This window comes from Bacteroidota bacterium, from assembly GCA_016183775.1.
GTDB lineage: Bacteria > Bacteroidota > Bacteroidia > JABDFU01 > JABDFU01 > JABDFU01.
In genome coordinates, this window is record JACPDY010000074.1 from 1 (window position 1) to 57671 (window position 57671).

The 57671-nt window shown below is 39.5% G+C and carries 36 protein-coding genes (1 of these 36 running past the window's edge); 14 read left to right on the top strand and 22 right to left on the bottom strand.

What is annotated here, in order from left to right:
* The first annotated feature begins 427 nt into the window (after nucleotides 1-427).
* Nucleotides 428-1876 carry a sigma-54-dependent Fis family transcriptional regulator gene (locus HYU69_09080; GenBank protein ID MBI2270492.1) on the top strand — a complete coding sequence of 483 codons (1449 nt, stop codon included), beginning with the start codon at nucleotides 428-430 and terminating at the stop codon, nucleotides 1874-1876.
* 10 nt (nucleotides 1877-1886) lie between these two features.
* Here the strand turns inward: HYU69_09080 and HYU69_09085 are convergent, their stop codons facing one another.
* The 4 genes from HYU69_09085 to HYU69_09100 form a co-directional block, all read right to left on the bottom strand.
* Entirely contained in the window at nucleotides 1887-2042 is a 156-nt protein-coding gene (locus HYU69_09085; GenBank protein MBI2270493.1) for a lmo0937 family membrane protein, read from the bottom strand.
* A 201-nt stretch (nucleotides 2043-2243) separates the two neighbouring features.
* Entirely contained in the window at nucleotides 2244-3137 is an 894-nt protein-coding gene (locus HYU69_09090; GenBank protein ID MBI2270494.1) for a universal stress protein, read from the bottom strand.
* Nucleotides 3138-3637: 500 nt separating this feature from the next.
* Nucleotides 3638-3976 (bottom strand): hypothetical protein, encoded by a 339-nt coding sequence (locus HYU69_09095; protein MBI2270495.1) that lies wholly within the window; start codon nucleotides 3974-3976, stop codon nucleotides 3638-3640.
* Nucleotides 3964-4206, bottom strand: a complete 243-nt coding sequence (locus HYU69_09100; protein ID MBI2270496.1) for a hypothetical protein — start codon at nucleotides 4204-4206, stop codon at nucleotides 3964-3966. The genes HYU69_09095 and HYU69_09100 overlap by 13 nt, the downstream gene beginning before the upstream one ends.
* A 958-nt stretch (nucleotides 4207-5164) precedes the next feature.
* Between HYU69_09100 and HYU69_09105 the strand changes: the two genes are divergently transcribed.
* The 5 genes from HYU69_09105 to HYU69_09125 all read left to right on the top strand — a co-directional run bounded on the left by HYU69_09105 (nucleotide 5165) and on the right by HYU69_09125 (nucleotide 14006).
* Nucleotides 5165-6976 (top strand): HAMP domain-containing protein, encoded by a 1812-nt coding sequence (locus HYU69_09105; protein ID MBI2270497.1) that lies wholly within the window; start codon nucleotides 5165-5167, stop codon nucleotides 6974-6976.
* 46 nt (nucleotides 6977-7022) lie between these two features.
* Nucleotides 7023-11054, top strand: coding sequence for a gliding motility-associated C-terminal domain-containing protein (locus tag HYU69_09110; GenBank protein MBI2270498.1), 4032 nt, complete (start codon nucleotides 7023-7025; stop codon nucleotides 11052-11054).
* A gap of 1 nt (nucleotide 11055) precedes the next feature.
* The gene (locus HYU69_09115) at nucleotides 11056-12225 is read left to right on the top strand and encodes a PorP/SprF family type IX secretion system membrane protein (GenBank protein ID MBI2270499.1); all 1170 of its coding nucleotides are present in this window, start codon (nucleotides 11056-11058) and stop codon (nucleotides 12223-12225) included.
* Between the two features lie 200 nt (nucleotides 12226-12425).
* Entirely contained in the window at nucleotides 12426-12839 is a 414-nt protein-coding gene (locus HYU69_09120) for a response regulator (protein MBI2270500.1), read from the top strand.
* A gap of 63 nt (nucleotides 12840-12902) precedes the next feature.
* The gene (locus HYU69_09125) at nucleotides 12903-14006 is read left to right on the top strand and encodes a response regulator (GenBank protein ID MBI2270501.1); all 1104 of its coding nucleotides are present in this window, start codon (nucleotides 12903-12905) and stop codon (nucleotides 14004-14006) included.
* 96 nt (nucleotides 14007-14102) lie between these two features.
* Here the strand turns inward: HYU69_09125 and HYU69_09130 are convergent, their stop codons facing one another.
* From HYU69_09130 to HYU69_09140, 3 genes are all read right to left on the bottom strand, one after another.
* On the bottom strand, nucleotides 14103-15014 hold the full coding sequence (locus HYU69_09130) for a universal stress protein (protein MBI2270502.1): 912 nt from the start codon (nucleotides 15012-15014) through the stop codon (nucleotides 14103-14105).
* A gap of 97 nt (nucleotides 15015-15111) precedes the next feature.
* Complete coding sequence (locus HYU69_09135; protein MBI2270503.1) at nucleotides 15112-15573, bottom strand: Hsp20/alpha crystallin family protein; 462 nt, start codon at nucleotides 15571-15573, stop codon at nucleotides 15112-15114.
* A gap of 43 nt (nucleotides 15574-15616) precedes the next feature.
* The gene (locus HYU69_09140) at nucleotides 15617-16096 is read right to left on the bottom strand and encodes a CBS domain-containing protein (protein ID MBI2270504.1); all 480 of its coding nucleotides are present in this window, start codon (nucleotides 16094-16096) and stop codon (nucleotides 15617-15619) included.
* Between the two features lie 768 nt (nucleotides 16097-16864).
* Between HYU69_09140 and HYU69_09145 the strand changes: the two genes are divergently transcribed.
* Entirely contained in the window at nucleotides 16865-17443 is a 579-nt protein-coding gene (locus tag HYU69_09145) for a ferritin-like domain-containing protein (GenBank protein ID MBI2270505.1), read from the top strand.
* A 125-nt stretch (nucleotides 17444-17568) separates the two neighbouring features.
* Nucleotides 17569-17946: a response regulator gene (locus tag HYU69_09150; protein MBI2270506.1), complete on the top strand. Its 378-nt coding sequence runs from the start codon at nucleotides 17569-17571 to the stop codon at nucleotides 17944-17946.
* 211 nt (nucleotides 17947-18157) lie between these two features.
* On the opposite strand, the gene HYU69_09155 is transcribed toward HYU69_09150, so the two are convergent.
* From HYU69_09155 to HYU69_09170, 4 genes are all read right to left on the bottom strand, one after another.
* Nucleotides 18158-18607, bottom strand: a complete 450-nt coding sequence (locus tag HYU69_09155; protein ID MBI2270507.1) for a response regulator — start codon at nucleotides 18605-18607, stop codon at nucleotides 18158-18160.
* Nucleotides 18555-19859, bottom strand: coding sequence for a response regulator (locus tag HYU69_09160; GenBank protein MBI2270508.1), 1305 nt, complete (start codon nucleotides 19857-19859; stop codon nucleotides 18555-18557). The genes HYU69_09155 and HYU69_09160 overlap by 53 nt, the downstream gene beginning before the upstream one ends.
* A gap of 7 nt (nucleotides 19860-19866) precedes the next feature.
* Nucleotides 19867-26172, bottom strand: coding sequence for a HAMP domain-containing protein (locus HYU69_09165; GenBank protein ID MBI2270509.1), 6306 nt, complete (start codon nucleotides 26170-26172; stop codon nucleotides 19867-19869).
* 817 nt (nucleotides 26173-26989) lie between these two features.
* Nucleotides 26990-27250, bottom strand: coding sequence for a hypothetical protein (locus HYU69_09170; protein MBI2270510.1), 261 nt, complete (start codon nucleotides 27248-27250; stop codon nucleotides 26990-26992).
* 864 nt (nucleotides 27251-28114) lie between these two features.
* On the opposite strand from HYU69_09170, the gene HYU69_09175 reads away from it, so the two are divergent.
* The gene (locus HYU69_09175; GenBank protein ID MBI2270511.1) at nucleotides 28115-30259 is read left to right on the top strand and encodes a type IA DNA topoisomerase; all 2145 of its coding nucleotides are present in this window, start codon (nucleotides 28115-28117) and stop codon (nucleotides 30257-30259) included.
* A gap of 183 nt (nucleotides 30260-30442) precedes the next feature.
* Nucleotides 30443-35080 (top strand): gliding motility-associated C-terminal domain-containing protein, encoded by a 4638-nt coding sequence (locus HYU69_09180; protein ID MBI2270512.1) that lies wholly within the window; start codon nucleotides 30443-30445, stop codon nucleotides 35078-35080.
* Between the two features lie 38 nt (nucleotides 35081-35118).
* Here the strand turns inward: HYU69_09180 and HYU69_09185 are convergent, their stop codons facing one another.
* From HYU69_09185 to HYU69_09195, 3 genes are all read right to left on the bottom strand, one after another.
* Nucleotides 35119-35469 carry a hypothetical protein gene (locus tag HYU69_09185; GenBank protein MBI2270513.1) on the bottom strand — a complete coding sequence of 117 codons (351 nt, stop codon included), beginning with the start codon at nucleotides 35467-35469 and terminating at the stop codon, nucleotides 35119-35121.
* A 10-nt stretch (nucleotides 35470-35479) separates the two neighbouring features.
* Nucleotides 35480-35773 carry a type II toxin-antitoxin system HigB family toxin gene (locus tag HYU69_09190; protein ID MBI2270514.1) on the bottom strand — a complete coding sequence of 98 codons (294 nt, stop codon included), beginning with the start codon at nucleotides 35771-35773 and terminating at the stop codon, nucleotides 35480-35482.
* Between the two features lie 71 nt (nucleotides 35774-35844).
* Nucleotides 35845-36756 carry a M20/M25/M40 family metallo-hydrolase gene (locus HYU69_09195; protein ID MBI2270515.1) on the bottom strand — a complete coding sequence of 304 codons (912 nt, stop codon included), beginning with the start codon at nucleotides 36754-36756 and terminating at the stop codon, nucleotides 35845-35847.
* Between the two features lie 231 nt (nucleotides 36757-36987).
* Here HYU69_09195 and HYU69_09200 point away from each other — a divergent pair, with 231 nt between their 5' ends.
* Both HYU69_09200 and HYU69_09205 read left to right on the top strand, forming a co-directional pair.
* On the top strand, nucleotides 36988-37593 hold the full coding sequence (locus HYU69_09200; GenBank protein ID MBI2270516.1) for a sigma-70 family RNA polymerase sigma factor: 606 nt from the start codon (nucleotides 36988-36990) through the stop codon (nucleotides 37591-37593).
* Between the two features lie 71 nt (nucleotides 37594-37664).
* Nucleotides 37665-37856 carry a hypothetical protein gene (locus HYU69_09205; protein MBI2270517.1) on the top strand — a complete coding sequence of 64 codons (192 nt, stop codon included), beginning with the start codon at nucleotides 37665-37667 and terminating at the stop codon, nucleotides 37854-37856.
* Nucleotides 37857-38005: 149 nt separating this feature from the next.
* Here the strand turns inward: HYU69_09205 and HYU69_09210 are convergent, their stop codons facing one another.
* The 4 genes from HYU69_09210 to HYU69_09225 form a co-directional block, all read right to left on the bottom strand.
* The gene (locus tag HYU69_09210; GenBank protein ID MBI2270518.1) at nucleotides 38006-40267 is read right to left on the bottom strand and encodes a hypothetical protein; all 2262 of its coding nucleotides are present in this window, start codon (nucleotides 40265-40267) and stop codon (nucleotides 38006-38008) included.
* 63 nt (nucleotides 40268-40330) lie between these two features.
* Complete coding sequence (gene ftcD / locus HYU69_09215) at nucleotides 40331-42028, bottom strand: glutamate formimidoyltransferase (protein ID MBI2270519.1); 1698 nt, start codon at nucleotides 42026-42028, stop codon at nucleotides 40331-40333.
* On the bottom strand, nucleotides 42025-43275 hold the full coding sequence (locus tag HYU69_09220; GenBank protein MBI2270520.1) for an imidazolonepropionase: 1251 nt from the start codon (nucleotides 43273-43275) through the stop codon (nucleotides 42025-42027). The genes ftcD and HYU69_09220 overlap by 4 nt, the downstream gene beginning before the upstream one ends.
* 63 nt (nucleotides 43276-43338) lie before the next feature.
* Nucleotides 43339-43566, bottom strand: coding sequence for a hypothetical protein (locus HYU69_09225; protein ID MBI2270521.1), 228 nt, complete (start codon nucleotides 43564-43566; stop codon nucleotides 43339-43341).
* Here HYU69_09225 and aroC point away from each other — a divergent pair.
* Nucleotides 43565-44644, top strand: coding sequence for a chorismate synthase (aroC, locus tag HYU69_09230; GenBank protein ID MBI2270522.1), 1080 nt, complete (start codon nucleotides 43565-43567; stop codon nucleotides 44642-44644). The two genes, HYU69_09225 and aroC, sit on opposite strands and share 2 nt — an antisense overlap.
* A 119-nt stretch (nucleotides 44645-44763) precedes the next feature.
* Entirely contained in the window at nucleotides 44764-47424 is a 2661-nt protein-coding gene (locus HYU69_09235; GenBank protein ID MBI2270523.1) for an AsmA family protein, read from the top strand.
* Nucleotides 47425-47522: 98 nt separating this feature from the next.
* On the opposite strand, the gene HYU69_09240 is transcribed toward HYU69_09235, so the two are convergent.
* The 4 genes from HYU69_09240 to HYU69_09255 all read right to left on the bottom strand — a co-directional run.
* Nucleotides 47523-54263 (bottom strand): T9SS type A sorting domain-containing protein, encoded by a 6741-nt coding sequence (locus HYU69_09240; GenBank protein MBI2270524.1) that lies wholly within the window; start codon nucleotides 54261-54263, stop codon nucleotides 47523-47525.
* A 141-nt stretch (nucleotides 54264-54404) separates the two neighbouring features.
* The gene (locus HYU69_09245) at nucleotides 54405-55088 is read right to left on the bottom strand and encodes a T9SS type A sorting domain-containing protein (protein ID MBI2270525.1); all 684 of its coding nucleotides are present in this window, start codon (nucleotides 55086-55088) and stop codon (nucleotides 54405-54407) included.
* 31 nt (nucleotides 55089-55119) lie between these two features.
* Nucleotides 55120-56793, bottom strand: coding sequence for a hypothetical protein (locus HYU69_09250; protein MBI2270526.1), 1674 nt, complete (start codon nucleotides 56791-56793; stop codon nucleotides 55120-55122).
* 291 nt (nucleotides 56794-57084) lie between these two features.
* On the bottom strand, nucleotides 57085-57671 hold the end of the coding sequence (locus HYU69_09255; GenBank protein MBI2270527.1) for a TIGR03862 family flavoprotein. The gene runs 610 nt beyond the window's last position; 587 of the gene's 1197 nt are visible here — the last part of the coding sequence; the start codon falls outside the window, past its right edge — the gene reads right to left on this strand; the stop codon is at nucleotides 57085-57087.

Below are 57671 nucleotides of genomic sequence, written 5' to 3' on the forward strand. Positions count from 1 at the left end.
TGCCTGACCGGCAGGCAGGTTTGGCTTAGAACAGTAAATACCACCTCCGAATTTCCTTAAACTCAAGTAGCAGTGGCATAATTCAAATCATATAATTTCAATTTCAACTATCAGAACATTTGGTTTAACGAAAAAAATGTTAACTGAGGAAAATATTACCGTATTTCAGGAATTATTACAACAAACTAACATAGCTTCCTTAATTGATACCGTTAATATAAAAGATTCAATAGAGATTATACCGAATACGAATATTATATGGAATTTTCAGAAAAACATTTGGTAAATATTTTGAGCTTTCATGCCTGCCTGTCGGTAGACAGGCTTTGGTGGCGAAAATCCATTTGCCACTAAAGCACCAAAACACAAAAGCCCACCAAAAATCCTTATTCGATATAAACTCTAATAACTATTAAAAAAAACAAAAATGGCTAAGATTCTTATTGTAGATGATGACATTATGATATGTCAGGTATTGGATCATTTTTTGAAAAAAAAAGGTCATGATGCCTGTTTTTTTACTACAGGTAAAAAAGCTATTGATAACTTAAAAACCAATATGGTTGATATTGTTTTCTGTGATTATCGTCTTCCGGATACAGATGGGAAAGAGATGCTGCAGAAAATAAAGGAAATTAATTCTGCTATCCAGGTAATTATTATCACAGCCTATTCCGATATAAAAACCGCTGTGGATATTATTAAAATGGGAGCCTTTGAGTATGTAACTAAGCCTCTTTTACCTGAAGAAATTGTGTTGATGATGGATAGGGCACTGGCTCTGAAAAAAAATATTAATGAGCAAAAAATAGATGTTTCAGAAGATGGTAAACATCCGAAATCCGACAAGCTTATACAGCAAAGCAGTGGAATCCTGGTTTCGGCCAATACCAAAAGTTATATTGTTGGAAGGAGTAAGGAAGCTAAAAAGCTGGAGGCCCAGGTTGAGTTAGTTGCTCCAACTAATTATTCCGTGATTATATACGGTGAAAGTGGTACAGGAAAAGAATCTATCGCGGCCAGTATACATAATTCAAGCTTACGTAAGGATAAACCTTTTGTCGCCGTTGATTGCGGTGCATTAACAAAAGAGCTTGCCGGAAGCGATCTGTTCGGGCATGAAAAGGGAGCTTTTACCGGAGCATTACAATTAAAAATAGGGCAATTTGAATTGGCAAATGAGGGCACTATTTTTTTAGATGAGATAGCAAATCTTTCATATGAAATACAAATTTCTTTATTGCGTGTCATCCAGGAACGAAAAATAAAAAGATTGGGTTCATCCCGGGAAACAAATGTAGATGTCAGAATTATTGCGGCTTCCAATGAGAAGCTGAATGTAGCAACAGCAAGCGGAAAGTTCAGGGAAGATCTATATCACAGGCTTAATGAATTTTCAATTGATCTTTCGCCCTTGCGTGAACGGAATGATGATATTTTAATTTTTGCCGATTTCTTTCTTAAAAATGTAAATATTGAACTCGGAAAAAACATTGAAGGCTTTGTCCCTGAAGTTAAAAAAGTTCTGCTAGAATATAATTGGCCCGGTAATTTGCGGGAGTTGAATAATGTTATAAAAAGAGCTGCCTTACTAAGCAATAAGAGCATGATCACTCTTGAAGTGCTTCCACCGGAAATTATATTTCGTACAAAATTTAACCCGGTAGCCGAGGAGAAGAAAAGCGATCAGCAAAATACCACACCAAAAAAATTTCCCGAATTGAAGTCGGCTGCATTAAATGCGGAGTATGAAAAAATACTGGAAGTTTTGCGTAAAGTAAATTACAACAGATCCAAAGCGGCTCTGCTGTTAAATATTGACAGGAAAACCTTATACAACAAGGTCAAAAATTTTAATTTAATAAATAGCGGCTAAAGCAAAGGAATTAAACCGGATCTCTTCCCTTTATTATCCTTAATAGTATCGCAATTAGGGCAATTACTAACAGGAAATTTATTAATCCACCTGCGCCATAAGCAAAAAAACCAATTGCCCACGCAATGATTGCTATTATTGCAACTGAATAAAGTAAGCTATTCATGATTGAATGATTTAAAGGTTAATAGTTATTTATATGGCCAATTATTATGCCAGCCTATTGTTGTTCTATATTGTTTCTGATAATCGGATGTGAATTTATAGCACGGCACCCTTCGCCAGATTCAAGGTACCTTAATATTCGTTGAGCTTGTCGAAACGAGCGTTAAATACAGTAGCGAATTTGTCATGCACCGTTTCTTAATCAATCAATTCCATACCCCGGTGTTGTGATTGCAAAATGACCTTCCGTATGCTTAATACTTAATACCGGCGGCTTCGCATGATTTACGATCTGTTGCGCAAATCCATTGAGAAAAATGCCTGATATTTTTGATTCATGACCGGTATTTATCACGATAAGGTCACATTTATTTCTTTTGGAATAGCTTAATGCTGCTTTGGCAATATTATCTCCATGGGTAATTGTAATTTTTGATGATAACTTTTCAGAATTAATAATTTTTTTTACAGATTCTATTTTAACATTAAACCTATCAAGCGCTTTGGTTTCTTTTGAGTTAGGAAGTCCGAGAAGATGAATTTTAGCATTAAATATATGTGCGATAACCATAGCCATATTTATTTTTTCCCTGCTATGTAATGAATCGTCAATTGGTATAAGGATATTTTTGAAATCTGATGTTTTCCCATTCTTTTGCATTGTGAGTACAGGAATATTGGAAAGCGTAACCACGCGTTGTGCATTACTTCCAATGAACAGTTCTTTATAACCTGACGCACCATGTGTTCCCATTACAATAAGATCAATACCCTTTTTTTTTGAAAAATCAATTATTTCATCACAGATATTGCCGGTACTGACAAATACTTTACATATTACACCGGATTTCTTTTCGATATTATATCTTATCCCGTCCATTTTTTTCTTTACTTCTACTTCAATAGTTTTAATGGGTGGGACGATAGTTTTCATTTCCGGGACCACGGAAAAATAATATCCGTTAAATTCTACTACATGCAGCAGAAAAATATCTGCTTTTATATGTTTTGCTATTTCTATTGCTTTTGAAGAAGCGATATCAGATGTTTCCGTAAAATCAACCGGAACAAGAATTTTTTTGATAGTTGAGTTCATGAGTATATGTTTTAAGATTTAATCGTTAACCGCTTATCCTTGTGTTTAAATATGTTGTCAAGACTTCCAGTTTCTAAAAACATTTTTTTTCTCTGTAACTCTCTGTGAAACTTCCTTTTTTTCTATGTAATTTTTTTGTTACCCAGGGCTTCACATCTGTGAATCAAAACACTTCGGTGTGCAGGTATGCCGATCGAAAGGAGAATACAGTTTCTAATTGGATTAAATTATATATAGCATCTGTATTACACGAGAACAACAGCGCATTTTTAAGTATTTCATTCTTTCTTTATCACAACCTATGGACTTCCAGTGGTTTAGTTTGTATAGATTCTTATAATGGAATTATTCAGGTTCAGTCTGTCACGCCTTTTGGCGCGATGACTATTTCATCTGGTGCCGGTTTCCGTATCATGATTTCTGTTTTTTTTGGCAATTTGAGCCAGGTTATCAAATGTTGCCGGCACCGATTTTCCGGATAACTTAAAAGTGATCTCACATCAGTAAAATGCGGAGGCTGCATCCCCGGCAAATGCACCTTCTGGATAAGGTTTCAACTGACCATTCAGAGTGACGCTGTCAGCAAAAAACAACTTAACTTCTCCCACGATAGTACTATCATGAATAACCTTTAGTTTTTCATCAAGCAGGCAGGCATATAAATCTTTGTCTGAATTATTCATTTTTGTATAATAATTATCTGCTTTTTTTACTATTCCTTCATACGGTCCCTGCGATCGGGATTTATCCGTTGAAATCAAAAATATTGTGACAAAAATAAATACTGCCAAAAATGCTTTTACCTGCGCAAATTTTAGAATTGTAGTTATAACTTCCATTTTAATTTTATTTTTTTGAGTTTGAGTTTGGATTTAGGTTTAGCTAATACTTTGTCACCCGGCAATGGTTCATCAATACGGGTGGGGTCAATTTTTTCGGGTTCGTTACCTCCCGGCAACGGCCTTGTTGGATCGGGGTTTGGATAGGGCTTTGCCGGAATATATTTTTCAGGGTCGTTGGGAGCCGGGTTATTTGATTTTTTTTGTGAATTTCTTTTCTTTTTTTTCATTTGGAGCTCTTTGCCTGATTGAAAATTTATTTTATACCAAATTGATTTATATATAGTCCAATCAGTATTTGGTATAATACCGATCGGATAGCTGTTTGGGCCAATGCAATTGGATCATTACAGATATCACATCGGTATTACTGCTTTTCTCATTGCTCTTTAAAACCAAAGCCTCCTTTTGACAGGAGGCTGGGTTTGATTTCCTGTTTTCCCTGGGTCGGCTGGCTAAGAGCCCATATTAACCGATCCATGTTGTGAGGGCTTATTTCTAATTTTTTCAGATTTCTATTGATTTTGAAATCTTCATGATTTTGAAATCTTCCCTAAACAGTTAATCGTAGAAGTATATGTAATTATTATGCCAATAGTTATATTATTAATTACTAATGGATTGAGAATAATGGAATCAAATGAATGAGGAATTAATTAAAATATGTGAGAAATATTTTTCCCATTAGAGATTCGAATTAGATTATTATATACAATTTCAAAAAATATATGGGGGAAAATTTAGAGCTTTCGTGCTTTGGTGGCTAAAATTCAATTGCCACTAAAGCACAAAAACACTAAAACCCACAAAAAAGCTTATTCGATATAAACTCTATTAAAGAATAATGACCCAAAATGTAATATGTGTATATTTTTTTCCTGATTAAAGAAGAACAAAATATTTTGTTTCACTTTAAAATAAAGTATACCAGAGGGCTACATGAGTTTGCGAAAAACCAGCCTGTTATCACTTGGTATCACGAGAACTTGTGCATCGGCAGACAGGATGCCTGACAAATTTACCTTTTGCACCTCATCCTACTTTCTCCAAAGAGAAGGTAGCCTGGATGCGAAATTTGTAGTGCTACGTATTACTGCCATTTCAACTAAGAATTTATATGGTTTATCGAAAATCAGCCTTTCGTTAAAACCTCTTTTTATATTTTAAAGGTGTTTTGCTTTAACCCAAATGAAAAAAAGTATCAGTATTAAATTGGCATTTGTAATTGGAATTTTGCTGATACTCACGCTCGTAGTGGGATTAATGGCTTTTTTTCAAACCAGGTATGTAAATGATAAAATAAAACAGATTGCTGATATAGATCATAATACAAGTGTTACGGCATACCAAATGGAGATAAATATAGTTGGGACCAGTTTTGCAGTACTCAGGTATTTGCATGAGCACGACACAACACTTTTAGTAACTATAGAAAAAGAAGAAAAGGATTTTAATATTTTTCAAAATAATTACCGGGAAATATTGCAAACTCCCAAGATCAAAAAACTGGGTCAGGAAGTAGAAAAGTCGCATTCGGAATTTATCCATCTTTCGAAAGTGCTTATAAGTATGGAAAATCAGCAAAGCGAAAAAATAGAAATGCTCCAGGGAAATCTCGCGGAATTAAACAGATTCCTGGAAGAAAAAATACAGGATTCTATAAAAAAACTGGATCTTAATAAATACAGGAAGCTGAAAGCTGCCCTTAAAATGCAGGTAAATGCTAATCATATAAACCGGAACCTTGAAAACTATTTAAGGACTCACCAGGAGAGATTCAAAGATGGAATTATTCAAAATCAGAAGGATTTCAGAACTAATTTTGGTTCATACATGCGTTATACTCATTCGGACAGAAAGCAGCAATTGCTTGCCACTGCCCGAAATAAATTTAATGAAACCGTTGAGTTATCAAAGGCAATAATGAATGTTGAATTGATTAAAGAAGAAAGTCTTTTACAGTTTGAGTTGACTCAAAAACAACTGGTGGTATTATTAGAAAGACAAATTCTAATTCTTGCTCAAAGAAACCTTATAAAGGCGAAGGAAGATGCATTAGATGCTTCGCGTAATTCCATGAGCGTTATAACAATAATACTTATTGCAGGACTTCTGTTTGGAAGTATTATGTCGGTCATTTTTGCCCGCCATATCAGCAGGCCTTTAAAACAACTTGTACAGATTACTAACCTGGTTGCCAAGGGAGATTTTTCACAAAAAGTACGTGTTGCATCTGAAGATGAATTGGGGATTCTTGGCCGCTCATTTAATCTGATGATCGATGAACTGGATCGTATTAAACAACAACAGGCAAAGCTGCTTCTGAAACTTGAGAAGTCTAATAATGAATTAAATGATTTCGCATATGTCGTTTCCCATGATCTCAAGGCCCCGCTCAGGGCCATCAGCACTATTTCTGATTGGGTGGTAACTGATTATATAGACAAGCTGGATCAAAACGGAATTGACCAGCTGCATCTTTTAAAGGACCGGGTAAAACGCATGCAGGATTTGATCGATGGGATTCTTAAATATTCCCGGATTGGAAGACAAGAGGAGGAAAAGGAGATAATTGACATCCGGCAGCTTTTAATTGATACACTGCAATTGATAAACAAGCCGGATAATATTGAAATAAATATACTTGACGGGTTCCCGACACTTTCCTGCCAGAGAGTTCGCATTCAGCAGGTATTTCTGAACCTGATAGAAAATGCTGTAAAGTATATGGACAAGCCTAAAGGAATCATTAATGTTAAATGCAAAGAAGAAAGGGATCAGTATGTTTTCAGTGTGTCTGATAACGGGCCTGGAATAGAAGAAAAATATTTTGAGAAAATATTTCAGATGTTTCAAACATTGAGACCAATTGATGAAAAAGAAAGTACGGGTATTGGGTTGACAATTGTAAAAAAGATTATTGAAAATGCCGGCGGGAAAATATGGGTGGAATCGGAAATAGGCAAGGGTAGCACTTTCTATTTTACAATTGTCAAATAAAATTAACAATCTGTAAGCCGTTTCAATAAATAAAAATTATTCCGTTATGCTCATAAAAATAAATTTTAAGAATTTCTTCCAAATTAAAAGGGCAATTGCACTTTTTAATATTTTACTGATTCTCAATATTGTTTCTGCACAACCGGATGTGGGAATTACCGGGAGTACGTCTCCTATTTCAGGGTGTATGTTGACAGCAAGTGAAACTGTTTCTGTTAAAATATGTAATTATGGTGATTCACTTAAAGTACCCTTTAATGTATCATATATGATCAATAACGGTTCCCCGGTTACAGAAAATGTACCTGCGAACACTATAATGCCCGGCGACACGCTTACCTATTCTTTTTCTACAAAAGCAAATCTTTCATCACCGGGGTCATTTAGCATAAAGGCATATACATCGCTCACCGCTGATGTAAATTCTCTAAATGATACACTTACAATTATCGTCATTTCATATGCTGCTTCCATCGGGGGGAGTGTTTGGGTGGATTCAACGGTTTGCAGTCCTTCTAACAAAGGAATGCTAACATTAAAAGGACATAATGGCAATGTGATACGATGGGAGTCTTCAACAGACGGAGGAACGTCATGGACCGGTATTGCTAATACAGATAGTACTCAGAATTATAACAACCTTACTGTTAAAACCCAGTACCGGGCCGTAGTACAAAATGGTATCTGCCCTATCGCCTTTTCGTCTGATGCCACGATCAAAATTGATGTACCTCCCGTTGGTGGAAGTATAGGCGGAAGTACAGTTGTTTGCAGTTCTGCTAATAATGGAACACTAACCTTGTCTGGTTTTACGGGAACTGTATCCATGTGGAGTTTTTCTTCCGATGGAGGTATAACCTGGAGTACGATTGCTAACACCGGAACTACTCAAACATATTCCAACCTGACCCAAACCCGGCGATATAAGGCTATTATACAAAATGGAGTATGCCCTCCAAAAAGCTCAAGTATTGCCGTTATAAACGTTGATTCGGCAACTGTGGGAGGAACTGTTTCCGGGAGTACCATGGTTTGCAGTGGCATTAATGGTGGAACACTGGAGCTCACTGGTCATGTTGGAGCTATTTTAAGTTGGGAATTTTCAACTGATGGAGGATCAACATGGATGTCTGTTTCTAACACTACGGTTACCCAGAATTATTCTAATCTTACAAATACAACCAGTTACAGAGCTCTTGTTCAAAGTGGAATCTGCCCTTCAGCCTATTCCTCTATTGCCACAGTTACCGTGAATCCATCTCCTTCCTCGGTAGGAGGAAATATATCAGGAAGCACGACCGTATGCAGTAATTCCAACAATGGCACTCTTTTATTAAACGGTTACACCGGAAATATCGTAAAATGGCAATCTGCAGCTGACACAGGGGCCAGCTGGACAGATATTATATATACAAATCCAACGCTGAGTTATACGAATATACCTGCAACAAGATACTACAGGGTTATTGTAAAAAGTGGCACCTGTTTTTCCGACACATCGGATATTGCAATTCTGACCGTTGATTCTGTAAAAGCGGGCGTTGTCAGCTCAAACCAGGTTGTTTGTTCGGGTTCCAATGGTGGAACACTTACTCTTAGTGGATACTTAGGCAGTATTTCCGGATGGCAATTTTCGACTGATTCCGGAAAAACATGGAGTAATTTAGGGAATACTTCCGCTGCTTACCAATATGCAAACCTAATCACTACTACGCAATATCGTGCTCTGGTTAAAAATGGGGTGTGTCCTGTGGTAAGCTCTTCCGCCGCTGTAATTGCAGTTGATCCAGCTACTGTTAAAGGAACGATTTCGGGAGCTGCGACTTTTTGTGGTACCCCGAATAATGGAGTCCTTCAATTAAACGGGCATGTTGGTAATGTATTAAAGTGGCAATATTCATCCAATTCGGGTTCAACATGGATTGATACGAATAAAGCCAATACATCCTGCATGTATAATAATTTGCTCAAAACTTCATGGTACAGGGTAATTGTTCAAAGCGGAGTTTGCAAATCGGATACAACAGCGGTGGCAATTATTTCAATTGATTCCGTGACAGTAGCGGGAACAGTTTCGAAAAGTGATTCGGTTTGTGCTTCATTAAGTAGCGATAGTTTGAGATTAAGCGGTTATACAGGAAACATTTTGAATTGGGAGTATTCCATTGATGGCGGGGGAAGCTGGGTGGCAATACCCAATACTACTCCGGTACAAAAATATAATAATCTTACTGTCACAACAATGTACAGAGCTATTGTCAAAAGCGGGATGTGCAGTGTTAAAACTTCAAATGGAGTTACAATTAAAGTACTTCCCGCTACTGTTGGTGGTATTGTTGAAAATAATACAATTGTTTGCAGCGGTTCCAATTCTGGCACATTGAGGCTATCCAGTTTTGTCGGTAAAATATTAAAATGGGAGTCGTCAACTAATGGCGGAGCAACATGGGAAACTATCGCTAACACTTCCGACACGCTGCATTATTCTAATCTTGTAAATACCACCTGGTACCGGGCGGTTGTTAAAAATGGAATTTGCTCTGAGGAAAATTCGGCGGAAGCCCGTATCGGCGTTGATGCCAGTCCTTATTCTGTAGGAGGAACAGCCTCATCGGACACCACTGTTTGCAGTAATTCAAACAGTGGGCTGATAAAATTAAGCGGGCAAACCGGAAGTGTAATCCGCTGGGAATATTCAATTGATGGCGGAGGCAGTTGGGTCAGACTCTCTAATACAACCGGTACGCAAAGTTATTTTAACCTCAGCGCTACCACTTTGTTTCATGCTGTTGTACAGAGTGGTGTATGCAACGCGGTCAACTCATCGGATGTGGTAATCACTGTTAATCCTAAATCGACTGCCGGAAATATTATTAACAGCGCGTCTGTCTGTAGCGATATAAACAATGGTATGCTCCAGGTTGTAAATTATACAGGGATGCTTGATTGGCAGTCTTCGTCTGATGGAGGGGCCAGCTGGAATGCTATAAGCAATTCCGGCCCCAATCAAAACTATAGCAATTTGACTGCAACTACTTTTTATCGTGTGATCGCGAAGAGCGGTATTTGTCCGGCAGATACTTCCTCGAACGCGGTAATAGTTGTGGACCCACGGCCGACAGCAAGCTTTAATGCATCTGTCACATGCCTGGGCCAGAATACTTTATTTACAAATACTTCAAATGCCAATGGAAGTGTTGTTCAAAGTTACCAATGGGATTTTGGAGATAATACGACTTCCATCGTGGCAAATCCAACACATGAGTATATTAATGGAGGGATTTATAAAGTAATATTAACTATCAACAGTGATAAAGGATGCAGAGATACCTCCGCTGTAAATGTTAAAGTTAATACACCTCCTGCTGCTAACATAGGCACTTCGGGACCTAAACAATTTTGTTCCGGCGGCCAGGTTATTTTATCGGCCCCTTCCGGTTTGACTTACAGTTGGAATACAGGATCTTCTAATCAAACGATAAGTGCTGTTTCTTCAGGCACCTATGCGGTAAAAGTTACGCAGCCTTTAACAGGTTGTTCAAATTCTGATTCTGTAAGTATTAATGTATTTCCGCTGCCTGCAATAGATGCCGGAAAAAATATGACCATAAGTTTAGGAAGCACTATTAATTTGAATGGTACAGGCGGACTATACTATTCATGGAGCCCGCCTGAAGGGATTGACGACCATACGGTTGCCAATCCATCTGTTTTGCCTCTTTCAACAACAACATACTCACTCACGGCTATTGATAATAATGGCTGCGCAAATACAGATTCAGTTACTATATATGTAGTTGCGGATTACAAAATAATTGCGTCAAACATGGTAACGCCAAATGGAGATGGTAAAAATGATACATGGTATATTGAAAACATTGAAAATTATACAAACAATGAGGTGACTATATTTAACAGGTATGGTCAGCAGGTATACCATTCATTTAACTATATAAATAATTGGGATGGCAGATATAACGGGAGTTATCTTCCTGACGGGGCCTATTATTATGTTTTGAATTTTGTTGGTCACGACCAGCTTTTTAAAGGAACAATTACAATTTTAAAAGAACAATAAAATGAAAAAAACATTATTTGTATTGTTTTTTGTTTTGATTAACAAACTATATGGTCAGCAGGTTCCATTGTATAACTTTTATTATCTTAATCCCTATTTGTATAATCCTTCCATGGCCGGGTCGGATAATCATGTAAATGCCTTCCTCTCGCATTGTATCCAATGGAACGACATACAGGGCGCACCTGTTACAAGTATTTTGACAATTGAAGGCCCGGTAAAACACAAAAATGCGGGGCTGGGGCTTAATTTATTCAGCGATGTTACAGATATTTCAAATAAAATTGGCGCATACATTTCATATTCTTATAAATTAAATATTAATGAAAATAATAAGCTGTTAATGGGAATATCATTGGGTGTTCTCAACAGCCGGATTGATTTTTCGAAAGTGATCGTGAAAGATTATACAGATCCTTATCTGCTGAATCAAAATCAGCAAAAATATGCGGCGGATGGCAATATCGGATTTACTTATTTATTGAAAAAACTTCAGGTGGGATTAACAATTCCTCAACTGATGGGAAATTCAATAGAATACTCCGACAATAACGCACGCAGCTATTACAATCTTTCGCGGCATTTTTTAACAAGTGTAAAATATGTTTTTAACATAGGTGACGATAAAAGTGTTCGGTTTGCACCCCTGATAATGGTTCGCGCTACTCCTGGCGCGCCTGTTCAATATGATATAAATGCCGGTATAAGCTGGAAGGAAATGCTGTGGTTTAATTTAAATTACAAGAGTAGTTATGCAATTGGAGTAAGTGCCGCTATTCGAATTCACAATAATTTCAGGTTTGGGTATGCTTATGATATTATTACAAATCCATTGAGTTCATGTGCCGGGATATCTAATCAGGTTATGTTAAGTTATATTATTGGAGGCGTAGAAAAGGATTCAGCTGATGCAAAAATTAAAAAGCAGGAAGCAGCAATTTCAGCGTTTGAAATCAAGCTAAAACAGAGTGAAGAAGAAAACAAACAACTTAAAATGCAAATAGATAACTTAAAATCGGATATTGAAAAAACGACACAGGAAATTGAAATGATGCAATTGGGGTCAGATAAACTGAAAACAGATACGAATGATACTATTACTGCACTTAAGGTACGCCTCCAGTTACTTGAAGATAAATTAAAGCTTATTATATCAATGATGGGAGAATAACATGTTCTGATTATTACTTACCAATTTTACCGAGTATTATTACCCGTTTATCGAAATATGAACCTTAATCCATTATATTCTTGTAAACTTCGTAAACTTACTTATTTGATCAAGTTGTATAGGAATTTGTCAGCCTTATTGAATTAAAATTGGGGTAAAAATAGCTAAAAGATTGTTTAGGAGACGAAAAACCGACAAAGATGAGACCCGGTAAAACAATTCTTCTGATAGAAGATGATCAAGTGGATGCCATGACTGTCGAAAGGGCATTTAGTGAGATAAAAGTTGAAAATTCTATTAAAAAAGTAACTGAGGGAGAGGAGGCGCTTGAATACCTGCAATTAAATAAATCTCAGAGACCAGGAATTATTTTCTTAGATCTGAATATGCCAAGAATGAATGGGATTGAGTTTCTGAATGTTTTAAAAAAAGATAAAGACTTAAAAACTATTCCTGTGGTAATATTTACCACCTCGAATGAAGAAAAGGACAAGCTCGAATGTTTTAGATTGGGAGTAGCCGGATATATGGTAAAACCACTTAATTACAAGGATTTTTTGAAAATAATAGCAGCTATTGATACCTATTGGACGTTTAGCGAAATGTTAAATTAATTTTTCAGGAAACTCCGAAACAGAAGCCGAAATAAGTTTAATTGCTCTTTATACAACCTGATAATGATTAATAGTGAATATAAAATATTGTTAGTGGAAGACGATCCCATTGACCGTATGGCTTTTAAAAGGTTCGTACAAAACGAAAACCTGCAATATGAATATAGAATTGTGGAATCTATAACGGAAGCGAAAAGGCTGATATCTGACTTTAAGTTTGAAGCTATTATTACGGATTACCTTCTTGGGGATGGAACCGGATTTGATATTTTAAATCTCGTAAAAGATATTCCTATAATTTTTGTTACAGGGGCCGGAAATGAACAAATAGCTGTCAGAGCCATTAAAACAGGTGCTTATGACTATCTTATTAAAGACATTGACAGGAATTATCTTCGTTTTTTGCCTGTAACACTGGACAATGCTATTAAGCATAAAAAAGCGGAGGAAGAATTAAAATTGGCAGAACAAAAAATAGATAAACTTTCATGGATAGCGAGCAAAACAGACAATGCCATTATTATTGCCAATCCCGGTGGCCGGATCGAATGGGTAAATGAAGGTTTTACAAGACTCTCACATTATACACTTGAAGAGGTAAAAGGAACGTATGGTGAAATATTAAGAAAGGGCGAGTCTACAGGCCTTACTCCCGGAAATATCCAATATGAAACGCTTCAAAAAGATAAAACATCAGTAACATATGAGGCTCAAAATTATACTAAGGAAGGAACACCTTATTGGATAGTAAGTACACTTACACCTGCATTGAATCAAAATGGCGAAATAGAAAGAATTATTGTTATCGATTCTGATATCACAGTGAGGAAGCAAATGGAAAAAGAATTGGTTATTGCAAAGTATGTGGCGGAAGATTCCTTCCAAAAAGTAAATGAAACACTTCGTAAATTAATGAGTATGCAAAAGCAACTGGAAGAAACTGTAAGAATGAAGGAGAAATTTATAGCTGATATGAGTCATGAAATACAAACTTCTATGAATAGCATTATCAATCTTGCAGATACATTACTCAAAACCAATTTAAATGAAGATCAGGTAGCCTATATTGATGTTATTAAGAAATCAGGAGTTAAATTGCTTCTTGAAATAAAGGATATCATTGATCTTTCTAAAAGAGACGCTCATAAAATGATTCCTGAAAAATAATCCTCTCTTTTAAAATTTCCGGATAAGCATCTAATTAAAGACTTTGCGGTCCTGGTGTCCTTGCGAAAAAAATAAATGGAAACTTGACGTATGTCCTTAATTATTCTCCGCTATTTCTTCATAGATTTTTTCTGCATTTTTTGCGTTATCTGCCAGGGGAATTGCAAGCAGGGGAAGACGGGTATGAAAACTCATTTTTCGGGTAGTGTTTGCAATAGGATCGAATGCTTTTTTAATCAATGGTTTTTTTCCAACCGGCATGGCGAGCCAACTCGCATTGCTCCGTATGCAAAAATCATTGAGTCCTTCAATAATATTGTCGTAATGCGCCATTTGCATATTTGATTTTTTATATGACATCCTTTTTTTTAATGTCTCTGAAAATTTTTCAAACAGGACTTTTTCAAATTTTCCGGATAACACATAATTGGTAATATTAAGAACGATAATGTTTGCATTAAATTCTTTTGTAAATTCAACAAGGAAATCAAGTGCGGTGATATCTTCTTCATGACATTCAGTAGCGAAAATAACCGTTTGTATTTCATTAAACAGGGTGCCTTTTGGCACCACAAGCACCGGCACGTTTGACCTTTTTATCATGTCCCAGGTGTGGCTGCCCAACAATAATTCTCTGAAACTATTACTGTTGCGTGTGCCAATTATAATAAGATCAGCCTTTATTTCGCTTATTTCCCCGCGGATCTGATTTATTATTTTTCCTTCACGAACAACACAGCTGTATTGCAGTTCATCCGGCGTTATATTTAAAGTGGCAAGAAGTCCATCAACATGATCAATAAGTTTTGTCAACTCATATTCCACCGGGTTAGCATCAGTTTTTTCGAAGTTGAATGAATCTATGATTGATGAAAAGGAGGGAGGATATACATGAAGCACCTCTAACTGTGAGCTGGTAAATTTTGCAAAAAGCACCGCATAATATTCAGCATCGATTGCTTCATTTGAATAGTCGGTTGCGAGCAGGATCTTAAAATTCTCATCCATCTTTAGTTAAAGCATATGTTTTGTAGTTTGTTGATAATAATAAAAAATTATGGGTAAAAAGCAAGAGCAGCCTTACGGGGCTGCTCTCTATCCCTAATCAGGAAATCGGAATTTCCTTTTTAGGTTTTGAAACAGTTATCTCCTTTTTGGGGATTTCAATTTTTAAAATGCCGTCTTCATATTTAGCTTCAATTTTCTCAGCTTTACTGTTTTCCGGTAACCGGAATGAACGTGAAAAGTTTTCGTATGAAAATTCCCGGCACCTGTAACCTGTATCCTTTTTCTCCTTGTTCTCCTTGTTTTCGGTGCTGATGCAAATTGTATTGTCATCCAGTTCCACTTTAAAATCTCCCTTGCTCAATCCCGGAGCTGCAAGTTCAATCAGATAATCCTTTTCTCTTTCAATGATGTTTGCATATGGAGTTTTATAAAAGAAGTCCCCGGCAATAGGTCCTGCGCTTGTGTCAAGAAATCCTGGCCCCAAAAACCTATCTGTTTCGAAAATATCGGTGAGTAATGATGGAAAGGGTATTCCGTTCTTTTTAATTATGAGTGTCATTATAAATAAATTTTTTGTTAAAATATTATTTAGGATGTAAACTTCAAAAAATGGCTTCTGTTTTACGATCAGAAATGGCGTGCAATGTTTTAATGATGTTCTCTTCTCCGGCATATTGTATCTGGGCTTCTTCATTGCTTCCGCGCGTTTCATTTAAAATATGACCGAGGGTAACAATGCCTTTCAGGTTCCGGTCTTTGTCTACAACCGGAACTCTGCCTACTTGCTTGGTTCTCATTATTTTTAAAGCGGTTTGTATGTTGTCATCGGGCAGGCAGGTATGTACTTCTTTATTCTTTATAATATCCTGGATTTTAATTTCGGAAGCACTCTTTTTACTATCTTTTCCAAGCGACAGGCAAATATCACGATCGGTGACCATGCCAACAACCTTCTTATTTTCATCCAACACCGGTAATGAGCCAATATTAGCATTCGACAACCGTTCTATTGCGGACTGCACTGTTTCGTTTTTATCGCAATACTTTGGTGATTTAACCATAATTTCTTGAATTGTTTTCATGTTTTTTTATTTTTTATTGTTTATACTTTCTCGGTATTTTATCCGGAACTGGTTTGCTGTTTTTGTTTTTCAGCTTTTGTATCTGCTGTCTTCTGTAACTTTTGTTTCTGTCTTGTTATTGTACTTCTGACCTAAGTTGCAATAGTTGTTCCTATTAAAAAAGCCAGTACCGAGATTAGATTTTTTGTTTTCATGTTGTCGATTATTAAGAGACTGTTTAAATTTCATATAAAATAAATGTTATGTCGCCCCGATGGGGCTTCGCATCATTGGGTTTTAATTTTCTACCAAGATTTCGCTCCTAACGGAGCTATTAAAATCCCGTAGGGATGGAATCTTGGTAGAAAAATTATACTATGATCATTCAAGAACAATACCAAAATGAAAACCTCTCTTAATTTCCCCGCCTATATGGATAACCGGTTCTTTTTCCGATTATAGTTGAGCAAGGGCGGCCTCACTATAGGGAATAAAATACTTATTGTACATCAGGATTGTTGTGGCTTCTACTTATTTGTTTGGTCGGCTGGAGCAAATGTTAAAATCTGCCGTTAGGATACATCTCTGAATTATTTATAATGGTTATTTGCTGTTTCCTGAAGGATAATTACTTCCCGGTTTTGGCACATTGTTCCACATAATGGGATAATTTTTACACAAAGTGATTCAGTATTGGCTATGTAACGATGATTGTTATCGGAATAAGGCTTTGGTATCTTTCTTGAATAACTGTGATGTGAATTTATTAACCATATAAAAAAGCTAAAAATGAAAACAAACACAAATTCCAGAGCAACAAATCGTTTGGCTAAAAAAAGCAAAAAGGAAGAGTCCTTAGAAGAAAGCGAGGTTATAGATTCGGCCTTAGGTGAGTTATTTATTAATGAATTAAAGGATATTTACTGGGCTGAAAAGGCCTTATCGAATGCTATACCTGGAATGATCAACGAAACGACTTCCGATGAATTAGCAAAGGCCCTTGCGGAGCGTTTATCCTTAACAAAAGACCATATAACGCGGGTAGAAGAAGTTTTCGCATTGATTGGTGTGAGTGCCCAGCTAAAAAAATGTGAAGCGATGATCGCTTTGATTAAAGAGGCCAGGGAAATTGTGGAAAGTACCCAAAGGGGATATGTACGTGATGCTGGAATTATTTCAGCCATTCAGAAGGCAGGACACTATAGTATAGCAACTTATGGAACGTTATGTGCATTCGCAAATATATTAGGTGAAGAAAAGGCTTCTACATTACTTACTGAAATATTGAATGAAGAGATTGAGAGTGATAAAAAATTATCCCGGGTAGCTGAATTCTCAATTTATTTTGAAGTCGCTGATCAAGACTAAAAAAGATTTGTATAACAATCCGGAATTCATGAATATTTTTTTTTGGGTACCCAATAGTTAATTTAAGTACCCATACATTATGTGAAATATATTTGAAACTATCCTCTGATTCGAAAACGTTGAAAATGAAAGAAACGATTCTTATTATAGAAGATAACACAGATTTACGTGAAAATACCGCTGAACTTTTGGAAATAGCAGGTTACAATACCATTATAGCCAATAATGGCAAGCAGGGTTTGGAATCGGCCAGTAAATATAAGCCCAACCTGATACTGTGCGATATTGTTATGCGGGAAGTGGATGGTTATGATGTATTACGCACATTAGAAAATACGCCGGAGGGAAGTAGAATTCCCTTCGTTTTTATAACTGCCAAGTCCGAGAAATCAGATTTGAGAAAAGGAATAGATTTAGGAGCAGATGATTACATTACAAAACCATTTACCGAGGAAGATTTGTTAAAAACTGTTGCTGAAAGATTGAAAAAAACCATTGCTTAATAGAGTTTATATCGAATAAATTTTTTTGTGGGTTTTAGTGCTTTTGTGCTTTAGTGGCAATCGGATTTTGGCCATCAAAGCCTGTCTGCCGGGCAGGTTTTTCCCATATATATTTTTTGAAATTGTATATAATAATCTAATTCGGTATGATCTAATGAAATAGTTGAAAATGTCATTAAGGGATTGGATTAGATCCCGTAAAGGAATTGTTTCAAATTTTATTTTCAGAAATTATGGGATTAATTTGCCTGCAAATATTTTTTACTATTTCTACCAATTCATTAAATCCACAAGGTTTGGTAATACAATTTAATACTCCCAGGCGGTATACAAATAAATAATCCTCCTTAGAAATGGAGGTGGAGAAAATAATAATATTCAATTTGTTGAGATATGGGTTTGATCTTATTTCCCCCAAAGCAGCTCTGCCATCTTTCTTGGGCATATTAAGATCTAATAAAATCAGATCCGGAACCTGATCTCTTTTTTCATTCATTGCCAATGGCATGAGATATTCCATTAACTGTTCTCCATTTGTAACAAAATCAACTCGGTGCATCAATTTTGCCTCTTTAAAAGCAAGTGCAAGCAATTGTCTGTCGTCAGGATCATCTTCTGCTATAAGAATTTTCAGTATTTGACTTTTGAGCATTGATTTCATATGGAGTTTGATTTATTGGAAGAGAGATCGTAAATATTGATCCTTCATTGAGCTTTCCTTTTGCACTAATAAATCCTTTGTGTTGCTCAACAATTTTTTTGCAGATAGCCAGTCCGATTCCTGTCCCTTCGAATACGGCACTATCATTCAGTCGTTTAAACAAAGTAAATATTTGTTCTGAATAGGAATCGTCAAACCCAATACCATTATCCTTTATATAGATATTACAATATAATTGAGGGACAACATTGGCTTTATCTTCAGTCTGGACCATTTTACTGCTAATATCATACGTAATGTTTATTTCAGGATCGGTATTGGGGCGTAAAAATTTTAATGCATTTCCAATAATATTCTGGAATAATTGCCTGATCTGTCCCGGGTTTACATATAAATCAGGTAATTCACAAATGTTAATTTTCGCATTAGTTTCTTCTATTATCATTTCAAGATCGACCAGTATCTCCTGAATAATAATGTTCAGATCAGATTTAACAAGAGAAGCGCTGTCGATTGTTAGTCTGGAGTAAGACAGAATATCCTTGATAAGGTTTTGCAAACGTTCTGCTCCCTTTTGTATTCTATTTATATAATATTGTCCTTCCTCATCTATAACAGAGGTGTATTTATTCTTCAGTAGGTCTCCATACGTCCGGATTTTCCGAAGAGGTTCTTGCAGATCATGTGAAGCCACGTATGCAAATCGTGCAAGTTCTGTATTGGCATTTTCAAGGTTTTCTATGTTTTCAATCAATTGTATGTTTAGCTGGTTAACCTGGTTTTCTGAAAACTTCCGCACACGTATCTCATCAGCAAGGTCTTTATTTATAGACTTTAAACTTTGCTCCTGAATCATAAGCTGATGAGTCTTTTTATAGAGGTCAATAAAAACAGCCACTTTGGCTTTTAACAATTGTGGATTGATCGGTTTATAAATATAATCCACAGCTCCTGTTTTATATCCTTCGTAAACCTTGTCGTCACTATAACTATACGCAGTAATAAATATAATTGGAATATGTTTGAGTTTATCTCTTTCATATATTAAAGAAGCGGTCTCAAACCCGGAAAGGCCGGGCATCTTAACGTCCATCAACACTAAGTTAAAATTCTGGTCCTTGAGCAGGATCTTTAAAGCCTGCCGGCCTGAATTTGCCTTGATAAACTCATACCCATCCGATGCCAAGATAGTTTCTATTGAAAGTAAATTATCTTCCCGGTCATCTACCAATAAAATTTTTATGCCAGACATGTGTTATTTATTTTCTGTAAAGCCATAAGCGCATTAGGGATAAAAGCTGGTCAACCTTTACCGGTTTGGTAATGTAATCAGAAGCTCCGGCTTCAATACATTTTTGCCTGTCACCTTTCATCGCTTTTGCGGTCACTGCTATGATAGGCAGACTATTATTTTTAGCTTCTCTTCTTATTTTCTGAGTGGTTTCATAGCCATCCATTTCGGGCATCATTATATCCATCAGGATTATATCAATGTTATCCTGTCCATTCAAAAAACTTATTGCTTCCTGGCCGCTCTCGGCAGTTATTACATTCATTTTATATCTTTCGAAAGCAGTAGTCAGCGCAAAAAGATTTCTTACATCATCATCAACCACCAGGACATTTTTATTTGTAAGAACATCTTCTTTCAGTTTAATATTTTCAATGATCTTACGTTTGGCCGGTTGCAACTCCTTATGTTCCATATGCAGGTGCATCATGGATTCTTCAAGTAAACGCTCAAGTGAGTTGACGTCTTTTAACATGATGCTGTTTGCCATTTGTTTCAGCTGAGCATTTTCCTGTTCGGTAAATTCCTTGGCGGAATAAACTATAACCGGGGTGATCTCTTCAGAATGCTTCTGGTCAATTATTCTAAGCAATTCCATTGCTGTAGTATCCGGAAGTGTATAATCAAGTATCACACAATCGAACGTTTTTTTCTTTAAAAGCTTCATTGCCGCATTTCCTGTGCGCGATAATGTTATTTTAATATTATTGTTCTCAAGCATCTTGATTATATTGGACGAATCAAGCTCATTATCTTCAACCAATAGCAGACTTTTTACTTTCTTGCTATTGTAATCAATAATTTTTTTAAATAAGTGGTCAATAATTTTATTATCAAGTGGTTTTAATAAAAAACCTTTTGCTCCCCGTTTTATAGCTAACGACCGGTTTTCTTCACCTGAAATTAAATGAATGGGTATATGACGTAAGTTGAGATCATTTTTAAACAGATCAAGTATCTTCCACCCGCTTGTATCCGGCAGTTTTATATCTAGTGTTACAGCCAAAGGTTTGTGTTTGGTGGCAAATTCAAAAACTTCACCGTAATTTGTCGCTACCAGGGCTTTTAATCCTCTCGTGTGAGCTTTCTCGATCATAATCCTGGAAAACCTGATGTCATCTTCAACTATCAGGATAACCTTGTCGCTTGCCTGGATGTTACTTCTATCATCACCGCTTTCATTGATCATTTCGTTTATAAACTCCAGGTCTTTTATTTCACCTTTTGCTGTTACAGTGGTTCCGGATAATTGATCGAGCTTAAATTCCTCGGAATTATTAGACTTTGTTATTGTATTTGCTTTTTGTTCGGGAACATAGTCGATCGGCAGAAAGAGCGTGAATGTACTTCCCTGCTCCAGGTGACTTTCCAATTCAATTGCTCCGCCCAATAAATCTGCAAGGCCGCGACTAATTGATAAACCAAGCCCTGTTCCGCCGTATTTACGGCTGGTAGAACCTTCCGCCTGTTGAAATGCCTCGAAAATAATATTTTGTTTGTCTTTTGAGATGCCGATTCCCGTATCAGTAATGGCAAAGGCAATTACTGAGGATGCGGCATCAAGATTAGGATTTCTTGTCTTCCAGTTTTTATTCGCTTTGTATATTCTGAGTTTAACTTCTCCTTTTTCCGTGAATTTAAATGCATTCGACAATAAGTTTTTCAGGATCTGGTTCAAACGCTGAACGTCGGTTTCAATCCTTTCAGGCATATTCTTATCTATTTCGATGGCAAATTTCAGATTCTTGGCCTCGGATATATGTTTGAATGTAGATTCGACAAATCCACTGATCTCTGTAAAACGAATGGGAGCGAAATCAGTTGAAATAAATCCGGATTCGATCTTTGATAGGTCGAGAATGTCGTTGATCAGCTGGATAAGGTCATCGCCACAAGAATGGATCGTTTTAGCAAACCCGATTTGTTTTTCAGTTAAATTACCCTCGTGATTCTCAAATAGTTGTTGTGCCAGGATCAACAAGCTATTAAGCGGTGTTCTTAACTCATGCGACATATTTGCAAGGAATTCAGATTTATATTTGGACGTTAATTGCAATTGTTCCGCCTTTTCCTCTAGTGATTTACTTGTATCCTCAATTTCTTTATTTTTTTGCTCCAGCTCGTCCTTTTGTTTAACCAACAGGAGAGCCTTGTCTTCAAGTTCTTCATTGGTTCTTCTTAACTCTTCTTGCTGTGTTTTCAATTCACCGGCAAGCGACTGGGATTGTGCGAGAAGTTCCTGGGTCTTTGTATTTGTTTCGATAGTGTTCAATACAATACCAATACTTTCTGTCAATTGCTCAAGGAAGTCCAGGTGGGTTTCACTGAAATGTTCGAAGGAAGCCAGCTCAATTACGGCTTTTACTTTTGTTTCAAACAATACGGGAAGAACAATCAGGTTGGAAGGCTTGGATTCACCAAGGCTTGAACTGATCTTGATATAATCTTCAGGCGCATGGGAAATGAGAATTCTTTCTTTTTCCAATGCACATTGGCCTACAAGGCCCTCTCCTAATGCAAATTCTGTTGGAATATCTTTACTTGATTTGTATGCATAAGCAGTAAATAATTTCAGTTTTGAATCCTCCTGAAATATATAAAAGGCCCCGAAATTAATTGATACCACCTGGGCAAGTTCAGAAAGTATACGTTTTGTAACCGTATTCAGATCTTTTTGCCCCTGAAGCATTTGGGTGAATTTTGCAAGGTTGGATTTCAGCCAATCCTGTTCCTGGTTACGAAGTGTGGTTTGCTTTAAGTTCGCGATCATCTGGTTGATTGTGTCTTTCAGGGCCTCCACCTCGCCCTTCGCATCTACGCTTATAGTTCGTGTTAAATCTCCTTTTGTTACCGCGGAAGCCACCTCGGAGATCGCTCTCACCTGTGTTGTTAAGTTTTCGGCTAATTGGTTTACGTTCTCCGTTAAATTTTTCCAGATACCGGATGTTCCGGGTACGTTTGCCTGTCCGCCTAATTTTCCGTCAACACCTACCTCACGTGCCACCGTAGTTACCTGGTCAGCAAATACCGCGAGCGTATCAATCATTTCATTTATCGTTTCTGTTAACTGGGCAACTTCACCCTTTGCATTAATAGATAGTTTTTGCTTTAAGTTTCCTGTCGCCACCGATGTCACAACTTTAGCAATACCACGAACCTGGCTCGTCAGGTTCGAGGCCATCATATTTACGGAGTCAGTCAGATCCTTCCAGGTTCCGGCAACACCCTGTACGGTTGATTGTCCGCCAAGTATTCCTTCCGTACCTACCTCACGTGCAACCCGGGTTACCTCGGATGTGAATGAGTTCAGCTGATCCACCATTGTATTGATCGTATTTTTCAGATCCAATATCTCTCCTTTAACATCAATGGTTACTTTTTTGGATAAGTCGCCGCTGGCTACTGCTTTTGTTACCTCAGCAATGTTACGTACCTGGGATGTTAAGTTCCCTGTCATCTGGTTCACCGAGTCGGTTAAATCTTTCCAGGTTCCCGCAACACCCGGTACAAATGCCTGTCCGCCGAGTTTGCCGTCTGTTCCCACTTCACGGGCTACACGCGTTACTTCTGACGCGAAAGCACGTAACTGATCCACCATCGTGTTAAGTGTTTCTTTTAATTGGAGGATCTCCCCGCGTACATCCACTGTAATTTTTTTTGACATGTCACCGTTTGCAACCGCGATCGCAACATCCGCGATATTTCGCACCTGCGCTGTAAGGTTACCGGCCATTTGGTTCACGGAGTCTGTTAAATCCTTCCAGGTACCGGCAACACCCGGTACGTTTGCTTGTCCTCCCAGCTTTCCTTCAGTTCCAACCTCACGCGCAACACGCGTTACTTCGGAAACAAACCCCCGCAGCTGATCCACCATCGAATTGATGGTGTTTTTTAATTCAAGAATTTCACCCTTTACGTCGACCTCAATTTTTCTTGACAAATCACCGTTTGCCACGGCTGTTGTTACTTCCGCAATGTTACGTACCTGGCCGGTGAGGTTACTTGCCATTTTATTTACAGATTCTGTTAAATCTTTCCAGGTTCCGCCTACACCCGGCACATCGGCCTGTCCGCCGAGCTTGCCTTCAGAACCCACTTCACGCGCCACACGTGTTACCTCGGATCCGAATGAGTTCAGCTGATCCACCATTGTATTGATCGTGTTTTTTAACTCAAGAATTTCTCCTTTAACGTCAACAGTAATTTTGCGTGATAAGTCTCCTCTCGCCACCGCTGTTGTTACTTCAGCCACATTACGCACCTGGGCTGTAAGATTACCCGCCATTTGGTTCACCGAGTCTGTTAAATCTTTCCATGTACCCGCAACGCCGGTTACCTGTGCCTGACCGCCGAGCTTACCTTCGGAACCGACCTCACGGGCTACACGTGTTACTTCCGAACCGAAGGAGTTCAGCTGGTCAACCATGGTATTAATTGTATCTTTTAATTCAAGTATTTCTCCCTTTACATCCACAGTGATTTTACGGGACAAGTCGCCTTTCGCCACCGCTGTTGTTACCTCGGCAATGTTACGCACTTGCCCGGTAAGGTTACTTGCCATCTGGTTCACCGAATCCGTTAAATCTTTCCATGTACCTCCAACACCTTTTACTTTGGCTTGCCCGCCAAGCATCCCTTCAGTACCCACTTCCAACGCAACACGTGTTACTTCGGAAGAGAATGAGTTGAGCTGATCCACCATCGTGTTAATGGTTTTTTTCAACTCGAGAATTTCACCCTGTACGTCTACCGTTATTTTTTTCGATAAGTCACCATTCGCAACCGCTGTTGTTACCTCGGCGATGTTACGTACCTGTGAAGTGAGGTTACTCGCCATTTGGTTCACCGAGTCTGTTAAATCTTTCCACACACCACCAACGCCCTTTACTGTCGCCTGTCCGCCCAACTTTCCTTCCGAACCTACTTCGCGTGCCACACGCGTTACTTCCGAGCCAAAGGAATTCAACTGATCCACCATTGTATTGATTGCATTCTTTAACTCCAGGATTTCTCCTTTAACGTCAACTGTTATTTTTCTTGACAGGTCGCCATTTGCCACGGCCGTTGTTACTTCGGCAATGTTACGTACCTGACCGGTGAGGTTACTCGCCATTTGGTTTACTGAATCCGTTAAATCTTTCCAGGTGCCGGCCACTCCTTTTACCTGGGCTTGTCCACCCAGCTGACCCTCCGAACCGACCTCACGCGCTACGCGGGTTACCTCCGAACCAAATGAATTCAGCTGATCCACCATCGTGTTGATAGTATCTTTTAACTCGATAATTTCCCCTTTTACATCTACCGTAATTTTTTTTGATAAATCTCCTTTCGCCACAGCTGTTGTTACTTCGGCAATGTTACGTACCTGACCTGTTAAATTTCCGGCCATCTGGTTCACCGAGTCCGTCAAATCTTTCCATGTGCCGGCCACACCCTTTACCTGTGCCTGTCCGCCAAGTTTTCCTTCTGTACCTACCTCAAGTGCCACACGTGTTACTTCTGATGAGAAGGAGTTTAACTGGTCCACCATTGTGTTAATAGTATTCTTTAATTCAAGAATCTCTCCTTTAACGTCAACTGTTATTTTTTTTGATAAATCACCTTTAGCCAATGCCGTTGTTACCTCGGCAATGTTACGCACTTGTCCTGTAAGGTTACTTCCCATAAGATTCACTGAGTCCGTCAGGTCTTTCCATACACCGGATACGCCTTTTACTTTAGCCTGTCCGCCCAATTTGCCTTCAGAGCCGACTTCCCTTGCCACCCGTGTAACTTCCATGGAAAACAGATTCAGCTGTTTTACCATGTCATTCACTTCTTTCGCTATACGGAGGAATTCGCCCTGCAACATTTGTCCTCCGATTTCAAGAGGCATTTGTTCAGATAAATTTCCTTTTGCCACTGAACTAATAACGTTGGCAATTTCTATGGTGGGATGTACGAGATCGGAAATCAGCGTATTCAGGGAATCAACCCCGCTGGCCCAGCCTCCCCGTGCATTCGGAATTGCCAGGCGCTCTGTAAGTTTTCCCTGTTTACCAATAATACTGCCGGCTTTTGTAAATTCTGCTATCATCCTTTCGTTTAGCCGGATAATATCGTTTAATATATCGTATATTTTACCGGAAAGGCCAACCTGGTGAATAGGCATGCGTACTGAAAAATTGCCGTTTTTAACTTCAGAAAGAATTTGAAATAGCAATTTATTGTCGACCAAGTCCTGTTCCTGAGGCTCAACCTTCTTGTTTTTATTTTTTACTGCTGCTGTTTCCATAAATTTATAGGGAGTTTAATTTCTCAATTCAGCTATTTATATCTCAACTCTCAATATATCTCAATCCTCAATATATCTCAATCCTCAATATATCTCAATCCAACTATTCATAATTATTAACGGAAATTCAGCTAGCAGAATTATTAAAGGAACCAAATACTGTTTACAGAAAGAAAGTTTTTTCGATAAACCATGCTTTATTATCGGTTAAGCACTATCACTCTTTCGGTAAAAAATGGGCTAACGATTACAATACTTATGTTATTTCGTACGTATCAATTCATTATATGTTTATATATCCTTTTCTTTTATTTTTTGACTGTGGCAATATCAGGTTCATCGAAAAAAATAAATTTATTGGAATAAGAACACGTAAAATTGTAACCTATATAAAAAGTGTTGTAGTGAAAGATATTCTAATGTCTGCTGATTTTTCAGGCATTTCGGCCCTTCGCAATCGATTTTACCGATGATTATTTGCTGAACAACAAATCACGGATTTACCTGCTGATATTGATCACAAGAAAACTTTTTTCGTTGCTGATGATAATGTAGATGTTACCTGAATGAACAGCCGTTGATTTATTAGTAATGGTTAAGCGAAAACGGGTTAGCATTGGCCAGTTTCCTGCCTGCCCGATGTATAAACTCTCGTAATGGCAGGCAGGCTTTCCGCAGACTTATGTAGGGTATATTAAATGATCCTCTATCTACTTATCGCACAGGGTATTTACAGTAATATAATCCGGTGAATCTTGCTATCCATTTCCTGAACCTGCTCAGGTTCCTGTGATTTGATTATTATAACTTCTGCGATTTAACTCTTGTAAATGAATGAACTGGGGTGGTCAAATTTTACAACAATTGAATCAGGCAGATTTAATTGTTTCTCTAGTTTTTTTTGAATATTTAAAGGCGCCTTCCTGATAGCCATTTGTTTTGCCTCTTTTATATTTTTTGCTACAGCGTAGATAGTATAATTTCCTTCTTTCAAAGGTAAATCATGCCAAACAAACAATTGTAATCTCTTTTGATTAATTTGTTTTTTGATAAAAAAATCTCCATTGTCCATATTCATTTTTTTACATTTTATTTTTTTACGTTTTACTTTTTACCCTGGTAATTTAAAACGGAAGCAAAAGTAGTGTCCGGTAAGAAATAGAAATTTATTATTCGATTAACAATGGAAAATAAAAGCTAAACGTGTCAATACTCGAGTTAATACTAATGTCATCAGTTCAAAATACTATATGTGCTATAAACCGCTGTTTAATTTTGTTCAAAAATTCTGGAAATAGTATTTGCAATAGCATTGCTGGCATTCATGCAGCAAACCGATTCTCTGTTTGGATGAGATTCTATTTGCTTTGTTTCACCATTGTAATTTATATAGACCATTTCAATAAGCAGCTTGTTGCAATGACGGCATCTTTTATCCGCAAAAGCTGAATGTAGTTCAACTACAACTTTATGAGTATTGTTTCTTTTATAAAACATATTGAAATGGTGCCGAAAGTACAATTTATTCATACCCCAAACATCCGTATATATACGTGTTTTACTATTCGCATAAATGCGTTTTTAATCTACGTATTTAAGCCTATTAATCCCGGTATTTAAACGTACATGATTGCGTTGTTTCACGCTTTACAGAATCTGATCAGAATCCATCTCATTTGTAAATAAAACCAATGCGGCTGGGCAGTTGGCAGGCTTTTTCACTGGTTTTTAACGGAGATCAATGGCATTAACTTACATCTGCTCAAAACAGGTTTTGCCTGACTTTTTTATTTCCTCAGGGACGATATAAAATCCGGAAAATTGTTCCCGGGAATTTTTATATTTTTTCAAAAGCTACTTATTGCATTGTTCATAAATTACCTTCTCGCTATGTATAATTCCGGATTTCTATTCCGTAATTTGGAATTATTTAGGCAAATCAATGAAGCTTATTATCACCGAAAAGCCAAGTGTGGCCCAGGATATTGCCAAAGCATTCTCTGATCCGCAGAGAAAAGACGGGTATATTGAATCCGGTGATTATTCCATTACATGGGCTTTTGGCCATCTCATTGAAATTTCTAAGCTGAATGCTCCGCCAAGATGGGATTTGAATAACCTGCCCATACTTCCCGGTGATTTTACGTATGATGTGGTGAAGGATAAGCATAAGCAATTCAACACAATCAAACACCTGTTAAGCAGATCTCAGGAAGTCATAATAGCGACGGATTCCGGAAGGGAAGGGGAATTGATCGCCAGATTAATTTTGAAACAATCCTTTTGGAAGAACTGGGACAATACCTTTCGATTTTGGTCAAGCCAGGCACTCAGCGAGCAGGTGGTAAAAGCTGAAATGAAAAATTTAAAACCTGCACGTAATTACGATAGTCTTTATTTTTCAGCTCTTGCGAGGCAGCAAAGTGATTGGCTTTGCGGGATCAATTTAACACAACTCATCAGTCTGCGAAGCGGTAAAGGACAAGTTTGGAGTGTGGGGAGGGTTCAAACTCCAACTTTGGCGCTTATTGTGCAAAGAGATAGGCTCCGGAAAGAATTTGTTAAGGAAGAATATTATCTGATAAAGGCTCAGTTTCTTGCCAAAGGCCAACAGTATACGGGTATTTACAAATTCGGAGAACTTCCCGATGAACAACCAGCGCCTGATAAGGAAGAGGTTGTTAATCCGAAAAAAATATTGAAGAAGGAGCCGGCTGAAAAGGTATTTGCCGATGTACAAGGCTCAGAAAGCGGCACCATCAGGCTGATCAAAAAGGAGGATAAACAAGAAGTTCCGCCGCTGCTGCATTCACTTACCTCATTGCAGCAGGAGGCCAACCGGGTTCATGGATTTTCTGCAAGCCGAACACTTGATCTGGCACAGGCTTTATATGAAACTCATAAAGTAATTTCATATCCGCGTACAGAAAGTCAACACCTGGGAGAGTCCGGTAAAGAAATGGCCAAAAATGTATTAGTTCTGTTGTCAAAAAATGATCTTGTGCAGGAAGTAGATAAAGTTGGCAAGCGGGTGTTTGACGACAGTAAGCTGACCGATCACCATGCGTTAATACCTTTGCAAGCTCTTAACAACAGGCTTTCCGAAGAGGAACGGAAAATTTACATTCTTATAGCCCGGAAGTTCACAGGTGCATTTATGTCATTGTATAAATTTCAGAAAACAACCCTGATCACCGGAATAAAAGAACATGAATTTGTGAGTACAGGAACCACTGTTTCACAATGGGGCTGGAAGGCACTTTACAGGGAAGATAAAGCAGCAGAGGAGTTGTTGCCCAATGTGATTGAAGGGGAAACGGTTAAAAAGGAGCATGTGGAGATGGAACAAAAATTTACACAGCCTCCTTCGGCCTTCAATGAAAGTTCGCTTTTAAAACGTATGGAATCTCTTTCACTTGGAACGCCCGCAACAAGGGCTTCTATTATTGAAACCCTCATAAACAGGCAATATATTGTAAGAGAAAAGAAAAGCCTGGTCCCGACAGGTAAGGGCATCGAACTTATCAGTATATTAAAAGAAAGCCAGATCGCTTCACCGGAAATGACAGGCGCCTGGGAACAAAAACTCGAAGAAATTTACAAGGGTAAAAAGGGTCGTAACGGATACAATTTATTTCTTTCAGAGATCAGGAATTTTGTTTCAGGGCAGGTTAGTAAGTATAAAAATATTCAGATCAACACCCTGAATAAAGCAACGGCGGCTATGCTTACCCTTGCCAAAAAGCTCGCGAAGGAAAGAAAGCTTAGTCTTGAATCGGATAATTTCGAATACATAAAGAAATTTATTGATGCCACAATTAAAATTCAGGTGATTATCGGAAAATGCCTTTGCGGAAAAGATGTTATAGCAAAGCAAAGTACATATTCCTGCGAATGCGGTAAGTCGGTAAGTAAAGAGTTCAGCGGCAAAAAATTAAATGCAAAGCAGGCTCTTGAATTGATCCAGGGGAAGATAATACCGGTTAAAGGTTTAAAAGGGGCCAATGGAAAGTTTGATGCAAAACTTAAATTGAAATCAGATAATGTGATCGGGATTATAGCTGATAGCCAACTTGCCTTTGGATAGCAATGGTCCGGTTTTTAATCTAATGATCATCCGTTTTATTTTCATAATAAGAGTAACTCTCATGAAGACTTGTATGTTTAACAAAAGAGTAGTAAATTGAACGTCAATCCACAGTGAAAATTTGTGAAAGCGAATCGGATTATATTTTTCGGCAGGAGTTTAATGAATTGGATATGCCTTTTTTTGATCTTCTTTTCTACCCATTTTGTAATTGCAGGCAGAAATGCCAATGCCAAATTCGGCGATAAACACCCCAAACTAAGCAAATATATTGCCTCTGAAAAGGGGCAGTCCTCATTAAGTCAGAATCTGAGGGGTAGTGGTATGTGCTTTACAGAAAATAAAGGACAAATTGCGGATATGAATGGTAAACTTTGCTCCGATATATTATACAGAAGTGAAAGCGCCGGTGCTGATATTTATATACGTAAAACGGGAATGAGTTATGTGTTGAATAATTCAGCCGAATTGTTACACAGATTGGAGGAGCAAGAGGCAGAATTTGAAAGAGAGGGGAAAGTAAATTCTGAAAATGTGAAAGAGAAGAGGGAGGAGTTGAAGAGCCGGCAGATGCTTAAGCTTCACCGTGTAGATGTAGATTTTGTAAACTGTAATTTGAATAGCAATATAGAAGTTGATGATAGGGTTGAGGGGTATTCGAACTATTACTATTCACATTGTCCGAAAGGAATTACGCATTTAAACTCTTATAACAAAGTCACCGTAAAAAATATATATGATAATATAGATGTAAAATATTATGCCTGCACTGAGCGAAGTCGAAGTGGAGGTAAAGTACAAGGTTTAAAATACGATATAGTAGTGAATCCGGGAGCAGACCCAAATCAAATAAAGCTTCGCTGGACGGGCGTGGAAAATTTACATATTAACAGCGGAGGGCATCTTGTTATCAAAACGAGTATAAATGAATTTTTTGAGTCGATGCCCAAAGTGTACCAGGTAATTAATGGAAAAATAGTTGATGTGCGTGCACGGTATATTCTGAACGGAATAACCGTGAACTTTGAACTTGGAACGTGGAACCCTGAACTTCCTTTAGTGATCGATCCCTGGGCTACCTATTACGGAGGAGGGAGTTCTGATTATTGTTATTCGTTGAGTGCAGATAATTCAGGGAATGTTGTATTTGTCGGACAAACCTCTTCAATAAATTTTCCCGTTTCTATCGGCGCTTTTCAGACAATAAACAATGGAAATTCAGATGCCTTTATTGTGAAAATGGACGTAGGAGGGAATCGTCTTTGGGCAACTTATTTCGGCGGCACAGCTGCAGAAACCGGTTATGATGTATCTGTTGATCCGACGGGTAACATTCTTGCAGTGGGATCTACAGCCTCCGGTGATCTGCCGGTAGGCGCAGCACCGACTAATACTGTTTATCAGAATACCAGTGGTGGAGGTACAGATGCTTTTGTTTTAAAGTCCGATGCCGCGGGAATATTGCAATGGTCCAGTTATTATGGTGATACAGGTACTGATGCGGGATTTAGTGTATGTTCCGATGGAAGTAACATTTATGTTTACGGAGAAACAAATTCAACAGGTGCTATTTCCAGTACAGGCGCTTACCAGACTGCTCTCAAAGGGAGTGTGGATCTCTTTTTGGTCAGTTTCAAATTTGATGGAAGCAGGAATTGGGCAACTTATCTCGGGGGTGCATCAAAGGAGAATGCGGGAGGTATTACCTGGGACTTTGCATCAGGCAATTTGTATTTAACCGGAATTACAGACTCATCAGATCTTCCGGTTTCTGCAGGAGCATACCAGACCTTATATGGGGGTGTGAGCGATGCATTTGTTTTTAAGTTTGATCAAAGCGGCGCTTTGCAATGGGGCAGTTATTTTGGAGGTTCATCTTCTGAGAAATCTTTATGGGGAACATACCCGGAAACGGTTTGCGATGGATTGGGGAATGTTATAATTGCCGGTGGCGGAACAGGTTCTACGGCTAACATCGCAACAGCAGGAGCATACCAGACACTATTTGGCGGAGGTGAGGATGGGTACATTGCTAAGTTTAATACGAATGGTGTAATTCAATGGGCCACTTACCTTGGAGGCAACATGAACGAAAGTATTGTTGATATTGCAGTTGATGTGTATGATAATATTTATGTATTCGGAACCTGGGAAGATACCGATGCCGGAAATTACCCAATAAGCCAGTGCGCTTACCAGACTCAATTTGGCGGAGTTGAAGATCAGTTTGTCGCAAAATACAATTCAAATGGAATTCAAACCTGTATGACGTATTTGGGAGGTACAGGGCATGATGAGATAGATACTTACTCCCGTTCGGGAGGTATGGCATTAAGTGGAAGTACTGTTTATTGCGGAGGCATGACGGATGGTGGATACCCAATTACTACTGGTGCATTTCAAACCACAGCCAACAGTACATTAACAATTTTTATTACCCAATTGAATTCCAATATATGCAGTCCCAATTTAAAATTTATTGCCGACAAATCAGAAGTCTGTCCCAATACCTCCATTGCATTTACATCATCCATGGATTCATCTTGTGATACAACAGGATTAAAATTCGCCTGGAGTTTTCCCGGAGCAACTCCCTCGGCTTCATCGTTACCAAATCCGTCTGCCGTCTATATATCCCCCGGTTTTTATAGTGTTAAATTAGTTTACACCAATAATGGACAGATCGATTCTGTTGATAAGGTAAATTCAGTTTTTGTCAAACCCTGTAACAGCACAATAACTGTTGCTGCAACAGGAGCTACGGCTTGCCCTGGTCATTGTAATACAATCAGTGCTTTAGGTTCGGGTGGAACAGGGCCGTATACATACAGCTGGAATACCGGGGACACTGCTCAGGCAATTAATGTTTGTCCTACTGCTAACGCTACTTACACAGTTCTTGTGAAAGACGCAGTGGGAGGGATTGGTTATGACACGGTATCAGTAAATCTTATTCAGAATATAAATGTACAAGTGTCGATTGATACAATTTCCTGTGCAGGGAATAATGCAACAGCTATGGTGATCGCCAATGACGGAACATCACCGTATGTTTATTCCTGGAGCAGCGGGCAAATCTCCCAGACTTCTTCAGGTCTTGGTACCGGAACCTACACAATAACGGTTACCGATGCGATAGGTTGTGCAGGTACCGGCACTTTGCAGGTACAAGCTATGGCTATTAATTTGTCTGTAGTAAGCATTCCAAGCTGTTATGCAGATAGTAATGGAGCGATTACAGGTAGCGTTTCGGGTGGTTCAGGTTCTTTTAGCTATAGCTGGAGCAATGGAGCGACGGGGTCAACAACTATCTCGGGCTTATCTGCCGGCACTTATTCCGTTGTTGTGACAGATGCAGCGGGATGTGTCGCAGTAAGCACTGTAACTATCACACAACCTTCCGCGATCAGCAATCCCGTGTTCACAAAAACAAATGAAACTTGTGGTGCTGGTAATGGTTCTGTGGTCGTAACAAGCGGAGGTGGAACCGGAATATTAAACTATAGTTGGAGCAACGGAGTTTCCGGTTCAACGGTTTCGGGTTTAAGCGCGGGGTCTTATACTGTTACTCTGGCCGACGCAAACAGTTGTTCTAAAACCGCTTCGGTCACGATCAGTAATGTTGCAGGTCCCTCCATAGATTTTGTTTCTGCAATTCATGTTTTATGTTCGGGCGGATCAGGCCAGGCAGTCGCTTCGGCAAGCGGAGGTTCGGGCGCATTAATATATTCATGGAGTACAGGTACAACCGGACAAATAGCAAATAATCTTTCTGCAGGAACCTATTCGGTTACAGTTACTGATGTAAATGCCTGTACTGCGATAAGTACTGTCAGTATTACATCGCCGCCTGTGATGGTTGTTTCCGCTTCACAAACCACACCTGAAAAATGCAGTAAGAGTAACGGAGTTGCTACATCCACAGTCAGCGGTGGAATAGGTTCGTTCACTTTTTCATGGAGTAACGGACAAACAACGAATACCGCGACCGCATTAAGCGCAAATACATATACCGTAACAATAACTGATAATAATGGCTGTTCAAAAACAGCTTTCACAACTATTGACAGTATTGGCGCCCCGGTTTTTAGTTCCGCGTTTACCAATGCAACATGCGGACAAAACATTGGAACGGCATCAGTAGCAGCTTCCGGTGGAACAGTGCCTTTTTCTTATACCTGGGCACCGGGAGGAGGAACCGGTTCATATATAACAAACCTTTCTGCCGGAATATATACGGTAACAGTTATGGATGCAAACAGTTGCAGTCGTTCTGCTGTACTGAATGTCGGAAACAGTCCTGTTGCGGTTGCTGATTTCACCACTATACCGCTAAAAGGTGTAGTACCTGCAAAGATCGATTTTGTAAATACAAGTTCAGGAACAACTGCGTGGTTGTGGAATTATGGCGACGGTCAAACGGATTCGATCCAAAATCCAAATCATACATATACCGGCGAAGGAACTTACAAAGTCTGCCTGATCGCAAAGAGTTCGGCGGTATGTATAGATTCTATATGCAGGGATATTGTAGTATTTGGTAAACCTGTGATTGTTATTCCCAATGTTTTTAGCCCTAACTCAGATGGCAGGAACGATAATTTTGATATAACAACGGTGGGCATATCAAAAATTGAAATAACCATTTGGGATCGGTGGGGATTAATAATGTGGGATAATGAAGGAGTTCCTGTGAACTGGGATGGCAGAACTATGGCCGGAAAAGAGGTTCCGGACGGAACATATTATTACCTCGTGAAGGCGTATGGTTATGATAATAAAGTATATGGCTATAAAGGATTTTTGACTCTTGTAAGGTAGTATGTGATTTTTACAATTGCCTTTTCGATTTTCTTTTTTTAACCCAGCAAAACTTCATAAGGTAACTTTAATCCAATATGTAGTGCTTTTATCATTTTTAATGATAAATTTCTTTGTCTTTTTAGAACCTGTGAGACAAGACTTTTACTTCCAAAATATGAAACAACGTCCTTATTGCTGAGACCTTTTTCTTCCATAGTGGATTTTATCGCTTCGATCGGGTCAGGTGCGTCAATAGGATAATGTTTCTTTTCATAATCTTCTATCAATAGAACAAGCACTTGTCCTTTATCACCATCAGGAGTGTTAGGTTTGGCATCAAATACTTTTTCAAGCTCTTGTAATGCTTTTTGATAGTCCCTTTCGTTTTTAATCGGAGCGATCTTCATTTTATTTTTTTTAAATTGTTTCTGCATTAATCTTATCATATTGAGCATGTGTACCTATAAACCGTATCCATGCCCATCCATATTTATAATTAAACTTTACTATTAACCTGTATTCATTTCCCTTTATATTAAAAACAACCCTGTTATCTGCTATAATACTTGCCGAAGGATAGTCTGCTTTGATTTCCTTTGGTGATTTCCAATTATCTGAAACAGCTTTTTTATACCATGTTTTTAATTGCGTTTCACAGTCCTCATGCTTTTCATAGAAAGCCCTTAATGTTCTGAATGCAACAATATTCATTTACAAGGTAAATATACAAAAGAAAGTTCGCATTATGCGAACCAACATTGAAAATATTTAATTTACTCATTTTATAACTCTTTCATCAACACCCCATAAAGGTTCACCATACTTTCAATATCTTTTTTATGCACCTTTTCATCCGGGGAATGCACATGATCCTCGGGTGCGCCTACAAAGCACCAGTCAATAGGGTAGGGTGAACGCTGAACTGAATTTCCATCGCTGCCTCCGCTGGCTTCCACTTCAAGCTGGTATGCAAGTTTGTGTTTTTTTGCAATGGAAATAATTTTGTTCACATAACTTCTGCGCGGCAGTCCTGAATCACGTAAAGAAATCGCGACACCTTTTCCATGCTGTACACCTTCTGTAACCCAGGTAATATCACTGATCAGCGTTTGCTGAACTTTATATTTTTTATAAATGAATTTTGTGAGGTATTCAACGCTTCCTCCGCCATGTTCCTCCCAGCAGGAGAACACGATGATTCCGTCCTTCAATGTTTCAGCAACTTTTAATGCATTCCATACGCCGAGCCGGTTGTCCATATAACAGCATTGTACAAAATCTTTTGTTTCCCTGAAATCCGGTTTGAAAGTTAACATAGTTCCGCGGTCTATATCGCGCTTAAATGCGTATGAAAGACTTTTATCGTTGTGAACTTTCAAGGTACATTCAATTCTTCCCTGGCTATCCGCCCCAACCAGTTTGTAACCGTTTTTGGTTTGTGGGCCACCAATTTTTATTAATTGTTTATTATATCGTACGGTAAAACCAATGGAATCCATATGGGCAAAAATGGCGGTTCGGGGTTTTCCAAATACCAATACAATACAATCCTGGAAAGCCTTTCCATGAAATATTTTTGGTTTAAAGGCCCATTTTGACTTGTTTTTTTCAATATAGTTGAGTAAAAAATCTTTCATGGCCACTTCATTTCCGGAAGGAGCCTCGATCTGGCACATTTTCTTAAGTAATTCCATGTTAATAATTTGTTGAAAAGTTTGATTTTAAGCCAAAATAGCCATACATTTGTTGCGTTGTAAAAATAATAACTATTTTATGCAACATTTTAAAATTAGCTGCGTTAAAGTTAATTAAACAAGTTTTGTTTCACCCGTTTTCTTTAAACAAAGGAAACCTAAAAAAGGAAAGCCATAAGATAAAACTGCTACTTTTTAGTTAGTGTTAACTAAGTTAAAAAGGAGGTACCTATGCGTACGCAGCAGCAACTTATGGACGACCAGAAACTCGTAAGCCTTTATATACAAGGTAACGAAACAGCCCTCGAAACACTTATTCTTCGTCACAAGAGACGTTTATTCTCTTACATCATGACCATTGCCAATGATCGTGACCTGGCTGAAGATGTATTCCAGGAAACTTTTTTCAAAGTAATTAATACACTTCGTAAGGGTCAATATAACGAAGAAGGTAAATTTTTGCCCTGGGTGGAGCGTATTGCGCATAACCTGTTAATTGATCATTTCCGGAAGGATAACCGTATGTCCACTGTCAGCGGAGGATCGAATGAGGATGGTGAGGAATTTGACATTTTTGACCTGATCAGTAATGGTGAGTTGAATGCTGAACAGGAAATATCAAAACGTCAGTTAAATAAGGATATCCGTAAAATGGTAGTCAAACTACCTGAGGATCAGCGGGAAGTACTTATGATGCGTCATTATTACGATATGAGTTTTAAAGAAATTGCCGATAGTACGAACGTGAGTATAAATACCGCGCTTGGCCGCATGCGGTATGCCCTCATCAACCTTCGTAAAATGATCGAAGAGCATGGTTTGGTAATGTCGGCCTGATTTTTTAGAGGAACACAATATGTAAAAATTTGTTGCGTTATATAGTTGTAATAATCAAAACCTACAACTGAATGCACAAAACCATTACTCTAAAAAACGTAGTTAAATTAAACATTAAAAGTTCGGAACCAATTCATGAGGCATTTGCCGGCAGAGAGTATGAGCCATCAGCCATGGTTATTAATAACATACTTAATTACTCAAAGGTGCTGAGTGTACATAAAACAAATTTGTTAGGTGCAGTTGATATGGTATTGAACTGAAGATTTTATTTAACTTACAGGAACGCCTCCGATTAAATCGGGGGCGTTTGTGTTGAGAGCCTGTTTAAGTTTCACTCTCTAAATTATACCCATATTGATTGGACCCAAATAAAATCAATATTAAGCTAACCTGTTTTTCAGGTTAAAGATCACTTCAATAATTCTTTCAACTTTTTAAAGGCTTCCTGATTCTCGGGCAGGTCAATTGATCCGAGTACCTGACGTTTTTCTTTGTTGGTAAGGTGCCAACTTAAAGAAATATTCTCTTTTTGGTTACGTTTCATTTCAAAATTGATAATATCCACTTTTTGATCGAACCACAGGCTGGCGTATTGTAGCAATTGATCCTGGTTGAAATCCTGAATGTTAAACAGGTTGCTGTATAATAAGCCTAATGGCAACAGAACATTCTGAAGAATATTCCGGGTAGGATTCTCATCGATCGGCCATTCTTTCTTTTTGTCACGGATTTGTATAATTATAACTCCGCTTGTATTGCTGGTTATCCAGTTCCGTAAAGCATACATGTACTTAAGGGATATTTCAAGTCCGAAGTTGTCCCGCATACCCGCGTCAAGAACTTCAATGCGGGGTTCACTGGGTAGTGATACGATCGGGGAAATATAGGGGAATGTAGCGCTCATGCGTAGCACACTGGTGAAGTGTACGTTCTGTGCGCCTTGCTTTTCAAAGAGGCGGCCAAAATCCATCGCATCATAAATAGGTTGAATGTCCAGGTTCTTGGTATATGAATTTTGTGTTAGATAGGAGATCGGTTGTGCCGATATAAGCATCTTCCGTCCGTCATTCGCAACGGTCGGTGAAAAGATCATCATCGGTATAATAGCTTCCGATTCTGCCTGCTTATAGTCATGTAGTCTTTTATCAAGTATACCATTTGTGTTCTGGTTAAGCCTCCATTCAAAAGCGTAGGCACGGTCCTTATTGTATTTATAGTATCCCTTTTCAACTTTTTGAAGCGGAAAAAAGAAATCATTTACGGCAAGACTGAAAGCAATGGGGTTGAGGATATCTTTTCCCATATTGTTTTTATATTCGGGAAGATACATGTTGTCTATTTTTCCAGACTGCTGCTGCCAGTATAATTCCCGCAGGTAAGCGGCGCCGATCATTCCGCCGGAAGAACCTGTAATGAGTTGTGTATGCTTCAACAATTCTCCGCCTGATATACTGTCGGCATATTGCAGTGAATAAAATGTCCACAGCGAAGCCCTTAATCCGCCGCCGGTAGTGTTTACAAGAACAAGTTTAGGTTTGGCCGACTTCTCACTGATATTTTTTAACCGCCAGCGATTCAGTATCTCAACAGCGTATTTAATATCGATCTGGTCACAAACACTGTCGCAGGACATTTTGTTGAGCGCTTCATTTGTAAAGGGCGCTTTTTCAATTCCATAATTCAATCCATACGCTTTATTATAATTGCTGAAAACATCGAGTTTGTAAAGCGAATTGACGATCAGAAAAATAGCTATAAGAAGTAAACTTGCCCAGCCTCGTATCCACACATAAAGCGCGCTGCTTAGCATAAGGAACATCGTGAACAAAAGAAAGATACTTGCCCCGGCGGGTATTATGAAAAAGGGAACATTTTGAAAAAAACTTAAAACGAACAATGTAATAGCGGCCAATAAAACGAAGATAAAGGCGTTGCGATGATTTTGTTTGAATACATTACGGAGCATTTCCTTCTTGTAGTGCCGCACAGGGCGTACCAGCTTATTTACAAAGGGCATGGTCCAATAAGTTTCCACATACCAGTCGCGCGATTCCTTGATAAGGTTCAGATTTTTCCATTCTATTCTTTGCCTGTTAGGACGCAGTGTTTCTTTGGCAGTATCCTGACCGCGGACGCCGAACATTTTGTAGATGTCTTTGTTGATCGTGAAGAAATAAGAGGTAGAAAGGATTATAAAGGTAACAATGCCGGCGATGAGTCCCGCAATGAGGATGATGATCTGGAAAGTACTGTACACCTGCTCACTTAGCTGGAACCTGAAAATATTGTAAATATATGTGGCAATAAATAAAGCAGGAATAACAGAATTGTTCGTACAGTATTTAAAGAACGGATTATATAAAGTAGCTATGAATGGAAACCTATAGCCATTCATGATATAACTCGAAATGTTGAAAGCCATAATAAAACCACCACAGGCAAAACCAACAATAAAATAGGATAGAAAATTTATTCTGTCAAAGTATTCAGGACTGAGGAAAAGGTAAGGTACACCATACCGTGGAGCGACGTGTTCGGTTACAAAACCAAACATGATGGCCCAAAAGATCATTAAAGTCAGGTTCTTCTTGATGTGAACCATTAACAGTTGAATGGAGAAAGAGAATATAAATCTCCTTAACCAGTCGTACTTGAGCAATATTCTGTTCATCCAGATCATCTTTTTCCTGCTTTCGTTATACGTGAAAAGCCCTTAAAAGGTTGTATTTACAAGCTACTTGAGCTTATCGGATACAATTTTTAAAATTACTTCTTCCAATTGCCGGGCCTTTGTCTGTAATTCTTCACCTTTTTTTAGTATATCATCGGCAAAAGACTTGTCCTGCAAGCCCTGTGCGTTCACCCGAACATTCAGGTAGGCACCCATCACTGCGCTGCGTGCGCAAAGGGCTCCGACGCCGGCATCTGTGACCGAATTAGGATTGCCCGTTTCCGCCATCGCTTTAATGATATCCATTGATCGCAATGTTACCTGCATCACTTTAAACGGTATTTCAGTGGCGTATTTAGTAGCTTCCTGTATGGCCGCGGTGCGCGCCTTTTTTTCCTCATCGTTTGTTTTAGGCAAACCAAAGGCTGTCATTATTTTATTGAAAGCATTGGTGTCTTCGTCAACAAGGTTCACTAATTCCGATTTAATATGCTGGCCTTTTTCGGCCCATTGGGAAAACTCTTCCCAACGCTCGTCCCAACCCGGTTTGTGTGAAGATAGGTTGGCCACCATTGTTCCTAAAGCTGCTCCCAGCGCGCCCATATAGGCCGATATTGATCCGCCGCCAGGTGCGGGACTTTCACTCGCCGTTTCGTCGGCAAAACCGGTGAGCGACATATTTATTAACCGGCTTTTTGATGCGTCCTTCAGTAAATATTCAATGATACGTTCTTCGGGTTTGAAAGGTCCGAGTTCATCAAGTCCCAATGATTTAATAGCAATTTTGATCAGCTCTTTTTCTGAAACACCCGTTGAACGTTTTTGTTTTTTCAGAAAATAAATTCCGGCGTCAAGCAAAGACTGAAGGGGTATTAACCCTACCAATTCGGAACCCGTAACACGCACACCCCGTTCGGCAGCCTTTTTAGAGACCTCGTCAAACGCGATGTGTACAGGTGTTATATTGATGTTTGTTAAATTCATTGAAATCTGCGCGACACCATACTCCTCAATGTACCAGCCAATAGCCTTCACGCTTTTTAAAGTGCCGGGGATGTAAACAGGGTTACCTTTAGCATCGTTCACCACTTTTCCGGTAACCGGGTTTCCTTCACGCTTTACGCGTCCTGTTTCACGTACATCAAAGGCTATGGCGTTAGCTCTGCGTACAGAAGTTGTATTCAGGTTAATGTTGTAGGCCACAAGAAAATCACGCGCGCCAATGACCGTGGCACCGGTTCCCGCAGGAAACTCAGCCGGACCGAAATCAGGTTTCCATTCCGGCAGTTTTATTTTTTTGAAAAAGCCTTCATATTCACCGGCACGTATTACCGAAAGATTTTTGCGTGCAGGATTGCTTTGAGCGGACTCGTATAAGTAAACAGGTATGTTTAATTCCTTGCCGACACGGGCTCCAAGCTTTTTAGCATACTCCGCCGTTTCCTCCATACTTATTCCCGATATGGGTATCAGCGGACAAACATCAGTGGCTCCCATGCGCGGGTGTTCGCCCTTATGTTTACTCATGTCGATCATTTCAGCGGCTTTTTTAATGGCATTGAAAGCCGCTTCACAAACGGCTTCAGGTGAACCTACAAAAGTCACAACAGTGCGGTTGGTGGCTTTGCCGGGATCCACATTCAAAAGACGTATGCCGTCTGTTCTTTCGATCACGTCTGTGATCTGTTTGATAACTTGCATGTCGCGTCCTTCACTGAAGTTGGGAACGCATTCGATCAGTTGGTTGTTTACAGAGCTCATTGCTTTATAATAGTTCCGTTAATAATTACTGTTTCAATTAAATTACTTCCGAAAGAGTAGGGTAAAAAAGAATAACCCGGAATTTCTGTAGTGATGAATATATTCGCCTTTTTGCCGATAGCGATACTCCCATGTGTCGCGCTTATGTCCATCGCGTAAGCTGTATTTAGTGTTGCCGCGTTAATGGCCTCTTCCGGAGTCATTTTGTATTGGATGCAGCTCAAAGCTACCATTAAATTCATATTTCCGCTTGGGCTGCTGCCCGGGTTGTAATCGCTGGCAATTGCTACGGGCAATCCGGCATCTATCATTTTACGCACGGGCGGATAGGGAAGCTGTAAAAAAAACTGGGCGCCGGGCAATAGAGTGGGCATGGTCTTCGAATTTTTAAGCAGGTTGATTTCTTTTTCACCTGCATATTCCAAATGATCAACACTTATGGCTTTGCAATGTACCCCCGCTTCAACACCGCCTGAGTTGCTGAGTTGCTCGGCGTGAACTTTTGGTTTTAAACCATGTTTCAGACCGGCTTCTAAAATTTTTATTGATTCGTCCTTTGTGAAATAGTTATTCTCACAAAATACATCGCAGTATTCTGCTAATTTCTCTTCAGCGATTGCCGGAAGCATTTTATCAATGATCAGGCTGATGTATTTGTCTTTATCTCCTTTATATTCTGCTGGTACAGCGTGCGCGCCCAGGAAGGTTGCCTTGATAGTGAGCGGTGACAGCTCTTTCAGTCTTTTTATCACGCGAAGCATTTTTAATTCGCTTTCAAGGCTCAGTCCGTAACCGCTTTTAATTTCAACCGCGCAAGTACCCTGTTTCATGATCTCATCGAGACGAATTAACGCGCTTTGGATAAGTTCTTCCTCTGAAGCATTTCTTAATCGTTGCGCCGAATTTAAAATACCGCCACCCCTTTGTGCAATTTGTTCGTAACTAAGGCCATTCAAACGATCAACAAACTCGCCTTCGCGGCTGCCGGCATAAACAATGTGGGTATGCGAATCGCACCAGCCGGGGAGAACCAATTTATCGCTAGCATCGATCACAGTAAGGTTTGTCCAGTCCGATATACCCGGGAAATCTTCCATTGTACCATGATCAGCGATCAAACCATCGTCAATAGCCAGCCAGGCATTATTAATACAAGGAAGGTTTGTCATTTCCGCGCCACAAACCCTGGAACGGTCATTTGCATCAACCTGAACCAGTGTTTTTATATTCTTAATGAGAATGCGCATAAGCCGGATAGAAGACGATAAAGATAAGCATTAAAGGAAGAAGGTTCTATTCTTTGTGGTTGATTAGCTGAGACTTGGAAAACTTTGTCCTTCTTCATTTGGAAAGCCCCGCGTGCATTCCTTATTTTTCCATTCTGTAATAATGAATATCATCAGAGATGCGATCAAAGAAAGCGGTAGCATTGATGGACCAGAACATTCCGTCGTTTGAAAGCGCTTGCCATCTGGATGGCTTAATATTAATAAACGAATACCCTGTTTAATCTTCAAAATCCGTACTTTTGTTTGCATGGCAGGTAATACTTTCGGAATACTTTTTAAGTTGACCACTTTTGGTGAATCGCATGGCGAAGCTTTGGGTGGAATTATTGATGGCTGTCCTTCGGGATTGGCCCTTGATCTTGATTTTATTCAGCACGAACTGGACAGGAGAAGGCCAGGCCAATCTCATATTGTTACCCAGCGCAAAGAAGGCGATAAGGTGGAGTTCCTTTCAGGTAATTTTGAGGGTAAAACCACCGGTACACCAATAGGTTTTATCATCCGGAATGAAAATCAGCGTTCTAAAGATTATGACCATAATGTGGATTCCTATCGTCCATCGCATGCCGACTATACTTATGATGTAAAATACGGGATTCGTGATCATAGAGGCGGAGGACGCTCCTCGGCCCGCGAAACGGTGAGCAGGGTAGTGGCAGGCGCCATCGCGAAATTAATTTTAAAGCAATACGGGATCGCCATAAACGCTTACACTTCGCAGGTAGGCGAAATAAAGCTGATGAAGGATTACCGTAAACTCGATCTGACAAAAACGGACAGCAATATTGTGCGTTGTCCCGATGCGCTGATCGCAGAGACAATGATCAATCGTATTGAACAGGTGCGCAAGGATGGCGATACCATTGGAGGCGTTATTTCATGCGTAGCTACCGGAGTTCCACCCGGACTGGGTGAACCTGTTTTCGATAAGCTGCATGCCGATCTTGGCAAAGCCATGTTAAGTATAAACGCGGTAAAAGGTTTTGAATACGGTTCGGGTTTTGATGGTGTAACTATGAAAGGCTCTGAGCACAACGATCAGTTTGTCGTTTCAAATAAAGAAGTACATACGAAAACAAATCATTCCGGCGGCATACAAGGCGGGATAAGCAATGGCGAGGATATTTATTTCCGTGTCGCTTTTAAACCTGTTGCCACCATTATGAAAAAGCAAACTACCATCAATTCAAAGAAAGAAGAAGTTGAAATGGCAGGCAAGGGTCGCCACGATCCTTGTGTATTGCCCCGCGCGGTACCTATTGTTGAGGCGATGGCGGCTTTGGTATTGGTCGATCATATTTTAAGAAATAAAACGACAAATTTTTAATTACATATTAAGTCATTTTAAAATAAAGGTAGTGCGGTTGCTTACAGGCAAAGCTTCCCACATATTTCGACGGAGTTCAACATGACCCGGCACACAAAAAAACTATAAAATAAATAATCATGAAAAAAGTTCTCAAGTGGACTGGTATCGTCCTTTTAATTTTAATAGTACTGATCATTTCAGCTCCGTTTATTTTTAAGGATAAGATCATCGCGAAGGTGAAAGAGGAGGCCAACAAAAGTCTCAATGCCAAAGTTGATTTCGGTAAGTTCGACCTTACACTCATCAGCAGTTTCCCGAAATTCACATTGTCGATCAATGATGTAAGTATCGCGAATGTCGGGTTGTTTGAAGGTGATACCTTGTTCAGCACAAAAAATCTGACTGTGTCGCTCGACCTGATGAGTGTTATTAAAGGTGAGCAATACAGCATCCGATCAATTGTATTTGATCATCCCCGCATTAACGCACAGGTATTAAAGGATGGTAAGGCGAACTGGGATATAACTAAAGCTGACAGCGCCGCGAAACCGGAAGCAGCTTCTGAACCCGCAAAGTTTAAAATGAAACTAAGCAAGTTTGAAATTAAGGAGGGTTATCTCGTTTATAACGATGCCTCCATGAATTTTAATACTACAATTAAAGGGCTCAATCATACGTTGAGCGGAGATTTTACACAAGACCTGTTTGATCTTCAAACACTCACTTCTATGGAGCAGTTTACCACCACGTATGAAGGAGTTACCTATTTAAACAAAGTGAAAACAAATTTGAAAGCTGATTTGGCTGCCGATATGCCGAATTTTAAGTTCACATTTAAGCAGAACGAAATTGCCCTGAATGAATTATCATTTGGTGTTGACGGTTATTTCGCCATGCCCAAAGACGACATGGACATGGATATTAAATTCAAAGCCAATCAGAGTGAATTCAAAAGTTTTTTGTCGCTCATCCCCGCTGTTTATTCAAAAGATTTCGCCACAGTTAAAACCTCAGGAAAACTTGCATTCGATGGTTTTGTAAAAGGTATTTACAATGATAAGCTAATGCCGGCTTTCGGTGTTCATGTAATGATCAACGATGCTATGTTCCAGTACCCATCATTACCTAAAGCGGTAAAAGATATTACGGTTGATATTAAAGTAGACAACAAAGACGGCAAACCCGACAACACCATTATCGACATACATAAATTCCATGTGGAGATGGCCGGAAACCCTGTTGATGTGAAGATGCATGTTACCACGCCTGTTTCGGATGCTAATATTGATGGATCGATAATTGGTCGTGTTAACCTGGCCAGCCTGAAAGATGTTGTGCCGATGGATAAAGGTGATGAATTGAATGGAAACATCACAGCCGACCTGAAACTGAAAGGCCGTGTTTCAAAACTTGAACAGGGAAAATATGAAGAGTTTGATGCCAAAGGCCAGCTTATTGTGATGGATGTAAATTACAAGAGTGAAAAAGATAATTACGATGTATTGTTGAAATCAATGACACTCAACTTCTCACCAAAGTTTGTTGAATTGGCCGGCTTTGACGCGAAGATGGGCAAGAGTGATATTAAGGCCGATGGCCGCATTGATAACCTTCTGCAATATGTATTTAAAGAACAATTGTTAACGGGTACATTTAACATGAAATCGAGCCTGATGGACCTGAACCAGTTCATGACCGGTTCAACCGAGGGGCAAACACCAACTCCGGCGGATACCGCTTCAATGTCGGTTATACCGGTTCCGGCCAATATTGATTTTACTTTAACTACCAGTATCGGCAAATTGCTTTATACCAACCTCGAGTTATCCGACATTGAGGGAAAAGTGGTTATCAAAGATTCAAGGATCGATCTGCAAAATCTGAAAATGAATACTACAACCATTGAGGGATCAATGGCACTCAGCGGTTATTACGATACAAAGGATGTGAACAAACCCAACATTAATTTTAAGATCGACGCGAAAGATCTGAATGTAGAGAAAACCTTCAAAACATTTAATACCGTTCAAAAGCTGGCACCTGTTGGTAAATATGCCAATGGTAAATTCTCCACCCAGCTTGATTTTATTGCCGCCCTCGATAAAAAAATGATGCCGGTAATGAACACACTTACAGGCGGAGGCAAATTGCAAACCAAAGCTGTTAAAGTGGAAGGCTTCGGGCCGATGAATAAACTGGCCGATGCCCTGAAGATGGAAAAATTTAAAAAGGCCGATTTCAGTGATCTCGATCTGAGTTTCCGTTTTGAGGATGGCCGTGTAAAAGTTGATCCCTTTGATTTTAAACTGGGTGATGTAAAAGGAAAGATAGGAGGGTCGAACGGGTTCGACCAGACTATTGATTATATCTGGGATCTGCAAATGCCGCGTTCGGCTTTAGGTTCACAGGCTAATAGCGTAATAAGCGGTTTGGTTTCGCAGGCCAACAGCAAAGGAGCTGACTTAAGTGTGGGCGACAACATCAGTCTGAAAGCCTTGTTTGGCGGCACTGTAATGAACCCTACTGTTAAAACCAGCTTGAAGGATGCCGCAGGCAATGTAAAGGAAGATCTGAAAGCCAAAGTCACAGAAGAAATTGACAAGAAAAAGAAAGAGCTGGAAGACAAAGCCAAAGCCGAAGCCGACCGTTTGAAAAAGGAAGCCGAAGATAAAGCCAAAGCCGAAGCCGACCGTCTGAAAAAGGAAGCGGAAGATGCCGCAAACAAGGCTGCCGATGAGGCGAAAAAAAAGGCCGCTGATGAAGCGAAGAAAAAGTTGAAGGGTTTGTTTGGGAAGTAGAGGGGTGACCATTTCTCCTTCATGCTTATGATTTAAACACGTTTACGAAACAGTAATGAGTAAAAATTGGTTTATGAATCAGATTAATGCAGATACTTCTATCTGATAATTAATTTTTGCTTATAAATAGAATTATCCGATGTCGCAGATATAATATACACTCCCGGAGAAAGCGTATTTGAAGGATCGATAGCCGTGACCTGTCCGCTGTTATTGTTGTCCACTACAATAACTTTGGATAAGACCTGTCTTCCCATTGCGTCATTCACTACCACCAGAATGGGGTGGCCATCCTCAATAACTCCTGCTAAATTCAGATAAACGCTTGTGTTTGGATAAACTGGGTTAGGGAACAAGCTAAAATAAAACGTGTCTTTAAAATTTACGGCAACCGATACCGAATATTGATATGCACCATCATAATCAGTTTGTTTTAATCTGTAATATTGAATGCCAATAACTGGTTCCATATCAAATTTTTCATAGTTCAGTATTTGTGATGAATTTCCGGCACCTTTAGTTGTTCCGATAATTTTCCAGTCGATGCCATCTATTGATCTTTCAATTGTAAAATAGTCGTTGTTTGTTTCCGTTGAGGTTGTCCAGTTTAATTGTGTATACCTGTTATCAACAGCTTTGGCTGTAAAGTTGATCAGTTCTACCGGCAAAGGATTGTCGCTTGCATCACCTGATTCATCTGTAGCTAAAGTAAACGGACTGAACGAAGTCACAGTACTACTTGTTTGCAGGGTTCCTGCGGTTGTATTGCCGCTCACGTTAAGTGCACCCAGGTTTATCCACTTTGTTCCATCCCATTTTGCTACTCTTAGTAAAGACAGCGTTGCAACTCCACCGCTTCGCGGTGAATCCCAATAAAGCTTTGGGGTGATATTTGAAGCGCCGTTTGTCCGGTCCAATATCCAATATTCAGCACTGCTTACGTGATTTATTGTAACTTCTTTAAGCGTTCTGGTATAAGGAACATTAGGACTTTTATTGAAGTATTGAGCTGTAAAATGATCAGTAGTAAGAGATGGCATGGAAATTTCGATTGGTCCATATTTGGTAGTAGTAATGTAATCTCCTGTAGGGTATACAAATATATCATCACCTATCTTTCTCACCTTACCATCAACGAATGAATTGTCACTGGCCCCGCTTGTTGTGGCATCATCATTAAATATTGTAAGTTTTGTTGTTGGGTTGGCGGTAACTACACCATCTGTAAACGTGCCTGAGTGAGTAATGACCATATCCGATGCTATTGTAACAGAACCATTTGCTACAGTTGGCGTAACTGTATTATTAAAAGTAATATCATAATAGGTTTCGGTTCCTGCACCTGCTGCACCCGCGCTCATAGTTTGAAGGGCCGATCCATTATATGTGACCATGCCGAGCCGCTCGGTAAAGCTACCAAGGTCGGTCCAGTTACCCGCCAGCGTAATTGAATAATTAAAAGCAGTTACATCCATTACATTACTCGGATCGATCAATAAATTTCCACGTATTACAGTATTTGCATTTAATACTTTGGTTGCAGCTGCTGCCGGAGAATTGCTACATGTTAAATGAGAATAACTGGCGGTACCTGCACCAAAGAGGCCTTGTATGGTTTGGTTCAAGCCGGCATTATAAACGACCGTTGAAGGATGAGTGAAGTCGACCAATGCGGCAGTGTAATTTACAGGAAACAAAGTAGCAGTACCCGCAGAACCCAGCGTAAACTGGCTATTGGCTTCCATTATGGTAGCATTCGGACCGGCAGCATCGTAACTGATCTGGAAACCAGCGTCATAAAAGTTTACATAAGATGCCATATATATGGAAGTATTGACAGTAACAATTTCAGTAAGTGTTTTCGTTCTTAAAGTTGTTCCTGAAACAGTTACTCCGGGTAAAAATCTAACGAGGTAGAGGTTTCCGTAATCGGGTACACCCGAAACTGTTTGATTGGCTTCTGCACCAAAGTAAACGGTACTTGTCGGATCGAGAGAAATATTTGCTACAACATAACTGGTTGGAAACAGTGTTGCCGATGAACCACTTCCAAGGAACAGCCTCGATCCGGAGGACATAATAAACGTGTTGGCCGCATTGCCCGTGATCTGATATCCTCCATCATAATGGAACCCCGACGTATTTAAATAATTATGAGTAATAGTGATGGTCGTATTATCAAGCACCCAACTGCTTTGTGTAGTGCCGTTTGCCCTGAGTATGATAAGGTCATAGAAAGATGATTGTGTGTCGATGTTTTGATCCAGTGGATTTTGTGCCGCGGCACCGTCGAAAACTACTTTTCCTGTACCACATAAAAAGTTGGTTTTAACATTAAAGTCACCCTCAAGGTTTATAGTTGTCGCATTTGCATGAACAGTTCCGTTAAGCATTATAAAATCTGCGTAATATCCGTATCCTGCCTGGCAATTAATGTTTGTATTATCAGCAAGCGTCCAATCTCCTGAGGAATTATCAAAAACCATAGGGCCGTAGAACTGTTGTGTATTACTTGTTATTGTTTTAGCGGTGCCGGCATTAAAATAGAATACACCCTCGTAATTATTTGTCATGTTTGCCACTAAAGTAACATTACCCGAAACAAAGAATGTTCTTCTGAATGAACTGGAAATACCATTATCAAAAAAACTTCCGGCAGTAGCTCCGGTGCAATTAAGATCGTTTATATAAGTATATACCTGATCAATGTCACAGGTTTTGTTAGTTACAGATGTAAATGAATTCACGTCAAATAATGCGTTATCCTGGGGACTTGGAACGCATTGGTTTGTGCCCGTATAACTGCCAGAAACTAACGACCAGTTATCCGGATTTGACCAGTTATTATTATTTCCGGTGGAGTAGGTTCCTGTTTTGGTGTTGCCTGCAGTTCCTCCAACCCAATAATACGATACCGCTCCAGGCGAGGCATTAAATGTTATTCCGGTATTATTACCCTGATTTATACCGGAATTAACTGTAAAGTTTGCACTTGTAATATTCAGGTCCTTACACTGTACATAGTTTATACTTGGTGCATTTGTGAAAGCTATCTTAGCAGCAGTTCCCGGCGTGTAACTGCGAATTATGCTCCATCCGTTACAACTGCCAACATAAGTAAGTCTTCCAATGGTATGTGTGCTGGTTCCGCTCGCGCCAAACTGGATTGTGCTTTTGGTGTTCATAATAAATTCATTGATACTGCTTGTTCCTGCAGTGGTAGCCGGTAAAATCGAAACAAAAGAGTTGGTTCCGGCAACAAGGCTGTCAAGAGCAAGGGTGCATGCCTGTTCATTACCTATTGTTAAGGTCGAACCCGTTCCTGTTGTTATAGTTCCGGAGCATGTAACTGTATTCGCAGTTGCAGTTGTTGCGAAAGTGGCAATGGTATTAGCCGAGGTAATTATGTTACCGGAAAATGTAGCTGTTTTGTAAAGCGTAAAAGTGTAATTATCTTTTAATCCATACGTAATACCGGTTGCATTATTAATATATATATTTCCCAGAATTCGTATCTCATCCATTGCCCTTGTAACAACACTACCCGATGGAAGCCCGAATACAGGCTCGGGGCCAAGACCTACTGTAAAACTACTCATCAACCGGACTTTTGAATAAAAGATTGAAGTTTTACCCCCAGGTGATTTGTATGATGTAGGTGTGGCAGCAGTTGCTGATCTGCTTTGTATAAATGATCCGGTTACTTCAGCATAATCACCGTAGATCTGAAAGTCGCCCACCTTTACAGTTCCAGTAAACTGCATAATATCGGCTGCGCCCCATGTTGTACCATTTGCTCCGGAAATGGAAACAAATCTGCTGGACGTAATATTTCCGAATGTTTTTTGATTCGTATTAACACTGGAATTATCAATATATAAAAATGCCGCGGTATCCAAAGGTGAAACATCCTGAGTTGTTATATCCCGGAATGTGATACGTTCAGATGTGGTTGCAACAGAACCGGACGTAATTTGAATCCTTCCTGTGCAATAAAAAACATTTATGTTTGGTATTGTTTTAGCTTTCGATCCGACCTCCATAGTGATCGTCGCTGCCCCCGCATAATTAAGATAGATCTGACTGGCAGCCGTGGATGATAGCGTAAAGTTTGCTGTGTTTCCCCTAAAGTCGCAGGCTGTTCCCGATCCGGATATATCTACCCTTGATGCGCCCAAGTCAAGTGTGCGGACATTATCAACTATATTACAATTTAGTACTCTGCAGCTAACAGGTTTACCATTTGTGTTTAATGTACCGTTCTGTAGACCAATTTGCCCGTAAGTGGGATTGGTTGCGTATAAAAAATCCTGTACTGTATAAGTTCCTCCCGCTGAGTTGAACGTTACATTTCCGTTAAAGGTTTGTCCGGCAGTAGTTAGTGTGAGTAAGCCAGTGCCATTAAAGGTAACATTACCTGCAAAAGTTAATGACGCTGTTGCCCATGTCCATGAACCTGAACATGTAAATGAATAGGTGTTGGAGCCTGCTACAGTCGGATTATTAAGTACACCCGTTAAATTCAGATTTTTGCAGGTGGCATTTACATTAATTGTAACGGTTTGGCCTGCAGAGCTGAAAGAATTCGCATCAAAATACACGTTATCTAAAGCTGAAGGTGGTGAATAATAAGCGCCTCCCGCTCCTCCTGATGTACTGGCCCAATGATTCATGTCATTCCAGTTTCCTCCATTGCCTACCCAATAATAATTCACCCCGCTACCATCACGCAGACCCAATTTAAATGTGCCTCTGTATCCAAGTCCCACATAATTATCCACGGAGATATAATATGTTGCGCCAGGAGTGAGTCCGGTATAGCTGGCCACCTGAAGTCCATATTGCTGGCCGACATAAGGAGAACATGCCAATTGAGTAAGTGATGAATTCCATAATGTTACCCAGTCGAATTGCATGGATCCTGCGGTTCCACCGGTTAATACCCCAACTTCCATGAATGTTGTTGCTGTAGCAGTGAATTTGAACCACCTGTTGTAATTTGGTCCGTTTGCGGCACATGTGCCTGCAGACCTGTCTGGTGTTGCTGCTATTGTTGTGTATGCAGCATTGGCTGAAGCGGTGTTGATCAGGGAACTTACATCAATAGCACCTTCTTTATAATTATAATCAACCACATCGTTCAGACACAACTTAAAAGTACCCCTGTATCCAAGTCCTGCATAGTTATCCACAGAAATATAATATGTAGCTCCGGGGGTAAGTCCAAGATAACTAATCTCCTGGGTTCCGTATTGTTGACCATTGTATGCAGCACACGCTACCTGGGTAAGAGACGAATTCCATAGTGTCAGCCAGTCGAATTGCATGGAGCCGTATGAGCCTCCGGTTTTAACCTGTATGCTTATGAAAGTTGATGCTGTAGCTGTGAATTTAAACCACCTGTTGTAATTGGGGCCGTTAGCAGCACAAGTGCCTGCTGCCTGATCTGCGGTTGCTCCTATTGTTGAATAAGCTGCATCGGCCGAGCATCCGTTGATCAAAGCGGTTACATCAATTGCGGCAACTTTATAATCATAGTCAACAGCATCATTCAGGCACAATTTAAACGTGCCGCGATAACCAAATCCAGCATAGTTGTCCACCGAAACATAATATGTTGCACCGGGAGTAAGCCCAAGGTAACTTGCTTCATGTGTTCCATATTGCTGGCCTATATATGGCGAACATGCAATTTGTGTGAGAGAAGAATTCCACAATGTAACCCATCCGAATTGCATTGATCCTGCGGACCCTCCGGTTATAGCCTGTACCCTTATAAATGTTGAGGCTGTGGCAGTGAATTTAAACCACCTGTTGTAATTAGGCCCATTTGGAGAACAGCTGCCTGTTGTTTGATCTGCAGTCGCACCTATGGTTGTATACGCGGCATCCGCCGAACATCCATTGATCAATGATGTCACGTCAACCGCGGCGACTTTATAGTCGTAGTCAACGGCATCACTAAGGCACATTTTAAATGTTCCCCTGTAACCAAGTCCTACATAATTTTCTACTGAGATATAATAGATGGATCCGGGAGTAAGTCCAAGATAGCTGGCCTGATGAGTTCCGTATTGCTGGCCAATGTAAGGTGAGCATGATAGTTGATTAAGTGAAGCATCCCACAATGTAACCCATCCGTATTGCATTGAGCCGGCACTTCCTCCCGTTATAGCCTGGATCTTCATGAATGTTGTGGACGTAGCAGTAAATTTGAACCACCTGTTGTAATTCGGGCCGTTTGGGGCGCAACTTCCGGCCGACCTATCCCCAGATGCTCCATAGGTTGTATATGCCGCATCGGACGAACATCCGTTGATAATAGAGGTTAGATCAGTTGCTCCTTCTTTAAAGTTATAATCAATAACATCGCTCAGGCATAACTTGAATGTTCCTCTGTAGCCGGCCCCGACATAATTATCCGCCGAAATATAATACGTTGCTCCCGGTGTAAGCCCGAGGTAGCTTGCGTGTTGAGTTCCATATTGCTGGCCGTTGTAACCGGAGCATGAAAGTTGGTTAAGCGACCCATCCCATAATGTTACCCAATCGTATTGTAATGATCCCAGTGCTCCTCCTGTCTGAAGTTGAATGCCTATATATGTTGTTGCTGTAGCTGTGAACTTGAACCAAACATTATAATTCGGCCCGTTTGCAGCGCAAGTGCCTGCTGCCTGGTCGGCTGTTGCATTAACAGTGGTGTAGGCAGCATTAGCTGAACATCCGTTAATAATCGAAGTTATATCAGTTGCGTTTGCAAAATTATCATTTGCCGGTTGAGCGAATGATAAGGTTGGTATAATAAAAGCAAATAAGACAGGCGTTGTATTTTTAAACAAGGTTCTTAAAATAAAATTTTTAACGAATCGGATATTTAAAAACATATTTTTTAGTATTCAATTTTTCAGTGTTAATGGTATTGTATTGAACATACATTAGGAACTATTATGCATTAAGCGCATTTAACTAAACAGCACAAATTACCTGATAATCAGTTTTTGTTTATATATAGAATTATCCGATGTCGCTGAAATAATATATACACCCGGAGAAAGAGTATTTGAAGGGTCTATTGCTGTGAGCTGACCACTACTGTTCTTATCTATATTGGTTACTTTGGACAGCACTTCTCTTCCCATCGAATCATAAACTACTACAATAATGGGTTGTTCATCGTCTGCGCCCATATTAAGGTTGAGATAAACGCTGCTGTTTGGCTGAACAGGATTAGGATATAAACTGAAACTGAAAGCGTCTTTGAAATCCACTGCAACCGATTTAGAATATTTAAACTTTCCGTCAAAATCGGTTTGTTTCAGCCTGTAGTATTGAATACCAATTACAGGTTCATGATCAAAACTTTCATAGTTTATTATTCGTGTTGAGTTGCCCGCACCTTTAACAGTACCGATCATTTTCCAATCTGTACCATTTAGTGATTTCTCAATAGTGAAAAAATTATTATTTGTTTCGCTCGCCGTGCGCCAGTATATGCGGACCTTGTCAGTCTGCCCTATAGCATTAAAATTCAGGAGTTCAATGGGTAAATAAACACTGGATATTGTTGCCATAACATCCCCGCGGCCCTGCCCGCCAAAATACTGAGCTTTTGTGGTTAAGGGTAAAGTTAAAAGTAATATCAGGTATGTGTAAATTCTTTTCATTGTTTACTTTTTCAATTTTACTCAACTAATCTTATGGCGCTGTACGCACGCCGCGTCCTCCCTGTGAGTCGTGACGAAATGAATGCAGACCATTTCCGCTTGCTGCTGCTCCCCGGCTTGAAGTGGTCAGGTAAGAAGCATCACGATACCAAGTTCCTCCCCTGAAGCCATAACCTTGAAGCGAAGTTGAGCCCGGGTTATAACCGCCTGTACCCGGCCATGATGCAACATCATTATGACCTGAGCTATTCAATAAACCATTTCCGTGATCTCCTGTAAAGGCGCGGGCTAATGGTTTTGCCACAGGAACTATCATGTGCCAGGTGCTGCCTCCCAAATCTAATACACCATAATAGGTGGCTCCCGCTTGTTCGCGAGTGGTACCTGCACCTGCAAAAGCTCCGACACGCATGGTACCCCAAACAGCAGCATTATAGGATTGATTGGCCCCGGCATTGCTTGCCGTTTCAGTAATCTCACCCGAATTAGTCAGTCCTGTGGGAGCTGTAGCCCCTGTTGTACTACCCCATACGTATTCGTTGGCCACAGGTGCCTGGTCACCCCTACAGACTTTTTCGTATTCTAATTCAGTCATTGGCCGGAGGCCCGACCAATCCAGATAAGCCAAAACATCCAGCCACGACAACCAGTTGCATTCATTCCCGAGACCATCGTTGGCTTCTCCACCAACCCAGTTTCCCCGTAATACAGTTGCATTTATTGGTGGGGGTACATATTGCAAAGTACCGCCTCCTGCATAATCACAAACAAAGGTGAGGGGGATGTAAGGTGCAAATGCAGTGTCACATCTTATACCCTGCCTGAAATTAATTGTAGAGCTGTTTCGCATTACATAACATCTTTGAAGCCATGTTGTGGTATCATAAAGCACAGTAGCTACCCTTGAAGCTTGTTGGGTACGGGTAAGTGTATTCAAAAAATTTGCATAACCTTGCTGGGTGATGGCATGTTTCATACAATAAAATGCTTTATAGCCTTTCGGGAAACTTGCCGGAAGAGTTACGGGTCTGGTTGTGCCGGGATAAATTGTACTTATCGCACTCTTTGCAAATAAGCTTCCGGGAACCGAGTCCATTACCATAGCATCTTCTGATGTTATCTGGTAAGGTATTGTATTGCCCGCACTCCACGATCCATCTGTAAAACTACCGCTTTCTGTTCCACCGCTTCCCACATAAAAACTTGCCTGGGGTATATATACCATTTCCATAGCGTAAACCTGGACATCCGCTACATCGGCATTCGCGCAGCCATTAGCTCCGTAGTTCCAACGCAGCTGCACACCAGTCAGTGAAAAAGTTCCGGTTCCATCAGCACTACGGTAAATAAATGCGCCAAGTCCCGGGTTAGTTGTAGAATTAAAAGGAGAATCTGGTGTCAATAAACCAATATCTATTGTACATCCGGTAGGTGCTGTATGTCCGGAGCTATTTAACCAAGCATGCTGCCAGCTTCCACCCGAGATACGAAATTTTATGAACACCCATACGGCATCCCGGTTATTTGGGGCCGCGCTTGTGCGCCAGGAATTTTCCCAGGAAATATCAAATTGAACCATTGTATACTGCTCCGCCTGATTGGAACCTACTAGTTTGGCGTTAGTGACAGTAAGATTATTGGCAAAAACACCTGAACTTAAAAACAGGTATATGATCATAAGCTTACTATGTATAACTGTTTTCATAGTTTAAATTGTTTTGATTTATGACCACACCAACTGCGTATTTATACGTAGTCAATTGATTAAAGGTTGCAATTTTTTACTTTTTGAACCCATTTAGTTTTAAACAGGGTTTGTTAATTTCTAAATATTTTTTAACAATATATTGATTTTCAATATATTATGAAAAATATTAGATTGATCAGGAGACTTAGTTGATGAAGGGATTTTACGTATTATGCAGATATAATACCAATTTGATGGGTCGGAATAGGTAGTCCGTCGGTATTATTTCTATGTTGATTGATCTACTGTTCAATTGGAGTTAAGGTATTTGCCCAGGTAGTTTCCCATACTAAAACAGGCCTGTAGTAAGTAACCACCGGTTGGTGCGTCCCAATCCAGCATTTCACCAATGCAAAAATGGCTGGGTAATTTTTTTAATTGAAAATATTCATCCACTTCTTCCGGTGAAATACCACCGACTGTAGAAATAGCCTCATCGATCGGAGCCATGGCTGCTACTTTTAAGGGTAAATGTTTTATTTTATCAGCAAGAATTAACGGATTAACGAACTCTTCTTTTGTTAGAATAGTTTTTAGCAGTGCAATTTGTACGTCGTTTAAATTCAATTCGTCCTTCAATTGTTTTGTGTATGATCTGTTCCCTTTGCTTCTTAGTTTATTTTTTATTTCATTTTTTGTAAAATCCGGTTTCAGGTCGATAAACACAACCGCGGTATTGTTTTCATTAAGTTGTTTACGTATCTGTGGACTTAATCCGTAAATGGCTCCGCCCTCTAATCCAAATTGTGTAATTACCAACTCTCCTTTTTTTATAACATTATCGCAGGTGATAGTAATGTTTTTTAATGAAGAACCTTCAGCCTGATCTCTAAATT

Coding starts and splice junctions, on each gene's coding strand:
- HYU69_09080 (MBI2270492.1), top strand. CDS start 428: ATGGCTAAGATTCTTATTGTAGATGATGACATTATGATATGTCAGGTA.
- HYU69_09085 (MBI2270493.1), bottom strand. CDS start 2,042: ATGAATAGCTTACTTTATTCAGTTGCAATAATAGCAATCATTGCGTGG.
- HYU69_09090 (MBI2270494.1), bottom strand. CDS start 3,137: ATGAACTCAACTATCAAAAAAATTCTTGTTCCGGTTGATTTTACGGAA.
- HYU69_09095 (MBI2270495.1), bottom strand. CDS start 3,976: ATGGAAGTTATAACTACAATTCTAAAATTTGCGCAGGTAAAAGCATTT.
- HYU69_09100 (MBI2270496.1), bottom strand. CDS start 4,206: ATGAAAAAAAAGAAAAGAAATTCACAAAAAAAATCAAATAACCCGGCT.
- HYU69_09105 (MBI2270497.1), top strand. CDS start 5,165: ATGAAAAAAAGTATCAGTATTAAATTGGCATTTGTAATTGGAATTTTG.
- HYU69_09110 (MBI2270498.1), top strand. CDS start 7,023: ATGCTCATAAAAATAAATTTTAAGAATTTCTTCCAAATTAAAAGGGCA.
- HYU69_09115 (MBI2270499.1), top strand. CDS start 11,056: ATGAAAAAAACATTATTTGTATTGTTTTTTGTTTTGATTAACAAACTA.
- HYU69_09120 (MBI2270500.1), top strand. CDS start 12,426: ATGAGACCCGGTAAAACAATTCTTCTGATAGAAGATGATCAAGTGGAT.
- HYU69_09125 (MBI2270501.1), top strand. CDS start 12,903: ATGATTAATAGTGAATATAAAATATTGTTAGTGGAAGACGATCCCATT.
- HYU69_09130 (MBI2270502.1), bottom strand. CDS start 15,014: ATGGATGAGAATTTTAAGATCCTGCTCGCAACCGACTATTCAAATGAA.
- HYU69_09135 (MBI2270503.1), bottom strand. CDS start 15,573: ATGACACTCATAATTAAAAAGAACGGAATACCCTTTCCATCATTACTC.
- HYU69_09140 (MBI2270504.1), bottom strand. CDS start 16,096: ATGAAAACAATTCAAGAAATTATGGTTAAATCACCAAAGTATTGCGAT.
- HYU69_09145 (MBI2270505.1), top strand. CDS start 16,865: ATGAAAACAAACACAAATTCCAGAGCAACAAATCGTTTGGCTAAAAAA.
- HYU69_09150 (MBI2270506.1), top strand. CDS start 17,569: ATGAAAGAAACGATTCTTATTATAGAAGATAACACAGATTTACGTGAA.
- HYU69_09155 (MBI2270507.1), bottom strand. CDS start 18,607: ATGAAATCAATGCTCAAAAGTCAAATACTGAAAATTCTTATAGCAGAA.
- HYU69_09160 (MBI2270508.1), bottom strand. CDS start 19,859: ATGTCTGGCATAAAAATTTTATTGGTAGATGACCGGGAAGATAATTTA.
- HYU69_09165 (MBI2270509.1), bottom strand. CDS start 26,172: ATGGAAACAGCAGCAGTAAAAAATAAAAACAAGAAGGTTGAGCCTCAG.
- HYU69_09170 (MBI2270510.1), bottom strand. CDS start 27,250: ATGAATATGGACAATGGAGATTTTTTTATCAAAAAACAAATTAATCAA.
- HYU69_09175 (MBI2270511.1), top strand. CDS start 28,115: ATGAAGCTTATTATCACCGAAAAGCCAAGTGTGGCCCAGGATATTGCC.
- HYU69_09185 (MBI2270513.1), bottom strand. CDS start 35,469: ATGAAGATCGCTCCGATTAAAAACGAAAGGGACTATCAAAAAGCATTA.
- HYU69_09190 (MBI2270514.1), bottom strand. CDS start 35,773: ATGAATATTGTTGCATTCAGAACATTAAGGGCTTTCTATGAAAAGCAT.
- HYU69_09195 (MBI2270515.1), bottom strand. CDS start 36,756: ATGGAATTACTTAAGAAAATGTGCCAGATCGAGGCTCCTTCCGGAAAT.
- HYU69_09200 (MBI2270516.1), top strand. CDS start 36,988: ATGCGTACGCAGCAGCAACTTATGGACGACCAGAAACTCGTAAGCCTT.
- HYU69_09205 (MBI2270517.1), top strand. CDS start 37,665: ATGCACAAAACCATTACTCTAAAAAACGTAGTTAAATTAAACATTAAA.
- HYU69_09210 (MBI2270518.1), bottom strand. CDS start 40,267: ATGAACAGAATATTGCTCAAGTACGACTGGTTAAGGAGATTTATATTC.
- ftcD (MBI2270519.1), bottom strand. CDS start 42,028: ATGAGCTCTGTAAACAACCAACTGATCGAATGCGTTCCCAACTTCAGT.
- HYU69_09220 (MBI2270520.1), bottom strand. CDS start 43,275: ATGCGCATTCTCATTAAGAATATAAAAACACTGGTTCAGGTTGATGCA.
- aroC (MBI2270522.1), top strand. CDS start 43,565: ATGGCAGGTAATACTTTCGGAATACTTTTTAAGTTGACCACTTTTGGT.
- HYU69_09225 (MBI2270521.1), bottom strand. CDS start 43,566: ATGCAAACAAAAGTACGGATTTTGAAGATTAAACAGGGTATTCGTTTA.
- HYU69_09235 (MBI2270523.1), top strand. CDS start 44,764: ATGAAAAAAGTTCTCAAGTGGACTGGTATCGTCCTTTTAATTTTAATA.
- HYU69_09245 (MBI2270525.1), bottom strand. CDS start 55,088: ATGAAAAGAATTTACACATACCTGATATTACTTTTAACTTTACCCTTA.
- HYU69_09250 (MBI2270526.1), bottom strand. CDS start 56,793: ATGAAAACAGTTATACATAGTAAGCTTATGATCATATACCTGTTTTTA.